This window comes from Phyllobacterium sp. CCNWLW183 (assembly GCF_037203775.1).
In the GTDB taxonomy this organism is placed as follows: Bacteria; Pseudomonadota; Alphaproteobacteria; order Rhizobiales; family Rhizobiaceae; genus Phyllobacterium; species Phyllobacterium ifriqiyense.
In genome coordinates this window covers 1-56,095 of the sequence record NZ_JBBCBN010000010.1, presented here as the reverse complement: position 1 = coordinate 56,095, position 56,095 = coordinate 1, and the positions used below count along the sequence as shown (strand labels likewise).

Genomic DNA, 56,095 nt, shown 5'->3' with positions numbered 1-56,095 from the left:
GTTGCCTGGGAGAGCTTTGGTTCTGGCTGGGTTACAGATGTCGTGAAGCAGTTGAAACTTGCCGACACCCGTCTTATCGAAGCAGGTTATGGCGCGTTGCCGGATCTTTCCAAGGTGGATTTTGACCGCGATGTGGTCTTTACCTGGAATGGCACAACTTCGGGTGTGCGTGTGCCGAATGGCGACTTCATTCCGGCTGACCGCAAAGGCTTGACGATTTGTGACGCAACATCGGCTGCATTTGCGCAGCGTCTGGATTTTGACAAGCTCGATGTCGTGACCTTCTCATGGCAAAAAGTGCTTGGCGGCGAGGGCGCGCACGGGATGCTTATCTTGAGCCCGCGTGCCGTACAGCGTCTTGAGACCTATAAGCCCGCATGGCCTCTGCCAAAGATTTTTCGCCTTACATCTGGCGGCAAACTGATCGAAGGCATTTTTGCCGGCGAAACGATCAATACGCCTTCAATGCTCTGCGTCGAGGATTACCTCGATGCGTTGAACTGGGCAAAGTCTATCGGCGGGCTCGATGGTCTGGTTGGCCGCGCCGACGCAAATTTTGCGGTGCTTGATGCCTTCGTTGAAAATTCGCCATGGCTTGGCAATTTGGCTGTTGTCCCATCAACGCGCTCCAATACTTCAGTTTGCCTGACGATTATTGACCCAGAAATCACGGCTCTCGAACCAGACGCGCAGGCAACCTTTGCCAAGAACATCGTGACGGCACTGGAAAAAGAGGGTGTCGCTTTCGATATTGGCGCCTATCGCGATGCGCCTTCAGGCCTGCGTATATGGGCGGGTGCGACGGTTGAGGCTTCGGATCTCCAAGCTCTGACATTGTGGCTTGACTGGGCTTTCCAGTCACAGAAAGCCGCGTTGAAGCAGGCAGCCTGATTTCATTCAGTGGTGGCCGCAACCATGCGGCCATTCCCATTCAATCATGTGATCTTAAGATGGAGGCCATCATGGCACCACGCGTACTCGTATCCGACAAGCTTTCTCCAACTGCCGTGCAAATATTCAAGGATCGCGGCGTTGAAGTCGATTACCTTCCTGATCTTGGCAAGGACAAAGACAAATTGCTCGACGTCATTGATCAGTATGACGGGCTTGCTATCCGCTCTGCGACCAAGGTTACGGAAAAGCTCATAGCTGCCGCCAAGAACCTCAAAGTCATCGGACGCGCTGGTATTGGCGTCGACAATGTTGATATTCCGGCTGCATCCCGCCGCGGTATCATTGTGATGAATACGCCGTTCGGCAACTCGATCACAACGGCAGAACACGCCGTTGCGCTGATGTTTGCCGTTGCTCGAGAATTGCCGGAAGCTGATGCATCGACACGTGCAGGCAAGTGGGAAAAGAACCGCTTCATGGGTGTCGAGATCACCGGCAAGACCCTCGGTGTCATTGGCTGCGGCAATATCGGTTCAATCGTGGCCACGCGTGGTGTTGGCCTCAAAATGCATGTCATAGCTTTCGATCCATTCCTTTCGGAGGGACGCGCCGAGGAACTCGGTGTTGAGAAAGTTGAACTGGATGAGCTTCTGGCGCGCGCAGATTTCATTAGCCTACATACGCCGATGACGGACAAGACCCGTGGCATCATCAATGCTGATGCTATCGCCAAGATGAAAGATGGTGTTCGCATTATAAATTGCGCACGTGGCGGTCTGATCGTGGAGAAAGATCTCGTCGCAGCTTTGAAATCCGGCAAGGTTGCCGGAGCCGGTATTGACGTTTTTGAAGTTGAGCCGGCGACTGAAAACGAATTATTCCATCTTCCAAAGGTGGTTTGCACGCCGCATCTTGGTGCCTCAACCAGTGAGGCGCAGGAGAATGTCGCCTTGCAGGTTGCCGAACAGATGGCGGATTACTTGGTCAAGGGCGCAGTATCCAATGCGATAAACATGCCTTCGATCACCGCTGAAGAGGCACCTCGACTCAAGCCATTTGTCAAACTGGCGGAAGTGTTGGGCGCATTTGTCGGCCAGGTTACCGAAGAGCCTATTGAGGAAGTTGAAGTTCTTTTCGATGGTTCAACAGCCGCGATGAACACACGCGCGCTGATCAGTGCGGCCCTGGCTGGTTTGATCCGCCCGCAGGTCGCCGACGTCAACATGGTCTCCGCGCCAGTTATGGTAAAAGAGCGTGGGATTGTGCTGTCTGAAGTGCGCCGCGACAAGTCGGGCGTATTCGATGGTTATATCAAGCTCACAGTTAAAACCGCGTCACTCACGCGTTCAATTGCTGGAACCTGTTTTTCTGACGGCAAGCCCCGATTCATTCAGATCAAGGGAATCAACCTCGATGCGGAAGTGGGCCAACACATGCTCTATACAACCAACAATGATACGCCTGGCATGATTGGCACGTTGGGAACTATTTGCGGCAGGAACGCAGTCAATATTGCGAACTTTTCGCTTGGCCGCGATCATCCAGGCGGCAATGCGATCGCACTGCTTTATCTTGACGAACGTATTCCAGAGGCAGTTCTGCAGGAATTGATCGACAATAAAGCGATCGTTTCCGCCAAGCCGCTGGAGTTCGACGTTTCCTGATAGTAGAAGCCATTTATGGTATCCGGTTCACAAATATTGCAATGGCGCCCGATGAAGGTGAGCGATCTTGCCTCTGTCAGCGCCATGGCAAATATTATCCATACGGATTTCTTCGAGGCAGATGCCGTTTATCAAGAACGGCTGCAGCTTTACCCGGATGGATGTCATGTCCTGCAGGATGGCGATGGGAAGCTGATTGGATATGCTATTACCCATCCATGGCTTCTCTATACAATGCCGGCGCTCAATAGCCTGCTTGATCAATTACCCAGCGAACCCACGACGTACTATCTGCACGATATAGCTTTGCTGCCTCAATCCCGCGGCACCGGCGCTGCGCGAGAAATCGTGTCTATTCTTGCTGATCATGCGCAAAGGTCCCGATTCGCAACAATGTCCTTGATTGCGGTAAATGGCTCCACAGGATTCTGGCAAAAGCAGGGATTTAAACCGGATGATCGACCGGAGCTCGAAACGAAGCTTCGGACCTATTCTGACGATGCGCGTTTCATGGTGCGATATCTGGGCTGACTGTTGCGTGTTTGCGGCCACTAAGCTCCGCAATCCATATGCCGCCAAGAACGAGTATGAGAGCCACGGCATGGTAAGGCTGGAACGCTTCACCGAGCAGAAAGACTGCGAGAAAAGTGCCAAATATTGGCACGGCATTGATGAAAAGCCCGGCGCGATTTGCGCCGATATATTCGACACCCTTGATGAAAAGCACTTGTGCTACAATTGAAGGCAACACGGCTGTATAGATCACGACAGTCCAGCCCGTTGTGTCCGGCAGCATTGCCGCCCCGACTTGCCATTCCCAAAATGCAAAAGGGACTGCGGTCAGGAAGGCGAAAAAGGTCATCGCCGCCATCAGGCTTTGCCAGTTTAGCTCCGGGCGAAAACGTAGTGCCACCGTATATCCGCTGTAAACAAGAATGGCGATCAGCATCAAGGCGTCGCCAAGATTGACCTTCAAGCCCGATAGGCTGGCAAGGTCGCCATGGCCAGCCGTCAATGCGACGCCGATGAGCGACAGGCTAAAGCCGAGCACTTGCCCCAGGCGAACACGTGTCCCAAACAGGATAAGATTGGCAATGAAGATCACCATCGGAATACCTGCCTGCTCAATGGTGACATTGATCGCCGACGTGTAATTCAAGGCGCTGTAGAGGGCCATATTAAAGAAAGTAAATCCGAAAGCACCGAGTGCGGCAAGCAAAGGCATGTATTTGCGCAGAACAGGCCAATCCTGCCGCAATTGGCGGTTGCTTATAATGGCGACGATCAAAAAAGCAAAGAGCCAGCGCAGCACGGTCAAAAGCATGGGAGAAATATGTCCAACGGCAAATTTCCCAGCAACTGCATTGCCACCCCAGAGGAAAGCAGTGATCAGAAGATAGATATAGGCGGTACGATGCATGGGATCAGCTTTTCTGTTTGCACGATTGCTACAACCATTTGGAGCAACATTAGGTTTATTCGTCACAGAAAGCCAAATAGTCGCTCGCAAAGCGTAAAGAATAGTCGCGCTTTTTCAAACCAGCCTGTATAGAAGCACCGCATTTAAGCAAAATGCGTTGGTAGGATTCGACTCAAGGAGTTTTGAATGGCAAACGTTGTCGTGATCGGTTCGCAATGGGGTGACGAAGGCAAAGGCAAGATTGTCGATTGGCTTTCAGAGCGGGCTGATGTCATCGTTCGCTTTCAAGGCGGGCATAATGCCGGCCATACGCTCGTTGTTGATGGCGTCACCTACAAGCTTTCGCTTTTACCTTCGGGCGTTGTTCGTACGGGCAAGCTTTCCATTATCGGAAATGGCGTCGTTTTTGATCCTCACGCCTTCATCGCGGAAAAGGCAAAACTGGAAGCGCAGGGCGTTAAAATTACGCCAGAGACGCTGAAGATTGCCGAAAATACGACGCTTATTCTATCAATCCATGGTGAGCTGGACCGCCGCCGCGAAGCTTCGAATTCGGGCACCAAAATCGGCACGACGGGCCGTGGCATTGGACCTGCCTACGAAGACAAGGTTGGACGTCGCGCTATTCACGTTCTTGACTTGGCCGATCCCGATACACTGCCTGCAAAGATTGAACGTCTGCTCGCACATCATAATCCGCTGCGCCGTGGCCTTGGCATTGAAGAAGTTGACGGAGCAAAGCTTCTAGCCGAACTGAAAGATGCAGCCCCGCATATTCTGCCATTCATGGACCGCGTATGGTACGTCCTTGACCAGAAGAAGCGCGCAGGTGAGCGAATTCTCTTCGAAGGCGCGCAGGGAACATTGCTCGATATCGACCATGGTACTTATCCGTTTGTTACCTCGTCAAATACCGTGGCGGGTCAGGCATCGGCTGGCTCAGGCATCGGACCCGGTTCGCTGCATTACGTGCTTGGCATTACGAAAGCTTACACCACGCGCGTAGGCGAGGGGCCTTTCCCGACCGAGCAGCAAAATGAGGTCGGCGAGTTCCTCGGTCAGCGCGGCCATGAATTTGGCGTGGTCACAGGTCGCAAGCGGCGCTGCGGCTGGTTCGATGCGGTTTTGGTTCGTCAGGCTGTGGCAAATAACGGCATCAGCGGTATCGCTCTTACCAAGCTCGACGTCCTTGACGGGCTTGATGAGATCAAGGTTTGCACCGGTTATGAACTGGATGGCGAGGTCATTGACTATCTTCCGGCAGGCCAAGGCCAGCAGGCTCGCGTCAAGCCAATCTATGTGACATTGGAAGGCTGGAAAGATACCACGGCTGGTGCTCGCAGTTGGAGCGAGCTTCCTGCACAGGCAATCAAATATGTCCGCTACGTGGAAGAATTGATCGGTGCGCCGATCGCACTTTTGTCGACCAGCCCGGAACGGGACGATACGATACTTGTTACCGATCCGTTTCATGATTAGAGTCGTGCGGGTGGCTTGAGGTTAATCTCACAACAAAACCATAGGTTTGGGTGAATGGCAGATTTCGTTGCAGTACTGAGGAAGACAATTGACGGGCTTGCGGACCCAACTCCCGAGCTCCGTCAACGTGTATATGCAAAGGCTCGTGCAACGATCGAGCAAAAACTTGTCACATTGAATGCGCCTGAAGCCGTGTCGAAGCGTCAGATCGCTGCGATTGATGATGCCATTGCCGAAGTGGAAGCCAGTTTCGCACCGGTGGAGGAAAAGGCAGTGACCGTTCCGGAGCCGCTGCCGGTTGCTCCACCACCACCCGTTCCAGATCTTGCACCGCCCCCCACTGCAAACACAAGGCAGGAAGCTGCCCCTTCGTGGTCACGGAGCGAGCCGGTTGCCGCTGCGCCAGTCTTTACGCCGATCGAATCGCAACCAGACGCGCTTGAAGATTTTCTTTCCAGCCAGGACAAGCCCAGTGCCGATAACGAAGAAGAGGACTTCCCAGGCGCGCCTGCCCGTTCGGACCTTTCTCGCAATGAGATTGACGAGAAAGAATTTGGCATCAGCAGTGTTGATGATTCACGCAATGATTATGGAGTCTATACCCGCGGGCCGCTTAAACAAGCTGAGCCGAAACGGTCCTTTGCGCCGCTCTTAAGCATCGTTGCCCTGCTCGCTGTCGTCGCCGGTGTAGCTTATGCGGGGTATACTTGGCGAGAAGATATCTCGAAGCAGGCTGTTGCCGCCAAAGATTATATTGCCAGCCTGATGACCAGCTCTGAGCCCGAAACGGCCACAAATCCGGCTGAAACGGCTGCCAATCAGCCTGCGCCGCAACAGCCAGCCAAACCCACACAACCGGCAACGACGCCCACGGCAACACCCAACTCAACGGAGCCGAAGGGTGAGCCAAAGCTCACGCAAAGGCTGTTGCCTGATGGGCAGGAGATCGATCCCGGCCGAGCCAATGACACGCCGTCAGTGGGCGAAGGTACGTCTGTAGCGACCTCTACATCCGATCCGGCAGCGCAACCGGAAACGTCAGGTCAGCAACCTTCAGGACAGACCCAACCTCCTGCGGCCTTGCCGATTGGTCAGAAGGCGTTCTTCTATGAGGAACGATCCGGGCAGGATGCGCAAAGACGCGAAGAAGGTGGCGTCGTATGGTCCGTCGTCCAGGAATCTCCTGGCAATGATCTGCCGCCGGAGCCTGCGATTCGCGCTGAAGTGACGATTCCGGAACTTGCGATCAAGCTGCGCATGATTATCCGCCGCAATGGTGACAAGACCCTGCCTGCAAGCCATCTCATCGAGATGATTTTCACGGTGCCTGAAGGTTTTGCCGGTGGCTCTATCGACAATGTTTCCCGCATGACTTTCAAGGACAGGGAAGAAGCGCCGGGCAGCCCGCTTGTCGCCATTCCAGCCAAGATCGCGGATAATTTCTTCATTATTGCGATGAACGATGCAAAAACGGCCGTCGATACCAACACTTCGCTGATGCGGCGCATGTCCTGGATTGATATTCCTATCGCATACAAGACTGGCCGCCGCGCGCTTATCACCCTTGAAAAGGGTTTGCCGGGCGAACGGGCCTTTGATGAAGTGCTCAAATCATGGGCGACAAAGGTCGGTGGTTAATAGGTATAAAAAAGGCCGCTTAAGCGGCCTTTTTTAATTGAGTAAAGATGTCTGTCAGTTTGCGTCGGCACCACTGGAAACCAGCGCTTTCTGCTGGCGAATGGCTGCAGCCTTCACAGCATCCTGAACTTTTTCAAAAGCGCGAACTTCGATCTGCCGGACACGCTCGCGGCTGATGCCAAATTCGGTAGACAGATCTTCGAGCGTAATTGGATCGTCCGCCAATCGACGGGCTTCGAAAATCCGGCGTTCACGATCATTCAAGGACGACATGGCGCCGGAGAGCATTTCGCGGCGATTTTCCAGCTCGTCCTGTTCGATGAGCATGGTTTCGGCACTGTCGTGATCATCAACCAGCCAATCCTGCCAATCGCCACCTGCCTCGCCATCCGAAGAACGGATTGGCGCATTAAGTGACGCATCGCCGGAAAGACGGCGGTTCATCGAGATGACCTCATCCTCGGACACGCTCAAGCGGGTTGCGATTTCCTTGACCTGTTCAGGATTCAGATCGCCATCATCCAGCGCCTGAATCTTGCTCTTTACCTTACGCAGGTTGAAGAACAGGCGTTTTTGATTGGCGGTCGTTCCCATTTTGACCAAGCTCCAGGAGCGCAGGACATATTCTTGAATGGAAGCTTTGATCCACCACATGGCATAGGTCGCCAGACGGAAGCCACGCTCAGGCTCGAAGCGTTTGACGGCCTGCATCAGGCCGACATTGCCTTCGGAAATAACTTCGCCGATTGGCAGGCCATATCCGCGATAACCCATCGCAATTTTTGCAACGAGACGCAGATGGCTTGTTACCAGCTTATGGGCGGCTTTAGCATCAGTATGCTCCAGATACCGCTTGGCGAGCATGTACTCTTCCTGCGGTTCAAGCATTGGAAACTTGCGGATTTCTTCTAGGTAACGGGTAAGTCCGCCGTCACCGCCTAGAATACTTGGAAGATTTTGGGCCACAGAGCACCCCTCCTCATTTTGAAATGAACCTCCATTATCGGCAGGTTCGCAGCAACCACCCGCCCAGAAACATTGGCGCGAGCAGATTAATGCTATGCATATATAGGTATCATTTTGTCAAAAACACGGTGCATTTCGTCATGAAACAAAGCGTCACATAAATGTGAACAATCGTGTCATATATGTTCACCGAGCCAAACGCGCCAGAAGCCGAAAGGTTCCCTTGTTATTGATATCCGCGAAATGCCTCAAGCAGTTCAGCCATATCGGTGGGAAGCGGGGCTTCAAAACGCATAAGATCGCCTGTCACCGGATGTTCAAAGGCCAGAAGCCGCGCGTGCAATGCCTGGCGATTGAAGCCTTTGACAATAGATTGCAATGGCTCATCAAATTTATTTGCCTTGGTTTTGTACGCACCGCCATACTCCATATCGCCTACCAGCGGATGGCCGATATGAGTCATATGTACGCGGATCTGGTGTGTTCTGCCGGTCTCAAGCTGGCATTCGACCAAGGATGCAAGCGCTGTGGAATCTTCGCGAGCACCAAAACGTTCAAGCACTTCAAAATGCGTGACAGCATGGCGGGCGTCGTCCCGTTCTTCGTGAACAATAGCCTGTTTGGTCCGGTCTCGGTGCGAGCGGCCAAGATGGGCATCTATCGTACCAGTTGTCCTGTCGGGCGTGCCCCAGACTATTGCCAGATAAGCACGCTCAAGGTCTCCGGTGCGGCCATGATCAGCAAATTGTGCACTCAAATGCCGGTGGGCAAGATCGTTCTTAGCGACCACGATGACACCACTGGTTTCCTTGTCGAGGCGATGAACAATCCCGGGCCGTTTTACGCCGCCAATGCCTGATAGCGTATCCCCGCAATGGTGTATCAAGGCATTGACGAGCGTGCCGGACCAGTTGCCATTGCCGGGATGAACGACAAGGCCAGCCGGCTTGTTGATAACAATAAGATCTGTGTCTTCATAAAGAATATCGAGAGGAATGTTCTCCCCGGATGGCGCTGCATCTTCCGGTTCTGGAATTATGATCTCAATGCTCATGCCGTCGCGAAGCTTATATTTGGTCTCGCTGATGACTTTGCCGTCAATGGTTACCTGACCGCCGCCTATCAGTGCCTGAATACGATTTCGCGACAGGTCAGGCGCCAGTTGAGCAGACAACCAAGCGTCGAGACGCTTGCCTGCAGCATCGATATCGGTAATTAGCGCTTTCAAAAACCTAGTCCCTTCGTTACAGAGGCCTACCGCGCTGCGTCCGCTAGCTTAAGCGAGATGCGAGTGCGAGTTAAAACTCGGAGATGCCGTGCATGGCAAATATAAATCCAGACCTGGATGGCGAAGAACAGCCTCTGGACCCGGCAATGGAGCGGGTACGCCGCAAGATGATCCGGCTGCTAGCTGTGTCCATCGGTATTATGGTCATTGGTCTTATGGCGGTGCTTGCGGCGATTGTCTACAAGATTAACCAGCCTGTAGCGGATGTACCAATTGCGCCTAGCGTCGTTTCGCCCGGCCAGGCTCTTGGTGCAGCGCTGACGGGAGAATCGATTGTCCTAGATCCCGGCACCCGAATATTGTCGCACAACCTTTCCGATAACACGCTTTCACTGGAAACCAGATTGGCCAACGGCACTCGGCAAATCCTTATTTATGACATAGCGACCAAGCGCGTCGTAGCCCGTATTGCCGAAGCGACCGGTAATTAGGCAAAGAGTGTGGTGGTTGCAAATGACCATTGCACTTTTCGCCTGCCTTGATTATACCCGCGACATCGACTGCGATGCGCCCATCGTCTAGCGGTTAGGACGGCGCCCTCTCACGGCGCAAACAGGGGTTCGATTCCCCTTGGGCGTACCAAATTTCCCAGCAAAAACAATTACTTACAAATGTGCCCGCCGCGTAAAACGCGCTTGGGGTAAATTCCGGTAACAAAAGACGGGGTAAAAAGCGGGTCGCTCCGTCGGGGACCAGCCAAAGCCAGAAGCGACCCGCAAACGCGCCAACCATAGGGATACTGGGAGGCAGCGAATAGTCGCAGACCCCGGCAGAGTGCGTTTGCCGGAGCCTGCATTGCGCCAACCATCGCAGCAGTAGGAGTAAGGGCGATGGTCGGCAGCAATAGTTAGGCAGCGCTGGTAATCGCGTCTTTTACAGCTCGTTCTTTAGCTTCTGCCTGTTCAATTATTTTTCTGTTTGCCAACGACAAGCTAAACGTCAACGCAAGTTGGCCAGCCCGGTCAAAGTCGGTAAGTGCAGCTTTAAGACGGTTAATCCTGTCTACCTCGGGTGCATGGCGCAAGTGCTGCCAGCGCGTGCGCAACACGGCCATTTCTTCTTTGGTAGCGATACCAGACAGCATTGCAGGCCCGTTTAACACGGCACCCAGCACTATGTCGTCGCCGTCGTGCAAAGCTGCATCCAGTGCTTTTTTGCGGTCAGCAGGTTTCATACCGGCAAGCCGCGTGCGCACCTCAGATGCTAACGAGTGTCCGGCAAAATCTGTCGGCTTGGGTGGAGCGGCAATCTGCTCACTAACCAGTTCTATTTCTTTCAAAGCGCGTGCGCGCACTTTGTCAAAATTGGAAATTGCCGGGCCGGTAATGCGCCCTGCCTCAATCTCAATCTGCTTGTGCCGGGCCGCTATCGTCTGCATCTCGTTTGCTAATACCGCCTTGGCTACGTTGTGCGCCTTTGCCAGCCCGTGCCGTAGATTTTGCACGGCGTCGGTCATGCCGGATATAACAGAGTCATCCACGGCTTCACGCGAGATTGGATCAACTGCAAAGTGGCGTTCGATCACGCCTTCATGGATGCTTGGGGATATGCGTAGTTCATTCAAATCGGTCATTTCACACTCTCCTTATTGATATCTGGAATATTCTTTCGGCTTCACACTTGGCTTGCCATCCACTGCGGAAATCCCCGGCCCTCTGTGCCAAATACGGGCAGGAGCATCGCCAGATTTCATTGTCACTTTGCCGCCATATCCAAACGAAGCCACAAACGCCTTGGGCTTGCCCGCCACAGTAAGCGCCGTAACCAATGCCCCGGCTGCGGCATTGGCAAGGTCGTCGTGCTGGCCGGGGGGATGGTCCACAATATCTCTGCCAGCGCGGCTTGTACGACGCTCAAGCGCTATGAGCTGGTTTTCAATCGTCGGTAAATCCAGCAGGGCGATGCGACCAGAGTTAATGGCCGGGACGAGAGCAAGATACAGATCGCTCCGGGTCTGCGGCGAAAGCTCGTAATTAATGCCATAACTGCGGAACTTTTCACGGGGCCATTCGCCGCCGTAGCGGTCACCTGTTACGGAGCTCAGCCCATAGCTTTGCAGCAAGGCGGCAAACTCGCGGGTAACGGCATCTGGCGAGAACTTTGGCTTTACCTCGCGCACGGCGTCCAGCACTGCGGTGTCATCCTCAAAATGGGCAATGGCCAGAGTCATGCTGTCGCTGCTGCCACCAGATGGGTCCACAAATCCGTGGTAACGAATGCCGGGGGCATATTGGCGTTCGTATGCACCCTGGTCGATGCAGCTTTGCACAGCCTCACGTGTTAGCAGCGTTTCCACATCGGTGCGGAACTCGGCCAAATACTCGGCGCTTGCGCTTGCCGGGTCGCGCTCCATCGCCTCGTCAATTATCTGCTGGTCGATGGCCGGGTTCATTTCCCGAGTTGTTGCTTTCCAGACCAGTGGCTTGTCCGCCTTGCCCCACATACGGTTGTACGCGTCCCACAGCGCACCACGGCGGGCATATGGGCTGCTGGCGCAAAGCAGCATGGCACCGGGTATCGTGCTCATGCCGGGGCGGATAGCATTTAGAATTGCATAGTCTGGCTCGGCGCTATCATCAGTCGGCCAGAATGCTAACTCGTCACAAAGCACGGCAGCATAGGTATAACCGCGACTGGACTTGTACGAAGCCGTACCGATCTCAATGGTTACGCCGTTTGTAAGGTCAAAGGCCTCGGCGGTTTCGTTTCCTATCAGCTTGCGCAACATGGGTATGTTGGTGAGCATGCCGCGCACGTAGTTCATTATGGTGCGGGCTTGCTTACGGTCGGCAGCGATAACCCGGATGGTGGCCCGCTCTCCCGGCTGCAAGTACTGTTTATATTGGCGGAAGGTGGCCAGATACACGGCAATCAGTGCGAGCACGAAGCTCTTGCCGCCACGCCGTCCCACTATCAGCCATGCTTCGCTAAATGGCTTTTCTGGCAGGGCCATGCGGCCCGTGTGCTTGCGGTAGGTTGCCGTCTGGGCGTCGTCCATGGGCAAGGCAAACAGCGCCGCAAGGAACGCGAACCACATTTCCCATGTCTGGCGTTTTTTAAACCACTGGCCGAATAGGTTGCTGTCAGCGCAGGCTCGTAGAATGTCTATCATTCCGCAGCCTCGCGTCGCATATACTCATCAATGGTGGGGGTAATGTCACGGGAGCGACGCTGTAGCCCGGTAACATCAAGCAGGCGGCGCAGGGTGTTGGACAACCGAGAATATAGGTCTAGGTCGCCTTCGGAAGCTTCCCCGGCCAAGGCAAACCGTACCTCCAGTCGCTCCAGTTCCACCGTCAATGTGCAGGCACGGCGGATAATGCTCTTCTCTGCCTCGCTGCAATTGGCAACTCCGCCGAGATCGTCAATGTGGATGGATATCAAGTCGCGGAAGCGTTTCGCCCAGTGCGTACGACCATCAACGCCGGGGAGAATCTCCTTGCCGTTGGTCACTCGGCTGCGGGCATTGTCGGCGTAGGCTGGCTTAATGCCAGAGGACGGGTGTGCCTTATGTCCGGGCATCTATGGACGCCCTTCGAATATGATGCGTCCGGCCTTGTGGTCGCGGTACAGCAAACGCAGGGCAACCATGCGGTCACTGTTGGTAGCGATAAACGCTTCGACCGTCATGCCATCTTGGTAGCGGATGGCAGCCAGCCTGTTACGCAGGCGGATCACGTCGCGCTCGTTTACACCAGACGACTTACCGGCAGCCTTGGTGGCAGGTACTTTGCTTCTACTTAATGGGTATTTGGGGGCCATTTTATTTCCAGTTTTACCCGTACAGCTAAATTATAGCCTACGCTGGAATCTTAAGCCATTGTTTTTGTTAGTAAATATAAGCTAAGCCGGGCAAATGTTTGCGCCTTGATAAGGCGGGCACGGTGCGAAACGCACATGAATGTGGATATTGTGGATAGCCTCGTAAAATTCAGCAAGTTCAGGGAATAAATGCGAGAATGATCCAGCATTCACAACCGATCAATTAATAAAGTTTGTTATGGAGAAATAAAAATGCCCACTTATCCTTACGTTGCTTCGCCCGGACCGATGGCAAAAACTGTCGAACACTTGCGGAATAGATTTCCTAAAGAACTCACATCGGACACTCTCAAAAAATTGGGCGTTGCACCGAAGAACGAATCTTATGTAATCAATATTATAAGATTTTTGGGCCTCATCGATGAGAATGGAAAACAAATTGATGAGAAATCGAAGGCATTTCATCAAAGCGACGATGAGGCTTTTGCTAAAGAATTTCAGGTTTTGGTTCGCGATGCCTATGCACCATTATTTGATCTTCAAGGCGAAAAGGCATGGACACTTAGCAAGGCCCAACTGATTCAGTTCTTCCGCTCCACCGATCGTTCTACGCAGGTGGTGGGAACTAGGCAGGCTGGTACGTTTCAACTGTTAGCGGCACTTTCGGGCTTTGCGGACATGCCCACCACGCGGGATACGACCTCTAAAAAAGTGGCTGCTCACAAAACCAAAACATCGAGCGAAGCAAGTCCAACCCGAACAGCTCGTCCAGAAAACGTAAGTAGTGCCGCCTCTGTGCCGGTCGCAGTATCCTCAACCGAATCCCGTGTCGGATTGACAGTCCGCATAGAGGTCAATTTGCCCGCCGACGGTGATCAAGAGACTTATGATGCAATCTTCAAAAGTATCAGAAAGAACCTGATTGATGGTGAGTAACCTAGCAGATTTCGAGGGAATCGTTAGGCGCGCTCGCCTTCATACAGAAGGGGAAACTGCGGGCGCGGCAAATACGCACCCTTTTGAGCTCAGAAACATTCACTCAGACTTGGTAAGGCTGGTGCGCAAGCTTTTCGACGATGGCCACTTTACCCATGCAACCTTCGATGCGTACAAATATATAGACGAGGAGATTCAACGTATCTCAGGCATGACAGATTTTGGCAAAAGTCTGATGATGACCGCCTTCAATGAGAAAGGCCCTGCGGTTAAGCTGAACCCTTTGGTTACGAAATCGGAGATCAACGAGCAGGAAGGTTTCAAATATATATTCGCGGGAACTGCACTGGCAATTCGCAATCCACGTGGCCACAGCACCACAATACGCGACGATCCCGACACTTGCTTAGATCACCTCTCTGTGGCTTCGCTCATGCTTAGACGATTAGACGAGGCTGGTCTGCGATAGTATCTGCTTTACTAGCAGGCGCTCAGGAATACTTGGCGGCTCGGTGGCCGCCCCTCCCTCTGGTCGCCTGCAACTGTAAACGGTAGTAGGCGCATGCCGTATGCCTTGCCCTATAATTAAGCGCCAGCGCCCGGCAAATTCCATCGATACCGGAAAATGCAGCAGTTGCTCCACGCACTCGGAGAATAAGAACATATCCTCGGCGATATCGCGGTTCATTGTTATGTCGCCGCGATAGGTTTCCTCGTCCTGCTCTACCGTAAATACTTCAACTGTAATCAGGTCGCCGTTTTTAAACCTCATCACATGGCTTACATGCGGTACAATCCGGAGAGGTTGCGTATGCACAATAGCCAATTTGTTCATGCTTAGCTCCTTTCGTAGCCTTGGCTGTTAATTTTTAGGACCATACAGCGTTGCTCTGTTGCTGCCTGCTGTGTACCAGCGGGCAAAGGGCAAAACGCGCTCGACCGTCCTGGAAAGTGGCAAAGCGCTCGAAGGCCGGGGCAGCCGGGGAGGGGGTTTGCACTGCCGCTACCTCCAATAGTTTCCGTGTAGGGCGTTTTTTGTCCATTTTACAAATGGCCCTACAATCGCCCTACAAAAAAACATATATTTTTTAATATGTTAGCGCACATGTAGGCTGTGTAGGCCGTTTTATATGCGCGCGACATTAAAGAGCTTTTCAGCGTAGCGCATACGGATAATCCCCCGGCCTTAAGATCAGAATCCAAGGTCATTGCGCGGTGTAATTTAGCCGATGCAGCATCGCCCAATAAACGCACATGTAAAAAACAGCCTACACAGCCTACACGCCCTACATACGCGCTATGCAGTTGTATTGGCTCGCGTTTTTTGTAGGGCGATTGTAGGGCTATTTGGATTCGCCAGCTAAAACGCCCTACCCATTGCAGGCTACGCGTCATATGGCATCTCTGTCGACAGGTGGCAGTGGCATCTCAGGCGTGGCCTTAAAGTGCTTACTTGGCACAAAGAACACATTTACGATCTTGCCCTTCAGACGCATGTTCTTGGCGTCGCCATCCAGCTTGCGTATCCTCTTGCCAAGGGCGGTTCGGCTTTCCATGGCAAACTTGCTGCCGGATTGGCGCAGATGCCGCTCTAGAGCCTGCATCAAGAATACATGTATACCGTGGTCTTCATCCTCCCACGGTTTGCCCAGATGGATTTCATCTCTATCTAGGGCGCGGTGCCTGTCCATAACAAACACTTCCAATTGTTCTCGGAACTGCTCATCTTCGCTATAGATATGCTCCTGCGGTATCTCCTCGGCTATGGCGTAAGCGCGGTCGGTATATCTGCCCCAAACTTCTTTGCTGCGGATGAACGGTATCCGTTTGCCAACGTATTCAATGCAGCATTCATTGAACTTCTTCCAATCGGCCAGTTCGGCAGTTGTGGCTTGTACCGTTTTGCCCTCTATCTGGATCAGCCAAAGCTTTTTGCCTTTTTCATCGCGGTCCACCTGCACGCGCTCAATATAAGGCAGCATGGCACCGGACGGCACTCTAACCGGGCTGCCCTTGGCAAGTCCTTTGGCAAATTGCCTTGGCCATATGTCATCAAACGTAGCCTCGTCGCCGCCTTCGTCAGCCTTGCGGGTTAGCCACGCCTTACGCATTGAGCCCTGTGCATCGGCCTCCGGCAAGTCGCAGTCGCGCACATAACGCGCCAAGTCAAAAGCGGCTGCTGCAAGAATACTATTGGCGTGCACGTATCGCAGTTCAAATGGCGCTGTGCCCGCAAACCGCGCCTGCCATAGTGCTAGTCTCTGCATGGCATCCGTCAGGGTGCCAGCCGGGGGTTCTGCCACGGCAGCATTCTCGGCCTCAGCCGTCTGGCTATTATTGGCAATGCGCGCTGCCTTCCGCATGGCTTCTGGCGTAACTTTGCCCCGTGCTATGCGCTCTAGAAATTCTGGGATAGTTTTGGGCAGGCCGTTATGGTCAATATATGGCCGGTCATCACCCAGGAACGGCATATTTAGCTGGTTGCCTATATCACCGTCTGGGTTGCTGGGAAAAAGATCTGGTTTTGATATTCCCAGCTTCTCCGCAAAAGCCCTCAGAGATTTGTGCACCTCCCCGGCTGGTGCCGGTTCACTCAAGAATAGAAATAGATGCGCGCCACCCGACTTTGATTCACACATCACCAAGGGTAGCTTGGCTATCTTAATTCTATTCAATAATTCAAAGCGACGGTCGCTGCCATACTCATCAACGTCAATGCAGCCCCATAAGCATGTGCCATCATCCATCACGGGACTCATGCCAAGCGGGCGTTCTCGGTCTAAATGTTGCTGCCAGTCGTCTACAGTTGCGCCGTGCTTTATATCTTTGCCGAGGTTGTGTTCCCTGAGCGTAATCTTCTCGTCTGGCCGTTCTGCTTTAAGCTTGTCGTATTTGACCAAGTCGTAAGTTAAACTTCGCTCGGTTGGGCCGGGAAATGCCTCGTACATCTGCTGGGCATATTTCTCCCCGGGAGATTTCAATTGTGCGTCCATCCTGTCAGTCCTTTATTGTTCTCAATTTTGTATGACAGGACGCTTCAGCGGCCATTGGCGTTGGCGTAAACAGAACGCCCCTTCAGTTTCGCCTTCTGGTTCTCAATCTCTGTTGCCAGTTCGCCAGTTGGGTTTTCGCGCTGCGCTTTCCATTCCAGATAAGCCTCGCGGGAAATGCGCACTACGGCCCCCGGCGCACGGAATTCCCGTGGCGCTTGGCCGAGGGCACGCCACTTATAATAAGTAGCGGTAGATATTCCCATCAGAGTGCAAAATTCTGGAATAGAATAAAAGCACTCTAATGTATTAATGCTTTCTTTTAATGCATATGTCATGGTGTTTTCTCCATTTGTACTGTAGTTGGCTAATATTACCTTATGTATACTTTCTGCGACAAGCCCTGTGCAATTCGCACGCAAGGTTTATTTATTCACGTTGCGGATTTTGCGATGATATTAACTGCAATCTGACAGCAAATCGGATGCGATGATCTTGGCATGGTCAGCCCTTTCCTGTTGAGCCGGAATTGGCTCATACAGGCAAAGGATCGTTCATCTGGGCTGGGGCGTCACGGTCGCACGCTAAGGGTGCGAAATTTTATTCTACTGTCTGGGCGTCGCGTGCGTGCTGGATAATGGCCCTCAGGGCGTTGGCTTGTTCAAGCCGCTTGTAGTCTTTGCGTTGCAGGTTGTTATTCGTACGTTTCCACGCGGCGGCAAAATCTTCGTCTGGCCGTCGCTCTTCCGAGGCGACAATGCGCTTGGCCATTGCCCGGCAATCCGTCATGGGTTTTCCATAAGTCTTTCTAAGAATCTGCACATAGCTTTCGCAACGGACTTGTGCTTGCTCCTTGGCTAAGCTTGCAGGAGACGCATCGCGGACGTGCAGGGCATTCGCCTTTAGCAGGTCAGCAACTATGGATAGGAAATAGAGTGTCGGAGCATCAGCCTTCAGGCAGTCGGCAAGGGCATGCCATGCGGCTGCATCCCCGGCCTTCCGCCGTTTGTCACCGTTCACTACAGCCTGTTGCTCAACAGCCTTCATAACCGGGCGGCTGGCAAGGTAGGTATCAAACTCTTCGTCTGTTGCCGTGGGGCTTGTATCAGCTGGGGATATGTCCTGCCGGGCAATCCATGCGGCCATATCTTCCAATTTGGCAAGCATGGAGGGCAGCCGGGGGGCTTCGCTGTTCCATTTCCACCAAGCAGGTGCGTCATAGTCAAGTCCAAGCGGCTGTTCCTCTTTACCTAACCGCCATTTCTTGCCCGTCATGTCCGATCCTTTTTCACCAGCATCTCATCGGCCTCCAGCGGTAAAATATCAGCCTTGGAAACGCCGAAACGGCTTTTGTCGGATTTTCCCGGCTGCTGGGCCTTAAACGGAACCACCGTGCCGGGGCTGGTAATGCCGAACTTGGGCGCACCGGCACGGATCGCCTCGTGCATGTAGCTCTTGGTCAGGTGGCCATAGTGCTTTTCTACCATACGGGTATCGGTATGGCCAAGATTGGTGGCTACAACAAGCAAGGGAGTTCCATTCATAATGGCAAGGCTGGCATAGGTATGCCGCAGCTGGTGGAAGCCAATAGCCGGGGTAATTTGGGCGGCCTTGCAGGCAGCCAGCATGGGGCGGTTTTGCAGCGATGCTGCCCACGCTTGCTTTTCCTCGTCGGACATACCCTCCTTACGCCTGCTGGCAGTGTCATCAGCGGCGCGCAGAAACATAAGCTGGTCTGCCGGGCGGCCTGCTGTAAGTTCGTTAAAAAAGGCAATTCCTTCCTCGTCCAAGATAACATGGCGCGGCTTGCCGGATTTGGATTCGTTTATGGCAATCTGCTCGTATTCAAAGTCACGGACGCGCATGCGGCATAGCTCGCCGTAGCGGCAGCCTGTAAGCAGCGCCGCATGGGCAATAGCCCGGAAGCCCGATGCAGCGTCAGCAGCATTAATAAAGCGTTTGGCCTGCTCCACCGTCAAGTAGCCAGCGCGGGCTACTTCCACGGCTTCAAAGGGCTTCAGCTTCACCCATGCCTTATCGCTCGGCACAAGGTCATGGTCGTAAGCGCGGTTCAGCGCTGCCTTCAATATGGTCATAGTGCGATTTACCGTGGCGCGGCGGGCGCGCTTCTCCGCCGGAGTCGCCGGGGCTGGCTTGTAGTTTGCCTCACCAGACTTTTTGGGACGCAGGCGGGCAGGAGCTGCTGCCATGCTGTCGCGCCACTTTACCAGCGTTATCTTGTCCAAACTGGCGATTGCCTTATCCCCGAGCGCGGGCAGTATATGTACGTTTGTCCGGCGCTCGGCATCGTCGCCGGTTTTCTTCTCGGCTTTAAGGTAGGCAATGTAGTCGGCCATGGCCTCGCGCACGGTCAAAGGCTTTGGTGCAGTGGCCACTTCCTTCTCCCCCTCAAGGGCTTCTAGCTTCTGTTCGGCTGCTTTGCGTGCTTGGTTAAAGGACAGCACCTTTTTGCCATCGGCATCCCTGTAGTCGTCAGCACGGCCAAGAACGTATTTCTTATACGGACTGCCCGTTGCCCCGGCTTCCAGTTTTTCATAAACGCGGGCCAGCCATACGCCTTCGGTATTTTCCTTTCTGCGTCTGTATCCCAGATGCAGAACGCCGGGGGTTATTGTGTGGTAGAAAATCTTATCGCCGCCTGCACCCGGTCCTGGCTTTGCCGTACCCGGCAGTTTTTTCAACGCCCGTTTATCTTTATCGCTAAGTGTTGCGTCCTTTATCGTGCGTGCCATTTTGCCATTCTCCTTTTTACCCCAAAGCCGTTTGGGGTAAAACTCAAGTTAATATCCCCGGCCAACTGCATGCAAGTTATATTTAGCCTGCGCATACAAATGTTCGGGAGTAATAGCCGATAAAATTAGGGAAAACAAAGGTTTATTAGAAAGGCTATGGCGTGTAACGGGGCAAATTTGGGCTTACATAAGGTTGCCAAAGGTAGCTGGGTTTTGCCAGTAAAGCGGCCCTCTCACGGCGCAAACAGGGGTTCGATTCCCCTTGGGCGTACCAATTCATCTTTATTGTCAGGTCTTTAAACCAGCGGGAAAATACGTCCCTGTTGGATCTGTTCGTCGACCCAATGCTGTTCATTTCCCCAGGAATGCCTTTTCCAGCCTTGCCAGCTGAAGCCGCAGAACTCAACACGGGTTGAATCCGTTCCGAGAGTTTCAATCACATAGCGGATAGCCAGTACTCCGGAGCTTGGAAAAACCTTACTGAAATCGCTGGTAGAGATATCAAGTATCCGGCAGGTTTCGTAGTAGAATTCGGCGGAGAGGACGGTCGTCTTTTTGCCCAGTGCCTGGACCTTTTTCAATGTTTCTGCCGTCCAATCTGCCTTGCGACCCTTTAAACGGGACAGGAGGTTTGGCCGCGGATGATACTGTCTGACGATTGACGGGTGGTAGGGGAGAATAATCTCCTTCGCATCTCGCACAAACGGCTCTTGCCAATAAGAGGGCGTTTCCAAACGTGCCTGCATTGATTTGCCGGAGTTCATCAGGAAGAGAATATCAGTCTTGCTGCCGGTCAATTCAGGAATGATAACAGCTTCATTGAACCGGATAACGATGTCAGCGCTATCTATGGCGTGAGCCACGCCCGGCCCTACAGGTCCATTGCCAACGATGACAATCCTTTTGAACAGACCTGAGAGCGAACGCGTCATTTTATCAGCCAGTTTTCTTTTTCTTGACCTGAGCCATGCGCGGTTTGGTTTCAAGACCGCTCTTATAGAGATTGTTGCGATCAAGGACCTTCACATCCCGTTCGCCGCACAAAGCCATCGTAATATCGAGCTCCTTGCGGATAATCTCCAACGCTTCCGTCACACCGGCCTTACCGCCAGCGCCCAGACCATAGAGAAAAGCCCGGCCAATGAAGGTTCCTTTGGCGCCAATGGCAAGTGCTTTCAGAACGTCCTGCCCAGAACGAATACCGCCATCAAACAGAACTTCAATCTTGTCACCGACGGCGTCGACGATTTCGGCAAGCACGGAAATGGAAGAGGGAGCGCCATCCAGCTGCCGTCCTCCATGATTGGACACGATGATTGCGTCAGCGCCCGTGGCCGCAGCAATTTTGGCATCTTCAACGTCAAGAATACCCTTGATGATGAGCTTGCCGCCCCATCTTTCCTTGATCCATGCCACGTCACTCCAGGAGAGGCGCGGATCGAACTGTTCAGCGGTCCAGACACCCAGCGACGCCATACTCTCTACACCCTTGACGTGACCGATGATGTTGCCGAACCCACGGCGTTTCGTTTTCAGCATGCCCATGCACCATTGTGGACGGGTCATCATCTGCCAGAGAAAGGATGGTGTTATTTTGGGTGGGGCGGACAGGCCATTGCGAATATCCTTATGGCGCTGGCCGAGAATTTGAAGATCCAGCGTTAGGACAAGAGCTGAGCATTTGGCCGCTTTGGCACGATCAATCAGATTATTGATAAAGTCGCGGTCACGCATGACATAAAGCTGAAACCAGAATGGCTTTTTCGTAACGGATGCAACGTCCTCGATAGAGCAGATGCTCATGGTGGACAGGGTAAACGGAACACCGAAATCTTCTGCGGCTTGAGCTGCGAGCATCTCGCCATCCGCATGCTGCATGCCGGTCAGGCCGGTCGGTGCCAATGCGACTGGCATTGAAACTGGCTGGCCAACCATTGTTGACTCCAAGGTCCGCTCTGCCATGTCGACAGCAACACGCTGACGTAATTGAATCTTGGCGAAATCCTCCTCATTAGCGCGATAGGTGCTTTCGGTCCAGGCGCCTGAATCAGCATAATCAAAGAACATTTTTGGAACGCGACGCTGCGCGATTCTTTTCAGGTCAGCTATTTCCAGATTCTTGGCCATATTCTTCCCGCTTTAAATATCTGTTTTTCATATGAGTGTCTCGGTGAGGCAAGCACTTTGTACGCGATAATCATATACGAGTGAGCGCTTCACGAGTAAATGGTTTGTCATTGTGATCGAAACATCGTTATGTTCAGCATATTCTTCACGCATGATCCATAGGACTCATTCTCATGTCAAAGCAACCACTTCTCATTCTCGGACCGCTTATGCCCTATCTCATTGAAGAGTTGGGTAAAAAGTACGAGATCGAGAAGCTATATGAGGAGAAGGATGCGCTGGGTTTTCTGCAAGCCCATGCGCCACGCTTTGAGGCGGCTGTGACGAGCACTTTCACGGGGCTGAAGGCAGACATGATTGACCTTCTAACCGCCGTAAAAATTGTTTCGTCATTTGGCGTCGGCACCGACTCTCTTGACGTGGCCTATGCCAATAAGAAGGGCATAAAAATTGCCAATACGCCGGATGTTCTCAACGAAGACACAGCAAACATGGCAATAACACTTTTGCTTGCCTCAACGAGAGACATCGTCGCCAATGACCGGTTTGTACGGGAAGGCCGATGGGCGAAGGGCGAAGCCGCTCCTCTGGCGCTCGGCATTGAGGGAAAGAAAGTCGGGCTTGTCGGGCTGGGGCGGATTGGGAGCGTAATCGCGACCAAGCTCTTGGCTTTTGGCTGCGATGTTGTCTACCACACGCGTAACAAGAAGCCCGACATCTCATTTAAGCATTATGACAATCTGGTTGAGATGGCCGGCGACTGCGCAGCATTGATTGCTATCCTGCCGGGCGGCGAGGCAACGCAGGGTGTCATTTCTCGCGAAGTTTTGCAGGCACTTGGGCCCGAGGGAACATTCATCAATGTTGCTCGCGGAACCGTCGTTGATGAAATTGCACTGGTCGAATTGTTGAAGTCAAAGGAACTCGGCCGGGCCGGGCTTGACGTTTTTGTTGACGAGCCCAACGTGCCTGCGGACTTGTTCGCATTGGATAATGTAGTTCTACAGCCGCATATGGGCAGCGCCACGGTTGAAACCCGCAAGGCCATGGCTGACCGCGTTGTCTCCAATCTCGATAATTATTTCGCGGCCAAATAGGCCGCGAGCAACTTCCGTTCAGGCAAGAAAGCTTTAGCCGAAGACGACTGTCTTGTGGCCATTGAGCATAACGCGCGATTCAAGATGCTTCTTGACCGCGCGGGCCAACACTCGGCTTTCGATGTCACGGCCCGTGGCTACAAAATCTTCTGCGCTCATGGCGTGGGTTACGCGTTCAGTTTCCTGTTCGATAATGGGACCTTCATCAAGGTCGGGCGTCACGTAATGAGCCGTTGCACCAATCAGCTTCACGCCTCGCTCGAAAGCCTGGTGATAAGGCTTTGCACCTTTGAAGCTTGGCAGGAAGGAGTGGTGAATATTGATAACCTTGCCAAAAAGCCGCTTCGAGAGATTGTCGGAAAGGACCTGCATGTAGCGGGCAAGAATCACAAGATCAGCACCAGTGTCTTTGACAATTTTGAGCAGCGCATCTTCTTGCTCTTTCTTGTTGTCTTTTGACACGGGAAGCACGTGATATGGGATGCCTTCGTGGTCGGCAAAACGTCGGCTGTCTTCATGATTGGAGACGATCGCTGCGACTTCCGCATCGAGCCAGCCTACCTTGATCTGATAAATCAAGTGCAGCAAAGCGTGGTCGAAACGCGAGACCATGATAATGATTCTTGGCTTCTTTGATTGATCGATGAGGCTTGTCTTCATATCGAAGCGAGTAACAGCAGGTTTGAGCGCTCGCTCTACATCGTCTTTCGATGTTCCTTCGGCAGCCGTAAATGCAATGCGCATGAAGAAGCGGTTGGTTTGGCGATCCCAGAACTGATTGCTTTCAGCAATATTGGCATCCATGCCTGCCAGTTCTGTGGTTACCGAGGCAACAATTCCTGGCCGGTCTTCACAGGTAAGCGTCAGGACATAATTCTGGTCTGGCATGGGAACTCCGTCTGTCGTCATTCAGTTATCTTGGCAATTGTGCGGGATCATAGGGGGCACCGTTGAAATGCGTCGACACAAAAACGAAGTGCTCAGTCCTTTTTCCGGCATCCTTGACCGAGGCGATTGTCTTTTGTCGATTAGATGATGGATTACATCAGGAGTCAGGCTTGATGCCATACCATCGGGGTGTGTAAGTCCATTCCCCGCCATCCGTTTTGGGAAAACTGCGCGTTAATGACGAGCCGACAATGATGACCGTACGCATGTCGACCTGTTCTGGCGTTAAGTCTTCCAGCCGTATCGTCCGCAGGGTCTCCGCCGGGCGGCCAATATCACGGCCCAGGACAACCGGCGTATCGGGATTGCGATGCTGGCGCAGCAACTCTATTGCCCGGGGCAATTGCCAGGGCCGCGGCTTGGAAATCGGGTTGTAGAAGGCAAAAGCAAAATCTGCTTCGGCGGCCAGTGAAATGCGTTTTTCGATAATCTCCCAAGGCTTCAGATTATCCGACAATGAAATGATGCAAAAATCATGACCAAGGGGCGCACCGCTTTTGCTCGCTGCAGCAAGTGCAGCAGAGACACCCGGCAATATTTCCAGCTCTACACTATGCCATGCGGGATTGTCGGAGTCGTGCAAAGCTTCGATCACCGCTGCAGCCATGGCGAAAACGCCCGGGTCACCGGAAGAAACCATGACCACGGACCGGCCTGTTGCAGCAAGTTCAAAAGCATGGCGGGCACGCTGCATCTCTTCGCGATTATCGGTCGCATGGATGGTCTGGTTGGGCCGAAAGGTTCCAGCCATGCGAATATAGGTTTCATAGCCAAGAATGTCTTGAGCCTGTTGCAGTGCATGTTTGACGGCGGGAACCATAAAATCGGGATTGCCTGGGCCAAGACCTATAACACTGAGTTTTCCTCGTGGACGAGTCTGATCGACCTGCGCTGTTGATTGAAATACCAATTCATTTTCGCCTGCGACCACGTCATCGGGTGTCACCCGGATAAGCAATTCGCCCTCATCATTCAGCGGCAGACGTGCATCGGCAAGCCAAGGCGCACTTCCTTCTATGCGCACGGTCTTTCCGGCAAGCATATCGGCAATGAACTTCTTGGCATTTCCGGGATTCTTCAGCTGGAATTCGGGCGGTGGATTTAGCAGGCATGTCCCGAAACGAAGCTCGCCGGAGGTGGTGATAGCAGCTGGAACATTGAGAATCGTAGCAATCTGGCGCGCCAGAATATTGACGCCAGTCGTTCCGCCGAGCAGCGGGACCACCGTGCTACCATCATCCGCGACGGCAAGTACAGGCGGCTCCCCGCCCTTGTTCTCCAAGATGGATGCGAGCGAACGAATGATAATTCCTGCCGAGCAAAGTGCGATAATGGGATGGCCTGACTGATAAAGCTGGCGGACAGTGTCACCAAAATTTTCGAAGCTTTCGTCAGCCCCTTCGACGCGCGTATCAAGCCCGTAGATGGTGCTTCCATCCAAGGCCGACTTAATTTGCAATGCTGTTTGCAAACCTAAGGCGGAGAGAACCAAAATAATGGGGGAGGCCATCATTCGCCGTTGCCTTGCCACTTTTCTCCGGGAACCAGAATCAGCGAGAAGTAGGGGGATGACGCCGGATCCACTTCGCTGAGCGGTACGATTTTCTGGGCGTCCATAGTCGCCCGTTCAACGTAAAGCGCGCGGTCCATCAGGCCGAGCTCAGCAATAACATCACGCACCTTTGCGAGGTTTTTGCCAAGCTTCATAATCGCTGCGGCTTCCGTGGCGGCAAGTCTTGTCTTCAATTCTTCCGCCGGAAGCACTCCGGAGAGAACCGTCAGGGTTTGATTGCGGTAGACAAGCGGGGCGCCAAGAACTGCCGCGCCACCCAGGATCGAACACACACCGGGCACGACCTCTGTCTGATAGTCTTCGGCCAGGCGATCATGGATATACATGAATGAGCCGTAGAAGAAGGGATCGCCTTCAGCGATGACTGCCACATCTGATCCCGCATCCAGATGAGTGCGCAAAACGCCGGTGATTTCGCTGTAAAAATCGCTGACAATCGCCTCATAATTCATGTGGGCTGGCAATATCTCGGTTGTAACCGGATAAATCAGCGGCACCAGCAACTGGCTGTCGCTGAGGTATTTTTCAACAATGGTCAGAGCATTACCCTTTTTGCCCTTTGCGGCATGGTAGGCTACGACCGGCGCAGACTGAAGTAGCCGCAACGCCTTCAATGTGATGAGCTCGGGATCGCCGGGGCCGACGCCCAGTCCGAACAGTCTTCCCTGCGCCGCCATTATTCTTTCTCCGACGCAAGCGCATTAATGGCGGCTGCAGCCATGGCGCTGCCACCACGACGCCCATGAACAACGACAAAAGGAATGCCATGGGTATTTTCGGCAAGCGCAGCTTTTGATTCCATTGCACCGACAAAGCCAACTGGAAAGCCAAGCACCAGTGCGGGACGCGGAGCGCCTTCCTCAATCATTTCGAGAAGCCGAAAAAGCGCGGTTGGAGCATTGCCAAAGGCAACGACAGCCCCCTCCAGATGAGGATGCCAGAGTTCAAGAGCCGCAGCAGAGCGTGTGTTACCCATCTCCATTGCCAGTGCTGGCACGGAGGGGTCGTTCAATGTGCAGATGACTTGATTATCACGAGGCAAGCGGGCGCGTGTGACGCCCTCCGCAACCATGCGCGCATCACATAAGATCGGTGCGCCTGCAAGCAAGGCGTTTCGTCCTGCTCTCGCCGCGCCATCCGAAAATGCCAGATCCTCAATCACATCAACCATCCCGCAGGCATGGGCAACGCGCACGGCAAGTTTTTCCAGATCGGCAGGAATGCGGCTTAGGTCAGCCTCAGAGCGAATGATAGCGAAGGAGCGATCATAGATCGCTTGGCCATCGCGAATGTAGTCAAGCATGTGATGGCCCCCCGGAGCCGAAATTAGCGCCGATCAGTTCGGCCGATTCCTCGATAGTGCGGTTGCTAGCCAATAGCTTGCCAAATCGCGACGGTCCATTGGTCACTTGCAGAAAGATATCATAGCGACCCGCAGAGGTTGCTACGAGCGTTACGGGTTTTGCCATAGGTGAGGCGCAGGACTTGCTGCATCCGGTAAGGTGTATTTGCGGCATCTCGGATTTGCCGGCAAGCAGGGTGGCGAGGCGGATACCATCCGATTGCGTCGCTGCCAGCGCGGATTTGCAGCCAGCCGATCCGGAGCAGCTGATCATCGTTGCAATGGGCTCCAGAGGATCACTGGTAAGCCCAAGTGCACGCAGTGCATCGAGCGCATCTTCGGCATGATCCTTCGCTACTCCGGATAAAAGCACACTTTGCCATGGCGTCACTTGCAGCGCCCCTGAGCAGTAACGATCGGCAATCGCGGCCAGATTACGCAGCATATCGGGATTTAAGCGACCAAGTGGTGGCATTGCGCCGACCATCTGGAAACTCGCATTGGAGGTTTTCACGATACTCAGATGACCATTTGCCTGCGGTGGGGTCCTGCGCCACTGACCGAGATCTGCATTGCGGAGAGACTCGTCAAATCGCCCCTCAACACGACCAATAAAGTGATCCCGGCCCAAATCCGCAAGCATATGGCGTAAACGCGATGCATCTGGATTGGCAATGTTCCATTCGATGAAAAGATCGAGAATGGCGGTTACCAGTTCGAAGGATTTCTCTGTGCTGACTAGTCCCAGAGCGGATTGATCCCCTGCAAGAACAGGGGGAGTGCCAGCGATACCAAAGGCGTAGGCAGAAGCCGGATTTTCCGGGTTGATCGGGCTTAGCCAAAGATCGTGCGGATGAGTGACCATAGCAACATCCTCACCTCCATCGATGAGTATACAGAATTTGGGTGAGAGCGTTTGATAGCGAAGGTTTGTCTGCAATTCTGTCAGAATGCGCGTAGCCAGAGGCCTGATGTCGCTTTTTTTATCGTCTTGTCCGACAAGCGGGCTGATCATGACATTGCGTATGTCATCCCCCTTGTCAGTCAGAGGCCCCAACCCGAGCGCGAGCAAACTGTCGACAAGCGCGTCTTCGCTGTCCGGGCGAACGCCGCGGATTTGCATATTTGCCCGATTGGTAATGTCGATGATTCCATTACCAAACTCTTCAGCGGCCCGGGCTATCCCTCTTGCCTGATCGGAAGTGAGGTTGCCGAACGTCAGTTTTACCCGGCATATTCCGCCATCCAGCGCTTGTGCCATACGAAACAACCCCGGACAGGCGGAGCGCCGGTCGTGGACTAAAGTTTTGCGGACGGGTTTCATTATCGGGCTCATGGCTTTGACGGTTTTACAGGATGGCGCAGGGTGTGCCAACCATTCTCATCGCTGTAACCTTCGTTGACCCATCTTGCGCTTTCGGGCATGCATGGCATTGAATGCTCAACGAGATAGATGATGGCGCAGTGGCTCACGATAATCGGGATTGGTGAAGACGGATATGAGGGGCTTGGGCAGAATGCACGGGCCGCCCTGAAAGCTGCGGGCACCATATTCGGCGGCAAGCGTCATCTTGATCTCCTGCCCGAAGAATTTGGCGCGAAGCGTATAGCATGGCCGACACCGTTTTCAGACGCCTATGCGATGTTGCTTGCCTTGCGTGGAAACGCAGTTGTCGTTCTGGCAAGCGGCGATCCGATGCATTACGGCATGGGGGCAACGCTCACGCGGTACCTGAGCGCGGAGGAAATGCTGGTTTTGCCTTCGCCTTCATCATTCTCGCTTGCTGCTGCTGCCATGGGTTGGCCCATACAAGACATAGAGTTGCTCAGTGTTCATGGACGAGCGCTCGAAACCTTGGCGAAGTCCTTTGTGCCTGATGCAAAGCTGCTTATTCTCAGCAATGATGGTGAAACGCCTACCCATGTGGCACGGCTTTTGATCGAATCGGGCTTTACTACGGCTCGTCTGACTGTGCTCGAGCATTTAGGAGGCGAGAATCAACGGCGCATTGATGGTGTTGCACAAAGCTGGAACCAATTGCGTTGTGCAGACCTCAATATTCTTGCAGTGGATTGTGGGCAGCCTGATCAATTCTCGCTCTCATATCCCCTTATGGCGGGTCTGTCAGACGAGGCTTACCAACATGACGGGCAGTTGACGAAGCGGGATGTGCGAGCAGTAACCTTGGCGCATCTGGCACCCTTGCCGCGCGAATTGCTTTGGGATGTCGGAGCAGGATGCGGCTCGATCGGCATTGAGTGGATGCGCTCGCACCCGACATGCAAGGCGATTGCGATCGAGGCCGACGAGAAGCGGCAGGCTCTTATTGTCCAGAATAGTAAAACGCTTGGCGTGCCCGGCCTCGAACTTGTGCGGGGGCAAGCGCCGGATGCACTGGCGGAACTCAACACTCCCGATGCGATTTTCATCGGCGGGGGCGTGACTGATCCCGGGGTTTTGGATGCATGCTGGCTTGCATTGAAGCCGGGTGGCAGGCTTGTCGCAAATGCTGTTACCATTCAAAGCGAAATGGCGCTGGTCGGTTGGCGGGAAGTGCATGGTGGAGATCTTATCAAGCTCAGCGTGTCGCATGCGCAGCCGCTTGGAAGCTTTGATAGTTGGCGATCAGCCTTGGCCGTTACTATTTATACCGTTCGCAAGCAGGTGTAAGGAGTTCGCGACAGGATTAAGACAGGATTATGCTTTCTAAGGGTAGTGGGAGATTGCATTCGGGTGGAAATTCATATTCTTAACGTAATAAAAAACGTTGAAGTCCCGTCCTGATGGCAATCAGGGAGTCAGGAGCAGGAAACACGCATGGCAACTTATAAATATTTCATCTGGCCAATTCTTTTCACAATTTTCGGATTGGCGGCCGGGGCCTGGATAGGCTTCATCTACTCCGGAAATATACAGGGCGCATTGTCGGTGCTGTTTATCTGCGCTGTGCTTGGTGTATTGGAAATATCGCTGTCATTCGACAACGCCATCGTAAATGCCAAAATACTCAAGGACATGGACCCGGTCTGGCAGCATCGCTTCCTGACATGGGGCATCATCATAGCCGTTTTCGGCATGCGCATTGTTTTCCCGCTTGCCATTGTGGCAGTTGCCGCCTGGATTGATCCGATTTCCGCGATGAAACTGGCCATCTCCAATCCTGAAGAATATGCGCGCATAATGAAGGAGGCGCATGTCGGAATCGCTGCTTTTGGCGGTACTTTCCTCCTGATGGTGGGGCTTAAATTCTTCTTCGATCATGAGAAAGACGTTCATTGGATCAAGCTCATCGAAAGCCGTGCATCCCGCTTTGCATCAATTCAGGGCATTGAAGTCGGCGTTGTTCTTGTCCTGATCATTTTCTTCTCCCGCCAACTCGTTGGAGAAGACTCGGTAACGTTCCTGACATCGGCCATTTACGGGCTGCTTACATTCCTCGTTGTCGAAGGCATCGGCGCAGTGCTGGATGCCACGCAGGAGCAGATGGATACTGTTCACAAGGGTGGATTGGGCGCATTCCTGTACCTCGAAGTGCTGGATGCGAGTTTTTCTTTCGACGGTGTCATTGGCGCTTTTGCCCTTTCAACCAACCTTTTTGTCATCGCCATCGGCCTTGGTATCGGTGCGTTCTATGTAAGGTCGCTCACAATCATGCTGGTCGAAAAGGAAACGCTCGGTCAGTATCGATATCTGGAGCACGGCGCATTTTATGCGATCCTCGTTCTAGCAGTCATCATGTATTGCCAGACACTGTTCCACATTCCGGAAGTAATCACCGGTCTGATTGGTGCAACGCTGATAGTATTCTCGCTGGTTTCGTCGATCATTTATCGTCGCCGTAATCCGGAAGCTATCGAAGCTTAGCCGTTTGACGGAACTATCCGAACGCCATAGGGGTTGAACCTTCTTGCCAAAAGGAGACCACCCCTATGGAACTTGATCCCCAGAACTCCCTTTCCGCCATTCAGGCAGCGATTGATCAAGCCAGAGTGCTGATCGTCACCTATTCATTCTCGGTCATAGGCGCGATCTTGTTGCTGGTCGTCGGCTTTCTTGCCGCTCGTTTGGTAGAGCGCTGGGTCTATGCTGGACTTGGGCAGGTGAGCGGGTTTGACATGACCCTGCGCCGGTTCTTCTCAAAGATTGCGCGCTATATGGTCTTAGGCCTTGTAATCGTTATGGTTCTTGGCCAGTTCGGAATTCAAACCGCGTCGATGATAGCTGCCATTGGTGCAGTCGGTCTGGCCATTGGCCTGGCGCTGCAGGGAACCTTGCAGAATATTGCTGCGGGGATCATGTTGCTTGCGCTTCGTCCTTTGCGTATTGGCGAATATGTAGAGGTCGGCAGTATTTCGGGCACCGTCGAGGAAATCGGACTATTCGCAACACGTTTGCGCTCTGCCGATGGTATATATTTGCTTGCGCCAAATTCAACTCTTTGGACTCAGCCGGTGAAGAATTTCACGCGCAATGGTGCAAGGCGAAATGACATCACGATTACTATTGATAATGCTGACGACTTCGACGAGATACAAGCAACGCTGACCGCTCTTGCCGTAAACAGTCCTTATGTGAAAGAAACCCCCGCCCCGGATACATTCATTGCTGAGTTGGGCGAAACGACGATGAGTGTAACGCTACGATATTGGACGACCGTCCCGGATTTTCTTTCCGCAAAAATCGAGCTGAACAAGAGCGTAAGAAAAGCGTTGAATGTCAAAGAATAGCGGATAATCAAATCATTTGCATTGCATCGGTAAGTGATCGGTTTTTATGGATGAAATACCAAAAAATAATCTGTGCCAGGCGACTATTGCCATAGCGGAGCATCAATTCTTGTAATTGGCCTTGCGCAGCAAGAGGTTTCAAGTCTAGGAACGTTCCATCCATTTTCTCCTTGTTTGGTGACCTCTTGCAGACGATCTCAAAGCCTCAAATAGCTTCGTATATATTGGCACTTGTCGCACTTGTAGGCGCCCTTCAACTTGGATTGCTTTCCGCGCTTCTGGCTGGACTTCTGGTCTATAGTCTGGTGCATATGGCCGCCCCTTTACTTGGAAGAATGGGCGTTTCCAATGGTTTAACAAGAACATTGGCGCTGGCGATACTTGCGCTAATTTTTATACTTCTCGTCGTTATTGGTGTGATGCGGGGCATGGTGCTGCTGACCGATGGGTCGGAAGGCATAGTTTCACTGTTCCAAAAAATGGCTGAGATCATTGATACAGCGCAGCTTCATCTGCCGACTTGGGCGCGTGACTATTTTCCATCCAACCTTGAAGAGCTGGAAAGCTTTGCCGCCGCATGGTTACGCAATCATGCCGGGCAATTACAGCTCGTCGGTCGCGATATTGGTGTCCTGCTCATACGGATCATCCTTGGCATGGTCATTGGTGGATTGATCGCGCTGACATCTGTATCACCGACCAAAAAGCCCGGCCCTCTGGCTGTAGCCCTGACAGAGCGCGCAGCATTGTTAAGCAATGCATTTCGCAATATCGTCTTTTCGCAGTTGCGTATTTCTGCGTTAAACACATTTTTTACCGGAATTTTCCTGGCCGTAGTATTGCCAGCGTTTGGCATTCACTTGCCATTGGTCAAGACCATGATTGCAGTAACATTTTTTGTCGGTTTGCTTCCAGTCATAGGCAATTTGATATCAAACACTGTAATCGTCATTGTTGCGCTCAGCGTTTCCTTCGGCGCCGCGGTCGGATCTCTCGCATTTCTGATTATTATTCATAAGCTTGAGTATTTTATGAATGCGAAGATTATCGGGTCGCGTATCAAGGCTGCCGCCTGGGAATTGTTGCTTGCAATGATTGTTTTTGAAGCCTGGTACGGCATTGCTGGACTTGTCGCTGCGCCTATCTACTATGCTTATCTCAAGGACGAGTTGAAGCTGCGCGGCTTGATTTAAATGGCGGCGATATGTCTGTTGGCCAATGTCGCGAAGCGCCCCCATTCAACCAAGCACAACTAAAACACATCCTTGGATTGTAAATTTTGGGCAAGAATCGAAGGTTTTTCAGCAAATCTTCGGATATTTCCGGGAAAAGAGAGGCGGGTCCCGATTTTCTCTGCCACTTTTTCACATATTTGAGACGCCGTTGGGCCAGTCCTATAAATTCCACTGGCCCGACCGGCACCATCATTATAAGTTACATGTAATTTGAAATCTGGAGTTGCACATGTCGTCATTTCCAAATGAGGTTCGTTCCATCCTCAATCGAGTCATTGGATCTTCTCCGGCTGACCTTCGTCTGGTTGCCCAGCGTCTGCATGACCATGCCGTTGAAGAGCGTATGCCCGTTGACGAGGTGAAAACAAATCTCGCACTGCTGGGCTATGCCACGATTTCAGATTTTTGCCGTGATCTCGATTTGCCGCCTCATGTGGCAGAGCGCTGGGAGCGTTTTGGCGTATCATCAGAGATGAAACAGGTTTTCGGCATGCTGCTTAATCAGCGTAAAAAATTTGCCGCTGCCGCTGCCGAGTTTGAGGCCATTACCCATGTCGGCCTGATGGATTTTTTACGCAGCCGAGGTGTGCTTTAAAATAAGTCGAGCCGATCTATCGAATGTCTTGTCATAAGCTTGACGATCAGCCCAGCTAAGGGTTCCGGACCGGGCCTTTCGGTTCTAAGACCCTGATCAAGATGAGATGCGAACACTAAAATCTGTCGGCTAAGTTTTCTAACCGTCACCGGGTCTCCAGCGATTTTTTATGAATTCAGTTTTGTTTGTCACATAAGTTTCATTGTTCAAATGTATTTGACAAAAGACAATTGAACATGGACACTCCTCCGGCATGACAGGTCGAAAAGAACCGGGAATGCACGGAGGAGGATTTTTCGTGGGCACATGTCCCCCCGATTAAACCGAATCCCCTTTGGGAGGAGAAAAAATGAATAAGTTTCTTAAAATGACACTCGGCGTGCCAGCTCTTTTTGCTGTGTCGCTGGCTTTTGGTGCGGCCAATGCTGAAACGCTTAGCCTTTACACATCACAGCCCGATGCTGATGCAGCAAAAACCGTCGAGGCATTTCGCAAGGTTAATCCAGATATCGAGGTGCAGGTGTACCGGTCTGGTACAAGCGATATTTTGAGCAAGCTGGCGGCGGAGTTTTCTGCCGGTGCCACACAGGCCGACGTATTGCTGATCGCAGATGCGGTGAGCATGGAAGGCCTGAAGAAACAGGGCAAACTCCAGGCCTATGACAAGGCTAATGTCGAAGGTTTCAGCAAAGACTCTTTTGATAAGGACAAGACCTATTTCGGTAGCAAGCTAATCACTACAGGCATCGCCTATAATTCAGCTGCAACGGCTAAGCCCGAACATTGGGCAGACCTTGCCAAGCCGGAATATAAGGGCATGATCGTCATGCCAAGCCCACTTTATTCTGGTGCCGCAGCCTATCTGCTGAGCGGTTTCGTCGGCAATCCCGAACTTGGCTGGGACTATTTCGACAAGCTCAAGGCCAATGAAACAGTAGCCGTACGCGGCAATGGCGCGGTGCTGAAATCCGTAGCCAGCGGAGAGAAGCCTTATGGCATCCTTGTCGATTTCATGGCGCTGAATGCAAAGGCCAAAGGCTCTCCGGTTGAATTCGTTTTCCCCTCGGAAGGTGTTCCTGCGGTGACGGAACCAGTCGCGATCATGTCTGGCACGAAGAACCTTCCTGCCGCGCAGAAATTCGTAGACTTCATCCTTTCGGATGATGGACAGAAACTGGCGCTTGCACAGGGCTATCTGCCTGCCAAACCATCGATTGGCCGTCCTTCCTGGCTGCCTGAAGGTGTTGAAATCAAGGTAATGCCAATCGAAACTCTGAAGGTTCTCGAAGCGACTGACGCTGACAAGGCGAAATTCTCCGGAATGTTCGGCGGCTAAAACTATTCCGGCAAGAGAGTTCAATTGAGTTCTCTTGCCGTTTCCAGTTTGGCAATCGCGCTGTGCGTGGTTCGTCCTTCGACTAGCTCAGGATAGCTCACCATGAGAAAGTGGTGGTTTGCAAAGGGCATTGTTCTGAGACGTTGCAGATAGGTTTTGCAACTATCCACCCTCTTCATGGTGAGCTTGTCGAACCACGCACGGCAAAAATGCAATATGGGACTGTGAATGACTATATTTGCTGAAAAGCGTCAGGGTACTGATACAGCCCTGATTGCAGGGGTGGCGGTCATTGTCGCGATGCTTTCCATCGTACCAATGCTGCGTCTCGCTTTCGAGATCGTCATGCCGCAAGGCAGTCTTTCTGCGGCACCGCTTCGCACGGCACTTTCCGGTTCGGCCACCTGGACCGCCACGTGGCACTCATTGCAGGTGGGCATAGGCGGCACATTGCTGGCAGTTATTCTTGGCACTGCCGTTGCCCTTCTGGTGAGCCTGACCAATGTGCGCGGACGCAGCACTTTCATTCTGCTTTATGTGGTGCCGCTGCTTATCGCACCGCAGGTCACGGCGCTGGCCTGGCTGCAATTATTCGGACCTGCAAGCCCGTTCCTCAAGCTGATTGGCATGGCACCAGCGCTGGGCAGCAAAAATCCGCTCTATTCGACGACCGGCATAATTGCACTGCTTGGCGTGCAATATGGCCCCCTGGTTTTCCTGATGGTTCGGGCCGGATTGCGCAAGCTGCCGCGTGAACTGGTGGAAGCCGCCTTAAGCAGTGGTGCAAGCCGTCTAACGGTACTTCGTACAATCATCCTGCCACTAATGACGCCATCCATCATTGGTGCCACCGCGTTAGCTTTTGTTTCCTGTGTGGGCAATTTCGGCATCCCGGCATTTCTTGGCATCCCGGCAGGCTATCTCGTCTTGCCGACATTGATCTATCAGCGGCTGGCTGGCGGTGGTCCCGCTGTTCTTTCCGAAGTTGCTGTTCTTTCCATGCTCATCGGGCTCATCGCCATGGCCGGAATTCTTGCGCAGGATTATGCCTCCCGCCGCCGCGATTATCGTATCGCTTCCACCTCCCTGCCTGCCGCGCCATTCGAGCTTGGGCGCTGGCGCGCTTTGGCGGAATTCGCCATGTGGCTATTGATTGTCATTGTGCTGGTTCTGCCGATTGTCGGGTTGTTTTTGACCTCGCTTGTCGCGGCATATGGCGTGCCGCTAAGCATGAAGACAGTGACACTTGCCAATTACGCTTTTGTGCTGTTTGACCACGCGGCGGCGAAACGCGCATTTTTCAACAGTTTCGGTCTTTCCCTTGCCGCAGCGGCCTTCGCAGTGCTCGTCGCAGTCCCGCTTGGCTATCTCATTACCTGGCGCAAAAGGTGGTGGACGAAGTTCCTGAATCTCTCCGCAGAATTGCCCTATGCACTGCCCGGCGTGGTTCTGGCGATTGCCTCGCTGCTCTTGTTTCTGAAGCCACTGCCGATCATCGGCTTGCAGATCTACAATACAATCTGGATCATTCTCTACGCCTATCTTGCTCGGTTTCTCGTATTGGCATTGAGGCCCACAATCAGCGGCCTGCACCAGATTGACCGCTCGCTTGAAGAGGCGGCGCAAGTTGCCGGTGCCGGACTTATAAGGCGCATGCGAACCATCGTATTTCCGCTCGTCGCGCCCGCGACGCTTGCCGGCGGCGTGTTGATCTTCATGACGGCCTTCAGCGAATTGACCGTTTCAGCCCTGCTATGGGCTTCCGGCTCGGAGACGATCGGTGTGGTGATCTTTTCCTTTGAGCAGGGCGGCGATTCCAACTACGCCGCCGCCATATCAACCCTGACAATTGTCGTGATTTTTGCGCTGATGCTGTTGACCAATCTGTTTGCACGCAGCCTTCCAAACGGAGTTCTGCCATGGCGGGATTGAAAATTGAAAATGTGACCAAGACATTTGGCGACTATGACGCCTTGTCGAATGTCTCGCTGGATGTCGCCAATGGCGAATTTGTTGCAGTGCTCGGACCTTCCGGCTGCGGGAAGACGACGCTCTTGCGCCTTGTTGCCGGTTTTGAACAGGTCAATCAGGGCACAATCACCGTTGGCGGGAAGGAGATGTCCAACCCGAAATTGAACGTCCCGCCTGAGCAAAGACGCGTCGGTATCGTTTTCCAGAATTATGCCTTATGGCCGCATATGAGCGTTTCAGAAAATGTTGGCTATAGTCTGAAAGTGGCAAAGGTCGACAAGGCAGAGCGGGACCGGCGCATTTTGGAAGCGCTCGAACTGGTCGATCTGCAAGGATATGGCGATCGCCGCCCAGCCAATCTTTCCGGCGGGCAAAGACAGCGCGTGGCTTTGGCCCGGTGCCTTGTGTCAGCGCCATCGCTGGTATTGTTTGATGAGCCGCTTGCCAATCTGGATGTGCATTTGCGCGCCTCGATGGAGGATGAGTTTGCCTCCTTCCATAAACGCACGGGCACGACGATTATTTACATTACCCATGATCAGGCCGAAGCCATGGCTCTGGCGGATCGTATTGCTGTCATGGACAAGGGACATCTCGTGCAGTTTGCAACGCCGCGCGAACTTTATGAACAACCGGCGACGCCCATGGTGGCTTCGTTTATTGCCCAGGGTATGGTGTTTCCGGCCAAAGTTCTGACTGTCGAAGAAAACGGGCAATGCAAGGTGGAAGTGCTTGGACAGGAGGCTGTTTTCCGCTGCCGTCCCGGCCAAGGCGTGACAGGCGATGCAAAGGTGTGCATTCGCGCCGCCGATATCATCCCGGCAGCCAAGGACGGAATCGAAGTTTCCGTGAAGCGCAGCATCTATCGCGGGGGAGGCTCTCGCATCGAGGCAGTTGCTGGCAATGAAACACAGGAACTACATTTCGATCTGGCTGATCCGAAGCGGCTGGCCGAAGGTGAAACGACGCGTATTGCCATCGCCTCGGGCTGGGTCATACCGGAGGCAAATGTCTGATGCGGATTGATCTACATGGCGGTTTTGGCGAAAAAGGCCGGACCAGTGTCGGCATTTCGGGCGGCGGCAAGAGCATACTTCTGGATGTTGGCATCAAGGTTGGGGCGACGGGCCGCGACTATTATCCGGCAATTGACGATGCAGCGATTGCCAAGCTTGATGCTGTCTTTGTTTCCCATGCGCATGAGGATCATATTGGCGGGCTGGCCTGGCTTTTGTCGCGCGGATTTCGCGGCCGTATCTTCATGACGGCAGAAACATCGACGGAAGCTGCTTCCATGCTGGGGCAATATGGCGAGCAGGGTCACATGCAAGCCTTCGAGATTGCCGCTCATTCTGCTGAAGTTTTTACGGCGGGTGATATCATTGAGCTTGGAGAGCTGAGCGTTTCGACCGGACGGTCCGGCCATGTGGCAGGCGGTGTATGGTTTGCGGCAAGTGATGGAGCCAAGTCCGCTGTTTACACCGCCGATGTGGTGCCGGACAGCGCGGTTTTCGCAATGGATGCAATTCCGCGCTGCGATCTGCTGGTGCTTGATGCCTCCTATGGCGATGATGCCATATCGAGCGATGAGCGCGTTTCCGCGATCCGGCAATGGATCGAGACGCAACCGAATGGTTGCCTGCTGCCCGTGCCGCTTTCCGGGAAGCCGCTGGAACTGATGGCTATCCTGCCTCAGCGCTTCGCGATTCATGCAAGCATGCGCGATGCTGTGGCGGCGCAGATCGCTGCAAGAGATGCTTTCCATCCGGGCATTGGAGCAGAGCTGACACAGCGGCTGGCCAAGGCGCTGGACTGGTCGGAATTGGATGCTTTGCCGGACTGCCCGCTCATGAGTTTCGATGGCATGGGAAGCGCCGGCCCATCGGTGGAGGCAATCAAACGCGCGGCAGATCAAGGATATCCCATTCTGCTTACGGGGCATATTCCACCCAATACACCTGCTTCTGCTTTATTTGAGGCAAAGCGGGCAGAGTGGATAAGGCTGCCGACCCATCCGACCCGGCAAGGCAATGTGGCGATATGGGAAGGGGCAGGGCGTCCTGCAACGCTGGGGCATTCCTGCTCGCTCGCCGCACTCAGTGCACTGAAACAATATCTGCCTGCGCTGAACGATACGGTGCGCACCGGCGACCATATTGACGTATAGAAGGCGAATGCGATGAGAATTCTGGTTTGCAATGATGACGGGATTGACGCGCCGGGACTGGCAGTACTGGCAGAGGCGGCCAAGCTGATAACGGATGATGTCTGGGTAGTCGCGCCGGATGGCAAGCGCACTGCCGCAGGCGCTTCGATCACCGTTGGCAAACCTTTGATAATGCGGGAGCTCGCACCCAAACGCTATTCCTGTTCTGGCACGCCTGCCGATTGTGTCGTCACCGCGATGAGCTGGCTGTTCAAGGATGAGGACCGGCCCGATCTGGTGCTTTCGGGCATTAATGATGGGCGGAACGTAGGCGAGGATCTGGCCTATTCCGGTACACTGGGCATTGCCCGGGAAGCCTCATTTTGGGGCATTGCCGCAATCGGCTTTTCGCGGGTGAAGAAGCCGGAGCAGACGGAGAATGACGTTAAATGGCTGGCAGATTTTGTTCGCACCCTTTGGAACGAGCGTGATGAATGGGTGCTGGAAGGGCATTGGCTGAGTGTCAATCTGCCGACCCTGTTGCCAGCGGACATTCGCCAGCCGCGCATAGGCCGCGACAAGATCGCGCTACGCTCGGAGGTGGTGAGCGCGGAGGGTGAATTGACCACGCTGATTGTCCCGCGCGGCCGCGCTCACACCAGCGAAGAGGGCGACGACAACGATCTGATCGATCGTGGCTATGTCTGCATTAACCGGCTGAACTGGTTCGGCGAGGCGCAGCTTGATGCAGGTCTGCTCGGGGAATTGTAGTCAGCCGCGGCGGGCGACAAGGATACCGAGGATCACGATAACGCCGCCTATGGCCTGCATCAGACCTATAGGCTCGTTGAGCAGGAACCAGGCCAATGCTGCGGCAACGACCGGCTGCAGGAGCAGGGTCAACGATGAGAAGGCGGGAGGCAGGAAGGCGAGCGCATAGGTGATCATCCCCTGGCCCGCCGCATGAGAAATGAAGGCCAGACCTGCCAGCACTGCCCAGGCAAACAGCGTCAGCGGTATGAGGTTTGTTTCAAAGATCAGCGATACGGGCAGCATGCAGATTGCCGCGGATGCTGTGCTCCAGATCATGATCGTGCGGGTGGAGAAACGCACGCGCAGACGGCCGATGACGAGAATATAGCCCGCATAGAAAATGGCCGCGACAGCCGCGGTTGCATCGCCCGCAAGCTGTCCATCACCCAGCGCTGCCGGACCGCCTTTCAACACGATGACGCCGATGAGCGCGGTCGCAAGGCCGATGAGAAAAATCCTGCTGACATGGGCGCGGAAAATTGCCCAACTGCCGAGCGTAACAAAGATCGGCGCGAGATTGGCCAGAAGTGTTGCATTGGCAACGGATGTCATATGCAGCGCGAGGTGCCAGGCAGCAAGATCAGCGGCCAGAAAGATGCCGGGCATGGAGAGCCAGAAATAATCGGCAAGGCTTTCGGGGCGGGCATTGCGTTTGACATCCGGCATGGCTTTCGACCAGACCAGAAGCGGAATGAAAGCCAGCGCAACGCGCCAGAAAGCGGTTGTCATGGGACCGACCTCGGACAGGCGCACGAAAATCGGTGAGCCGCCGATGGCAATACCTCCAAGCAGCAACGCAGCAAGCGCTAATCGATTGGCGTTGACGGTCTGTATGCTCTGGGCGGTCATGAAAGGATTTCCGGTGTTTGCGATGTGTCTATACGAAATCGCCCATAGAGCAAATTCGAATGATTGACGTTTACAGTGAAGGGAACTTCATGTTCACGGAACCAAAGCGCCGGCCGATGGTTTGAAGTGAAGTATGGGAATAAACAGCTATCTCGTTCTGATCGCTTTGTTCGGGCTGGTCGTCTTGATGACCTCCTGGTTGCCCATGTTATTGAAGGGATTTCCGCTTTCCCTGCCCATTGTCTGCATTGCTTTCGGCACCCTGTTTGTCTGGACGCCGCTGTCGGCAATGATCGGCGACAATCCCCTCGACAGCCGCTTTCTCACGGAAAAAATAACCGAGTTTGTCGTCATCATTGCCCTCATGGGTGCCGGTCTGAAGATCGACCGGATATTGGGCTGGCGTAGCTGGATGACAACGTGGCGGCTGCTGGCCATATCGATGCCCCTGACTATCGGTGCCATCGCATTGCTCGGCTGGAGTTTTCTCGGGCTTGGAGTTGCTTCGGCCTTGCTGCTCGGGTCAGCGCTGGCGCCCACAGATCCCGTGCTTGCCAGCGATGTTCAGGTGGGGCCGCCGCAATCGGGGGAGAAGAGCGAGGTACGTTTTGCCCTGACTTCCGAGGCGGGGCTGAATGACGGGCTGAGTTTTCCATTCGTGCATCTGGCAATCGCGCTCGCGGCTTCAAATACAACGGGTGCTCCGTGGTTTTTCGACTGGCTAACGACCGATGTCATATGGCGGCTTGCTGCGGGCACGGGGCTTGGCTGGGCTACCGGCAAGCTGCTTGGCTATCTGACCTTCCGGCTCCCGAACAGGGCGGGGCTTGCCCATACGGGCGACGGTTTCGTGGTGCTGGGGATCACATGCCTGAGCTATGGGCTTATAGAGATGGCGCATGGCTATGGGTTTGTCGGCGTGTTTGTCACTGCGCTGACGCTTCGCCATGCGGAGCGCAACAGTGGCTATCACGAAAATCTGCATAGTTTTGCCGAACAGATCGAACGTCTGATGATGATGGTCGTGCTTGTCTGCTTTGGCGCCGCCATTGCGGAAGGCAGCGTATTTCATCCGCTGGACTGGCGGATCGTGGTGGCATCGCTGATCATCCTTCTTCTTATCCGCCCGATTGCCGGTTGGGTGGGGCTGCTGGGAAGCCCCATCGAAAAAAGGGAAAAGGCCGTTATCGCTGTTTTCGGTATTCGCGGCCTCGGCTCATTCTATTATTTGGCCTATGCGCTTGGTCACGCGCCGTTTTCAAATGCCAATATTCTATGGGTAACAGTGTCACTCGTCGTGCTTATATCTGTCGTGTTGCATGGCATCACGGTTACGCCAGTCATGCGTTGGCTGGAGCGGAAGAATGATGAGATGGAAGCGGGTAAAATGCCGGACTAAGTCCCCAGGTCATGTCCTGTCAGGAAAAACAGCGCATAGGCAAGACATGGGACAAACCAGAGCAAAGCCCATGTGCCGAAACGGCGGCGCGTATTCCAGGCGAGAATCGGGCCCAGAACTGCACTGACCGGCCAGACGCTGAGAATGTAAAAATACTTCTTTGGAAAGGCACCAGTGAAGGCCAATGACATCATGGCCGGCGGAAAAGAGAGAACGCAGAGAATTGTGCAAATGACAAAAATTGCGAAAACTGGCTTACGCATGAGTCGCTGATCCGGATACCGCATGAGAAATACAAATATTCACAAAGTGCTGATGTGCACAATAACCGCCATGTTGTTCTGCGGTTTTGGCTGGTCGGTATTGCATGTGCGTCATTTCATCAACAATGCGATGGAAGGCAAGGGGCATGTGGTGAACCTCGTCAAAACGGCCTCGAAAAACGGCTATGTGTTCAAGCCTGTCGTCGAGTTCTGGACGGTTGGAGGGACCAGCATAGAGTTCACGTCGTCAACAGGCACTTCTCCTCCATCTTATGATGTGGGTGAAAATGTCACCGTATATTATGATCCAAAGGACCCGCATGCGGCCATTTTAAGCGACTGGTTTTCTATCTGGGGGCTTTCGATGATTATCGGCGCACTTGCGGTCGCGTTTGGGTTCATCACTTACATTTTGTATTTCAGGGTTACACTCAAACCCTCGCGAAAGCGCCGCTAGATCGCCCTGCGATTGCGGTTGATCCATTCAAAATCAGACTCAAGGGCCGTATCGACTTTTGCTTGCATGTTTCGATAGCGGCGCAAAAGCTCTTCGCCGAATTCCGTGACGACAGCGCCGCCGCCCTGCGCGCCGCCGCGCTGCGAATCGACCACTGGCGTTGCGAACATTGTGTTCATGGCGCTGACCAGCAACCATGCGCGGCGATAGGACATATCCATGGCGCGGCCTGCCGCAGAAATGGAGCCGGTTTCGCGAATATGTTCAAGCAGATGCATTTTCCCCGGCCCCAACCGTTCCTTGTCAGGAAAGTCGATGCGCACATAAGTTTGCAGGTCGCCTTTGGCGTTTGAACTCATTGTAATTGCACCTGTGGAAATCGGTTCCTATCTATAGCAGGGCGCGAGGGAGTGTACATTGCCGGATCGGGTTTCGTTTGCTTGACAAGGCAGGTGCATCGGCAGAAATGTGGCCATGTTACGCAGGCTATAAGGGAAGGATTTTTCATGTTTGCTGCAAAAGCGATCACAGAAGGCGACAAGCCACAGTTCTACAGGGAACTCGGCGATCAACTGGAAGCGCTGCTTGCGGGCGAGAATGATCCGACTGCCAATGCGGCCAATAGTTCGGCGCTGATCTTCCAGATGCTGCCGGACATCAACTGGGCCGGGTTCTATTTCCTGCGCTCACAAAGTGAGCTTGTGGTCGGGCCATTTCAAGGCAAACCGGCATGCGTGCGCATTCCCGTGGGGCGCGGCGTGTGTGGAAGCGCAGTTCTGCAAGCATCCTCTATCCTCGTTGACGATGTGCACGATTTTCCGGGCCATATTGCCTGTGATGCGGCCTCCCGCTCCGAGCTGGTGGTGCCCTTGATCCATGATGGACGGGTTTTTGGCGTGCTTGATCTCGATAGTCCTATACCATCGCGTTTTGACAAGGATGATCAGGCAGGGGTGGAAAGATTGGCAGCAATCTACACGGCCGCATGCGTCTGGGAAGAACAGGCGGATTGATTTCCATGCTTGATCGATCAAGCCAGGCGATCGAAAAATTTGACGCAAAAATAATCTGCGGCGCATGGCAGGTAAAACGCAAGGTGATCGATCATCGCGCCGGAGCGATATATGGATTTACCGGGCGCGCCATCATAACCACCGAGCTTTTTGAAGAGCGCGGCGAAATGTCTGTCGGAGCAAATGTGCTGCAGGCAGTCCGGACCTATCGGCTTGCCTTTGAAGATGGGGCAGTGCGGGTGCTCTACCCGAGCGGCAATGAATTTGTCGGCCTGCGATATGGCCCATCACAACGTGTGTCGCATCTATGCGGCAGTGATCTCTATAATGGACGGTTTTTGTTTGAGAATAGCAATGCTTGGGTGGAGGCGTGGCGTGTTCATGGCCCGCAAAAGCGATATTCAAGCATGAGCTGGTATGTGCGTGCGGTTTGAGGTTGTTTTGCCAAGTCGTCGAACCACGCACAACGACATGGCAATCAAAGAGAATGAGTTACCCACACAGCCCCTCCAATATTTCCGATGCTTTGCTGCTGTGCCGTTGTTTGTGCCGCAACATGCGAAAGCGGCGGACCGGCAGCTTGAAGGCGGCCTCGACGACAAGCCCTTCGCGTAAATAGGCGCGGGCAGCAGCGCTGGAAATGACGGCGGCACAATTTCCGGCGCAAACAGCGGAAAGAACCGCCTCGTTGGAGGGGAGAACCAGCGCGATCTTCAGATCGTCATGGGAGACTTTGAGATTATCGATGGCATGTTCAAACTCCGAACGCGTGCCCGAACCCTGTTCCCGCATGACCCATGAAGTGCCGCCGACGATATCCCCAGCCTTCAACGGACGTTTATCCGCCCAAGGATGGCATGGCGCGACAACGATAATTAGAGCATCTTCCGCCACGACTTTCGAGACGAGAAGCGGTGCATCAATCTCCCCCTCGACAAAGCCGAGCTCTGCCCCGCCTTCCGTGACCGCTTCGGCCACCGTCCTTGTATTGCCGATGGTCAGGTCAATCTCAATGCCGGGATAATCCTGTTTAAAGCGCATCAGGAAAGGCGGCAGCCAATAGCTGGCGATTGTCTGGCTGGCATAAAGGCTAAGCTTGCCGCGCCGCAGACCGCCAAGCTCTGATAGCATCAACTCAGATGAGCGTACCCGCGCCAAAGTTGCCTTGGCCTCACCAAGAAAAACGCGGCCAATCTGCGTCAGTTCGATACGTCGTCCAACACGGTGGAACAGCTCGACGCCGTAAAAAACCTCGAGGTTTTTAATGGCGCTGCTGACCGCCGACGGCGTGAGGTTAATTGCTGCCGCGGCTTGAGTGAGATGCTCGCGTTCTGCCACGGCAACGAAAATGGCGAGTTGTTCAAAGGTCATCAGAAAACCATTCAATTTTACAGAACAAAACATGACAGAATATTCGATAGAAGTCGATAATATTGCATGAGATAAGTCTGCCATGATTGAAATTTCTCAAATGGCAAGCTTATGACCATTCCTCATCGCCTCCTTCCTGTTCTCCCTGGGCTTGCACTTTGCTGCGCCGTTGCTTTTGCAGCGGTGGCTGGCGAATATATCCAGAGCGCGGTTTTTGGCGTGAGATGGGTGGAAAGCCTGGTTTTGGCCATAGCAATTGGCATTGCCATCCGATCATTTCGTCAACCGGGCCAATCGCTGCTCGCCGGTATTGATTTCAGCGCGAAACTCCTGCTGGAATTGGCAATCGTTATGCTTGGCGCATCTATCAGCCTGACAGCGATGAAAGGGGCAGGCGCCACACTGATTGCCGGAATAGCGGGCGTTGTCATTTTGTCGATCAGCATCAGCTACGGCATTGGCAGGCTCTTCGGATTGCCACCAAAACTTGCGACCTTGATTGCCTGCGGCAATTCGATTTGCGGAAACTCCGCCATTGTTGCGGTCGCGCCAGTGATAGAGGCAGACCGCAAGGAAATTGCCGCCGCGCTGACCTTTACGGCGGTGCTGGGCATAGCAGCCGTGTTCTTCCTGCCGCTGCTCTATTTCCGCACCGGAATGAGCGTACTGCAATATGGGACGCTGGCGGGCCTGACCGTCTATGCCGTGCCGCAGGTCATTGCTGCGACGGCTCCCGCAGGATTGCTGGGTGTACAAACCGGAACTTTGGTCAAGCTGGTGCGCGTGCTTATGCTTGGCCCTGTGCTTCTCGTACTTGGTGCGATCATGAAGGCCGATTTGCGCCATGAAACCATTGGAGGGCGCGAAGTCCCGCAAGATGATTTCCGCTTTTACGCCAATCCAAGCGGGAAGCGGATTGCCCTGGTGCCGTGGTTCATCAGCGGATTTGGCATAATGATGATGCTGCGCTCGACCGGACTGATACCTGAGGCGGCAATTGCGCCAATGGGGCAGCTTTCCAGCGTGCTGACGATTATTGCCATGGCCGCGCTTGGATTATCGGTTGATATTCGCTCCGTTGCTCATGCTGGCGGGCGAGTGATGGCGGTGGCAACCCTCTCCCTTGCATCGCTTGTTACAATCAGCTTCGGGCTAATAGCTTTGCTGCAGTTGTAACAATGGTTTTTACGTTCGTTACTTTTAAATGATGGCGCAGAAATTTAATATATTGAAACTACTTTAAGTAGTGTGAGGATGTAATAGGAGGCCTGAAATAACATTCCTTGTAATCCATTGGTATGGTTGTAACCTTCGAAGATTATACTATATTTACGCTTCCCCGGTTTCGGGTTGATAGACTTATTTTGTACGAAGCCAGATCATGCAGTCGAGCTGATCGAAAGTATTGTTCTGTAATAATAATTATTTCATACGATTGTTTTGTTTTTCAGTAGTATTTTAATTATATAGGTACATATCTTTTCAGAAAGCCATAAACGTGAACAAGCCAGATATTCTATACGCAGGCTTGCGGTCAAGAAAATCGACAAGAGGTCGCTTGAAAGTGCACCTTTGGTGCATGGCTCTGCTTGTTATGATATTCACTTTGATAATGGCAGGCATGTCTATTTATAATTCTATTCAGGCATTTAACAGAGCCGTGACTAATCTGGCGGATATACAGGGTTTTTCTTTTGTTTTCATGGCTGCAAGTTTTATTTCAGCGGAACGCGGCCCTGCCAATATTTTGATGAGCGTGGACGATGCTTCCCGCAACCAAGCCTATGAAAACTGGCAGATCGCCCTGCAAAAGACTGACGCTGCGCTCAGCAAACTGGACACAAGCAGTGTTCCCAGAAATCTCCTCAAGGATGTGCGCGAGCAGTTGCGGCTTGGACGCATGAAAGTCGAGGCGGCACAATTCACAAATCCAGGCACATTACGCTATGGCGAGATCCATGAGGCCATTGTTCACCTGTTCCAGGCCCGAGAGAGTTACGACAAAATTGTTCAGCAGCAAGGAACCGAGCTGCTACGCCATGATGAGGATTTGGCCGCCGTTGTATTCAGGGTGACGATGCTCAGCAATTTGCGGGAATATGCTGGTAGGTTGGGATCATATTTGATTGCGCCAATGGCCGTAAGAAAACCAATTCCTGCCGAGAATGTGATCCATATGCGGATTATCGGGGGGCGGATCCGTGAAATCTGGCATTTGCTGGAACTCGGCAGAAAACCCGACGTTGAAGCCTCATCAGATGATCAAAAACACGAAGAAGCAAATTCACGCTACATGATTGGAGGGCTTGCGCTGATTGATCATCAGATTCGCACTGCTCAGCAGAATGGAGTTCCGGCTCTTGATGCGGTTACGTTTACTAAGCAATATTCCGCTGCAATGAAGCCATTGGCAGAATTGCGGGATATTTATTTTGCTGCATCCGTCGCCAAATTTGAAAAGCGCGAACGGATCGCGCGCCAAGCGCTCTATTATACAAGTGCGATGGCGTTTGTGATCCTCGGGCTGGTCGTCGGTCTGGTGGTGGTGGTGCAGAATTATATATTCAAGCCGCTTTTCCGCGGAGCCGAAGCAATCGTGTCGCTTGCCGATGACCTGCCGACGGATCTGCACCGGGAGACGAGGCATGTTGCCGAAATCCAGACGCTTTATTCTGCGCTTGAGGTCATTGCCATCAAGCTGAAAGAACGATCTTTTCTGGTCGCCCGGCTTGAACATCTGGCACATACGGATGGGCTCACGGGGCTTCTCAACCGGCGGGCGCTGGATATTTTGGGCAATTCAGCAACAGAAAACTACACCGGTCTGGAGCCGATACCTTTCCTGATGCTTGTGGATATCGATAATTTCAAAACCATCAATGACAAATATGGGCACGTTGTGGGGGATGAGGTGTTGAGAGAAATCGCCCAGCTGATGCAAAACAATATTTGCGACAGCGATTACGTGGCCCGTTTTGGCGGGGAGGAATTTGCAATATTGCTGAATGACAGTTCGTGCATGGATGCAGCCATCATTGCCCAGAAATTGCGGCTGGCGGTCGAGCGCCTTGCCATGACGACTTCGGATGGGAGCGTTTTGAAAATCACGGCGAGCTTCGGCGTTGCGCAAGTCGGAGATCAGTCCTGGAGTGAAACAGTCAATCAGGCTGATCTGGCGCTTTATCAGGCTAAAAAGGCTGGGCGTAATCGCGTGCGTTTTGCCGATCAGGTTGCCGACGCCTTGGAGCAGTATAGTGGGGCCGAAATCGAGGCGGTGAGGCACTCCTAGCGTTGTTCCGCTATCTGTCTGCGCGAGCTTTAAATTTTTTGGTGATCCCGACTGGATTCGAACCAGTGGCCTACAGATTAGGAAACTTATATTACACAATTAATATCAATTACTTGTAGCTCCATGTCGCATGTGTGTCGCAGTTATCTCAAAAGAGCGAGCTCTGAAGCGGTCAATTCTTCGGTATCGTCATTGCGTGGAAACAGATGCCAAAGGTATCCATGGCAGGGTGAGAGTGTCCAAGGCGTTCCTGCACCATTTTAGGCGGCAAGCTAAGTCCGCCGTCTTCCCGTCTGTTGATGCACCATGATGCATAGAAAATGCCGCAGCGAATGGAAGCCGGTATATTTCGCCTTCGATATTGGATTGCCGTCTTTGTCTGTCTCTCCGGTCTGAACCGACACGCCAGCTCGTATCTGTGATGGTTGGAATCCGCGCTGCATTATTTTTGACAGAGATTCGACCTTCCCGAGACTGTTTGGGAATACCAAATGTTCCGGCCGGATTTCTTCCGTCAGATGGTTCCATCAACATCCTTCTGCCCTGTCCGCGGGCGTGGGCATTCCAGGCCAAGAGCGGAATAGGAACCGTTCGCTCCCCGGCTTCGGATTTAGGTTTGCCAATTTGATTGAAGCGATCGGCCCTCTGGTGAACCCGGACTTCTCGCCCTTCAATATTGACATCTGACCATCGCAGCCCGCGTATCTCCGAAGCGCGTGGGCCTAGTGAATATCCAGTCAATAGCAATGGCCGCCATTTGCCCTCCAGGGCGTCCACAATAGCCTTGATCTCTTCGCGGGAGGGGGAATGTCTATCCCGATCTCAGCTTGCCTTTCTGGCGCGTCTCTTGATGTCGGTCTTTGCCCTTCTGTCGGGCGTGGCTCTTCTCTCTTACGGGATTTCTTATGACCAGACCGCGCTCTTGTGCATCGGCGAGAAGCGATCCGGCTTACGAGAACCTTGCGCACCATCGAAGGCGAACGGCTAGCGTCGATCATTTCATCTTCGAAGTTGCGAACCACTGGCACAGCGAGGCGCGAGCAACGTTGATCCGAGGAACGGAATTATGTGTAGATCAAGGTGCTGGCGATATTGGATGATTGTGCCTCGCTCAAGACCGTTCTGCGCGCTGCCAACAGGTAAACGGCTTTAACAAATTCCGTCGCCTGTTCCCATTCGCGCCTCATCTCAATAAACCGGCCGATTTGAGAGCGTTTTCGATCGTGTTCTTAATCGAATTGCCGCTCTGTTTGTCTGGAGATACTGAATACAAGCCGGCCGTCGGATTTAAAGCCGAAGCGGTCTCTGTGGATTTGCCGATTAGTCCCCACGATTGAGCGATATGCCAGGTAGATGAAGTCCCTACGTCGAGCATAAAGGGCCGCGCTGACCCGACAGCGTTTTCACCTCTACTGTTTATGGGAGTGCCATGAGCCATACCGTTGATAGCATAAGCCTCCAGAACTGTTTGACCGTCCGCATTTTGCCATTTTCGAACCTGATGTCCGTCAAGAGTGCTTTTTAATGCAGGTCGGTCTAATTCGTGCAGAATTCCCCACTGGCCAATAACCGCTTCCATATTAATTGGGTCTACGGTGGTGTCTGCCGTTCCGTGCCAGACTGATACCTTCGGCCAAGGGCCTTTATGGCTTGAAGCCTGACGAACGTGTGCGGCAAGTGCGGCCCCATCTTCAAGTCCATGACCTCGCATTCGGTCAAATGCTTGGGGAATGGTGGATGCCGTGCCATGTGCAATTCCCGCTATGATCGCCCCTGAATTGAATAACTCAGGATAAGTTGCCAGCAACGACGCGGTCATGGCTCCCCCTGCAGAAAGCCCCGTCACATAGACGCGCGTTCGATCAATCCGGTGGTTTTTCAGCAGGGTCTCTACCATTTGTGAAATTGAACAAACTTCACCTTCGCCGCGCGTTGTGTCACTGGTCGAAAACCAGTTGAAGCAGAGATTGGGATTATTCGTTCTTTGCTGCTCTGGGAAAAGCACGCCGAATCCGTAGTGCTCGGCAAGAAGTGACCAGCCCGAACCAACATCATAATCGTCGGCCGACTGCGTGCATCCATGAAGAACCACAACGAGCGGAGCGTCGGGCGGCAGTTTGTCTGAGAGGTAAGTCCAACTTCGCAATTGTCCGGGATTGGAACCAAAATCAGCGAGAGGGGACAATCGCCCTCGGTTGTTTGCAATTCCGTTGGACAGGACGCTCTGCTGTTTATTCAACCGTCTGATTGTGTCGGAAATCGTTCTCATTGCGCGCACCTCGTTGTGAAGAATTTCACATCAACTTACAGTAATGCTGCGGGTGCGAAATAGTTGCTGCGCTGCACAATAATTATGAATCTGGCGACATTAATAGATTGATGGACAACCAGTCGCCCCGCCAGGAGCACGAGCGGGCTTGGCTTTCATATGATGCGCAACTCGCGGCAGACCGCGAAGCTCGGATTGCGGCCAATATGAACCTGCAGCGCCAGGTCGATGAGATCAAGCAGGCGCAATCCGGGTTCTTTGGCCAGCGTGATCTCAATTTGCACGTTTTAAATAGGTTAGAGAAAATAGAGCGTGACCGACGAGCTGCAATTCCATAACTGTAGGAGCCCAGTCCTTGTCTGAACGACTCTTGAGATTTCCGCCATGAAACAGAATGAAACCAACAATCATTTTGAAGTTCAAAAATTTATGGATGAGATGAAAAACCCTCAAGATAATGCTTTTAGGATTCGAACAAAAAAAGAGATGGCCAAAGAATGGTGGGAATCGGTTTCATTGATCCTGGTCCTGATCGCAGTTGTATCAGGTGCTTATCTGATCCTTTAACATGATCCAGCGCTTGGACTGGCCAGTCCGGTGGGATCGTACATCACGTCAAGTTAAGGTACTGCCGAGCGTGCTGGTCATGCCGTTTCAGCCAACAGTATTTCACCAATCGGAATAAACCTTTCTGAGTGACTACGGATAGAAAGTAAGAGTCACCTGGCTCCATTGATCATACTTATCTGGAGGTAGTTTAAACGGTTGAGCACGATATACCGATCGCAGCGCCCAGTTTTTCATTTTGCTGCGAGTTATGAAATCGCCACCTTTGCCAGACACAATTGGAGTGCCGATGATCTTGCCGGCGCGGCTCAGTCGAAGTTTCACTACGACTACAATATCTCTGTTTCCTTTGATCTCACTTTCGCTCAATAAGCCAGCTTGGCCCCCCGTTTTCTGTTGTGGATCCGGTACGGGTGTCTGTGAGAATGAAGGCGATGCTAGGCCGAGAGCAATCCCTGCGATAAGGGCGATTCTGAAAAATGGTTTCGTCGAATAGGCCATTATTCGTCTTCTGCATTGAGATAGTCTAAATCCACGCTCAGAGTCGATGGAGACTTGAACAGTAGGTTTGGAAATGCAGATGCTGGAGCGAATAGAGCGCAAGCAGCAACCATTCCCAGTGGTGCCGTTTCAACACTTTCACGCCGTTCACTTGCGATGATGGGTTTTAACCATCGCTGCTGACCGCCAGCATTTATGTTCAACTCCAAGAATCTGTTCTCAGAAAGGTCTGCAAATATTGTGTTCGGCACCCTCAATGAACCGCTGGTCCATCGCCATGATTTGTTGTCGTAGAATTCAACTTGGTAACATTCTTGGTCCAAACAAGCATCCGCTGCCTCAATTCGACGGCATTGTCCTTGGTCGTCGCTAATCTGGAAACCATTGATGGAAATGCCAAGTTTCCGCGTGTCTCCGCCGTCAGACCACTCCGCCGGTATAAACGTTTCTGATAAAATATGGACGTCCCGAGCATTTGATGGAATCTGGAACCGCATCAGATTACCGGTGCCCTGCGGATTAATACGCATGCCATCGGCAACAACATGAATATCCATATCACTTGTCGTCGACCAGCCGAGTAGCTTGGCTCTTTCACGCAACCGAATAGCCACAGCTTCTACGGATGATCCATCCAACGTCAGGGGGCGACAATATTGTGCGGTAACCTCGCAGATGTCGATTCTGCGCCGCTTGTAAGAGCTTTGGTGGAATAAAGCCCGGGTCCCGCAATCAAGATAGCTTTCGGTGGGCAAACCATTGGCTATCAGGATGTCATGGGTTTCAAGCTCCACATGCCAGTAAGTAATTTCAGCGACATCCACCTGTTTGATTGTCGCACCGTTAATGAGATAACCGATTGGAATAAGCACTTCATCCAGAACTCGCACGCAGACGGCATGCCCGGGGGAGAGCCACAAATCGGCGTAGGGCTGTTGCTCACCAAAGGCATTGGCTTGAATGCGAACCGGGCGGGATATCTCGTATTGGCTCGAGCGCGTGCGTTTCAGATTGTAACAGCCAAGCCAGACAATCGGACGCTCAGCACCGCTTGACGTGACCACCAAGTCTCCAACTTTTAAAGTTTCAACAGCGACATCCCCCCTGACTGTACGGATTAATGTTCCCTTCGCAAAACATGGAGCGTTTGGATCAATTTGGAGTGTGGTGATTTTTCCAGTGCTTACATCGAAGATCAGATCAGAGACATCGACGTTGTCACCAAACTTTAGCGTGTAGTTGCCCGCCGTTGTCGTATAAGTCACCGTATGACCGTCTAAGGACATCCCGGTTATGCTGGCACCATTCACATTGAAATTGATAACATTGTGCACGTAAAAAGCTTCAATGGTCCCGTCAAACTGAGTGGAGAAAGAGAATACAGAACTCTCCACAGGCGAATGGTCGGGATCAACCGATGCCATCTTGATGGTTTGGGTAGAATTCGTGCCATTCCACTCATAAGAAGCTCCGCTGCCAATCTCAACTATCCCTGTGGCTGAGGACACGCCAGAACCGGCAATGAAATTGGCGCCATGCAAATATATCAAACCGCCCGAAATCACTCCGGGATTGAGGTATCCGACCAGTATTGAGTTGCTGACCAGCAGCGAGGAGTTGTTTAATACTAAACTAGCTACGTCCACGACATAGGAAGTAGTGCTGGTGTTGTTCAGGATTGCGACATCGCCCATTCCTGGAATGCCGTTATCCCAGTTCGACGAAGTGTTCCAAGGATTGAAAATCGGGTCGACGTTGGGATTTGACCACTGCATGTTGTCAGTGCCGCCAATCCAAGTAGTTGTTACCATGATCCCTCCCAATCAATAAATCTATTCACGCCGGATCTGGCGAAAGCCTCATGAGAGCTCTTCGAACAGCACCGATTGAGGCGTTGACCTCCAGGCTTTCCCTAAAACCTACTATTCCGTAGAACGTTCAAGCCTTTGCGCGATGACGTCAGACATGATGCGACGGCTTCGTCAGTTGTAATATTGGCTGAAGCGAATAGAGCGCGATTGGCGTCAACATTGCCAAACAAGCTGTCAGTTAATATGAAGGCGGTATGACGGACCCAAACATAACGACAGCCAACAGCACGCACGAAGCGTGGCTTATCGAGCACGATCCTCACGTCGATACGTCTTGGATCAATCGCTGCATTTTCGGTGGCGAATACATCATCGCCCTGTGCGGCGACAGTCCAGTCGGCTTTATTCGGTACAGTTGGTTCTGGGGCAAAATCCCTTACATGGATATGGTCTATGTTGTCCCCGAACAACGAGGAAGGGGCATCGGGAGAAAAATGTTTCGTCATTGGGAAATGCTGATGCTTGCAAAGGGGGGAGATGTCCTTATTACATCGAGTGTGATTGATGAGCTTGAGCCCCAAGCTTGGCATAGATCCAACGGTTTCCACGAACAAGGCAGAATTTCATTCGGCAGTTTTCAACCACAAAGTGAAGTCTTTTTTATCAAAGACTTGTCCTGTTAAGCGTTGCGCCGCATCTTTCCCTTGCGCCACTTTTCCAGTTTGTCGTTTGATGGCGGGCGACCAACTGCCTCGACGTAAATGTCGGCTTCCTTTGCTGCATCAATAAAAGCCATGCGACAATGCCGGGAGACAGCGTGCCATCGTAGCATTCCAGCAGCGCATGTTTGGCGATATCAAGCCTTTCGGTATCCGTGCCCGGCCACTCATTCACAATGAACTCCGCCGCCTGCATAATGGAGGTGATTACCTTCATCTTGCCGAGCTGGCGGGTCATTAAGGTTATTTCTTTGAATGGTTTATCTTCCATGAGTCGGTGAACGACTCTTGCAGGGAATCAGTCCCTAGCTAATCCGATCAATCTTCCCATCATGCATTGAAAATACGCCGTCTTGGCCACCCTGCTGATCGAAGTCGCGCTCAAGGTCTGCCCATCTTCCGATGAACTGATTGCAGGTACTGCAGAATATCGGAGTGTTACCCGTGACATTATCCGGAATGGTGAGGTAAATTGTACCGCAATCCTTGCAGTCTAATTTATGGTTGAGTCTTTCCATTCCCCTGTTGCCCCGTTGAAGTGAAACCCATCGTCTTCTGCTTTGATATCATAGTTGCCGCCGGGCGTCCCACGCGTACGCTCAATGTCTACCAAACTCATTTCACGGTTCATAGCCAGCGAACTCAACGTACTGGGACAATGCACGCCTCTGTCAAAGAACGTCATGACGCAACGCGCCAGCCGGTCTTTTCGCACCAGGGGATTGGTCCCAATTTGCTGGAAAGCTAATTCAAAGGCTATCGCCATGATATCCCAATCAAGGGATGAATACTTGTTGACGTAGATTTGACTACGAAAAGGCATAATCGTGCTCTCCCACTAGGCGAAGAGCACATCGTATCTCTCAAACATCGATCGCCGGTCCAATAAATACTATCGATGTTGAATTCAGAATACGCCGATGTCGGCCAGAGTCCATAAAATATTTTATAGCAATAAATCTGTGTCGCGGAACTTATTCGGTGACTAATAGGTTGACGGGTATGGTGCTTGAAAGGCTCTGTCGTGAGTGAAAACAATCCAACAACGAATCGAAGCGATGTGAACAAGTTTCGCGATCAAATGCGTACTCCTGGCTTTAGAGACGCCTTGCGTTCGGCAAAGGCTCCAATACCAACAAACAAGAGATTTGAAGTTCTTCTCGTCCGGTTGGAAGAAGCTGAAAAAAAGCAGAAATAACATTATTCAACTTGCGGTTGGCTTTGCTTCGGTACGTATGCCTTCCTTCGTTCTTGCTGCTCGAGTCGCTTCGCCACCCGCATATCCTTCTGTTCCCGGATTTCCAATGCCTTCTCGCGATTGATAGCCAAGGTGCTGAGAACCCCTGGGTCCGATATTCCGCGGCGGTACAGATCGACGATTGAACGTGCGAGGCGCTGACTGTGTTCGTGGTCTTTTGGATGGCGCTGAAGGCACGCGGATGCAAGATTTTGCGCTTTTGAAATTACTTGCCAGTCTATATTGGTAGAGCTCAGTCCCGGAGACTTTGAAAAAGGCAATGCCGTTTCCTTGTGCAAGAAGATTAAGGGCTTGGCATCCGTCATCTTCGCGCGAGGGTGAGGGTGCACCAAGCCAGTTGCCACGAACTACTCGAACTACACAATCCGCCCGAGAGCATTAGGTTCCGGAATTATTTCTGCGTTCACCTTCACCCTTATGCTCGCCGCAGTACCAGACAATCCCGTATCGTCTCGAGAAACCAAAGCTGCCCCACGCCTTGCAGTCTCCAGGCTTGGGCGGTGCTTCAGACATCGGCTAATCAGTCAGCCAATGTAATGATGAAACTGACATTATTCGTACCTCAGAGCTTCAACGGGATCGAGTTTGGCTGCGCGCCAAGCGGGGAAAAGCGTCGCCAGAAATGACA

General features: G+C 52.9%; 56 protein-coding genes, 1 tRNA gene and 1 pseudogene (1 of these 58 cut by a window edge). 28 read left to right on the top strand and 30 right to left on the bottom strand.

Annotated features, from left to right (window positions below; all coding sequences use genetic code 11):
- The 3 genes from V9K95_RS20980 to V9K95_RS20970 form a co-directional block, all read left to right on the top strand.
- Positions 1–891: the 3' portion of a phosphoserine transaminase gene (locus tag V9K95_RS20980; protein ID WP_115054222.1), read on the top strand. Its footprint begins 285 nt before the window's first position; 891 of the gene's 1,176 nt are visible here — the last part of the coding sequence; its start codon lies off the left edge, out of view; it ends in the stop codon at positions 889–891.
- Positions 892–962: 71 nt separating this feature from the next.
- Complete coding sequence (gene serA / locus V9K95_RS20975; protein WP_336442074.1) at positions 963–2,558, top strand: phosphoglycerate dehydrogenase; 1,596 nt, start codon at positions 963–965, stop codon at positions 2,556–2,558.
- A 15-nt stretch (positions 2,559–2,573) separates the two neighbouring features.
- The gene (locus V9K95_RS20970; RefSeq protein WP_336442075.1) at positions 2,574–3,089 is read left to right on the top strand and encodes a GNAT family N-acetyltransferase; all 516 of its coding nucleotides are present in this window, start codon (positions 2,574–2,576) and stop codon (positions 3,087–3,089) included.
- On the opposite strand, the gene V9K95_RS20965 is transcribed toward V9K95_RS20970, so the two are convergent.
- Positions 3,067–3,978: a DMT family transporter gene (locus tag V9K95_RS20965; RefSeq protein WP_307280645.1), complete on the bottom strand. Its 912-nt coding sequence runs from the start codon at positions 3,976–3,978 to the stop codon at positions 3,067–3,069. The two genes, V9K95_RS20970 and V9K95_RS20965, sit on opposite strands and share 23 nt — an antisense overlap.
- A gap of 186 nt (positions 3,979–4,164) precedes the next feature.
- Here V9K95_RS20965 and V9K95_RS20960 point away from each other — a divergent pair, with 186 nt between their 5' ends.
- A complete protein-coding gene (locus V9K95_RS20960) occupies positions 4,165–5,457 on the top strand; it encodes an adenylosuccinate synthase (protein WP_115054226.1) in 1,293 nt (430 codons plus the stop codon).
- Between the two features lie 54 nt (positions 5,458–5,511).
- On the top strand, positions 5,512–7,095 hold the full coding sequence (locus V9K95_RS20955; RefSeq protein ID WP_336442076.1) for a transcriptional regulator: 1,584 nt from the start codon (positions 5,512–5,514) through the stop codon (positions 7,093–7,095).
- A gap of 54 nt (positions 7,096–7,149) precedes the next feature.
- On the opposite strand, the gene rpoH is transcribed toward V9K95_RS20955, so the two are convergent.
- Positions 7,150–8,061: an RNA polymerase sigma factor RpoH gene (rpoH, locus tag V9K95_RS20950; protein ID WP_115054228.1), complete on the bottom strand. Its 912-nt coding sequence runs from the start codon at positions 8,059–8,061 to the stop codon at positions 7,150–7,152.
- A gap of 226 nt (positions 8,062–8,287) precedes the next feature.
- A complete protein-coding gene (locus tag V9K95_RS20945; protein WP_115054229.1) occupies positions 8,288–9,289 on the bottom strand; it encodes an RluA family pseudouridine synthase in 1,002 nt (333 codons plus the stop codon).
- Positions 9,290–9,381: 92 nt separating this feature from the next.
- Between V9K95_RS20945 and V9K95_RS20940 the strand changes: the two genes are divergently transcribed.
- Positions 9,382–9,780 carry a fimbrial protein gene (locus V9K95_RS20940; protein WP_336442077.1) on the top strand — a complete coding sequence of 133 codons (399 nt, stop codon included), beginning with the start codon at positions 9,382–9,384 and terminating at the stop codon, positions 9,778–9,780.
- A 76-nt stretch (positions 9,781–9,856) separates the two neighbouring features.
- Positions 9,857–9,931 (top strand) — tRNA-Glu (locus tag V9K95_RS20935).
- A gap of 265 nt (positions 9,932–10,196) precedes the next feature.
- On the opposite strand, the gene V9K95_RS20930 is transcribed toward V9K95_RS20935, so the two are convergent.
- Genes V9K95_RS20930 through V9K95_RS20915 form a run of 4 tightly spaced genes read right to left on the bottom strand, consistent with a single transcriptional unit; the run spans position 10,197 to position 13,111 of the window.
- A complete protein-coding gene (locus V9K95_RS20930) occupies positions 10,197–10,922 on the bottom strand; it encodes a hypothetical protein (protein ID WP_336442078.1) in 726 nt (241 codons plus the stop codon).
- Positions 10,923–10,934: 12 nt separating this feature from the next.
- Positions 10,935–12,461: a terminase large subunit domain-containing protein gene (locus tag V9K95_RS20925; RefSeq protein WP_336442079.1), complete on the bottom strand. Its 1,527-nt coding sequence runs from the start codon at positions 12,459–12,461 to the stop codon at positions 10,935–10,937.
- Positions 12,458–12,871 (bottom strand): hypothetical protein, encoded by a 414-nt coding sequence (locus tag V9K95_RS20920; protein ID WP_336442080.1) that lies wholly within the window; start codon positions 12,869–12,871, stop codon positions 12,458–12,460. Before V9K95_RS20920 ends, V9K95_RS20925 begins: the two co-directional genes overlap by 4 nt.
- The gene (locus V9K95_RS20915; RefSeq protein WP_336442081.1) at positions 12,872–13,111 is read right to left on the bottom strand and encodes a hypothetical protein; all 240 of its coding nucleotides are present in this window, start codon (positions 13,109–13,111) and stop codon (positions 12,872–12,874) included.
- Between the two features lie 252 nt (positions 13,112–13,363).
- Between V9K95_RS20915 and V9K95_RS20910 the strand changes: the two genes are divergently transcribed.
- Both V9K95_RS20910 and V9K95_RS20905 read left to right on the top strand, forming a co-directional pair.
- The gene (locus V9K95_RS20910; protein ID WP_336442082.1) at positions 13,364–14,047 is read left to right on the top strand and encodes a DUF5343 domain-containing protein; all 684 of its coding nucleotides are present in this window, start codon (positions 13,364–13,366) and stop codon (positions 14,045–14,047) included.
- A complete protein-coding gene (locus V9K95_RS20905) occupies positions 14,037–14,516 on the top strand; it encodes a TIGR02391 family protein (protein WP_336442083.1) in 480 nt (159 codons plus the stop codon). Before V9K95_RS20910 ends, V9K95_RS20905 begins: the two co-directional genes overlap by 11 nt.
- Here the strand turns inward: V9K95_RS20905 and V9K95_RS20900 are convergent.
- The 7 genes from V9K95_RS20900 to V9K95_RS20870 all read right to left on the bottom strand — a co-directional run bounded on the left by V9K95_RS20900 (position 14,493) and on the right by V9K95_RS20870 (position 21,917).
- On the bottom strand, positions 14,493–14,882 hold the full coding sequence (locus V9K95_RS20900; RefSeq protein ID WP_336442084.1) for a hypothetical protein: 390 nt from the start codon (positions 14,880–14,882) through the stop codon (positions 14,493–14,495). The two genes, V9K95_RS20905 and V9K95_RS20900, sit on opposite strands and share 24 nt — an antisense overlap.
- Before the next feature lie 556 nt (positions 14,883–15,438).
- The gene (locus V9K95_RS20895) at positions 15,439–17,040 is read right to left on the bottom strand and encodes a TOTE conflict system archaeo-eukaryotic primase domain-containing protein (RefSeq protein WP_336442085.1); all 1,602 of its coding nucleotides are present in this window, start codon (positions 17,038–17,040) and stop codon (positions 15,439–15,441) included.
- Positions 17,041–17,084: 44 nt separating this feature from the next.
- Positions 17,085–17,375, bottom strand: a complete 291-nt coding sequence (locus V9K95_RS20890) for a helix-turn-helix transcriptional regulator (protein WP_336442086.1) — start codon at positions 17,373–17,375, stop codon at positions 17,085–17,087.
- Positions 17,376–17,637: 262 nt separating this feature from the next.
- Entirely contained in the window at positions 17,638–18,312 is a 675-nt protein-coding gene (locus V9K95_RS20885; RefSeq protein WP_336442087.1) for a hypothetical protein, read from the bottom strand.
- On the bottom strand, positions 18,309–19,790 hold the full coding sequence (locus V9K95_RS20880) for a tyrosine-type recombinase/integrase (protein WP_336442088.1): 1,482 nt from the start codon (positions 19,788–19,790) through the stop codon (positions 18,309–18,311). The genes V9K95_RS20885 and V9K95_RS20880 overlap by 4 nt, the downstream gene beginning before the upstream one ends.
- Before the next feature lie 296 nt (positions 19,791–20,086).
- A complete protein-coding gene (locus tag V9K95_RS20875; RefSeq protein WP_115054231.1) occupies positions 20,087–20,722 on the bottom strand; it encodes a glycosyltransferase family 29 protein in 636 nt (211 codons plus the stop codon).
- A gap of 4 nt (positions 20,723–20,726) precedes the next feature.
- Positions 20,727–21,917, bottom strand: coding sequence for an alpha-hydroxy acid oxidase (locus V9K95_RS20870; protein ID WP_307280626.1), 1,191 nt, complete (start codon positions 21,915–21,917; stop codon positions 20,727–20,729).
- A gap of 173 nt (positions 21,918–22,090) precedes the next feature.
- On the opposite strand from V9K95_RS20870, the gene V9K95_RS20865 reads away from it, so the two are divergent.
- The gene (locus tag V9K95_RS20865; protein ID WP_115054233.1) at positions 22,091–23,014 is read left to right on the top strand and encodes a 2-hydroxyacid dehydrogenase; all 924 of its coding nucleotides are present in this window, start codon (positions 22,091–22,093) and stop codon (positions 23,012–23,014) included.
- 33 nt (positions 23,015–23,047) lie between these two features.
- Here V9K95_RS20865 and purU read toward each other — a convergent pair whose 3' ends face one another.
- The 5 genes from purU to cobG all read right to left on the bottom strand — a co-directional run bounded on the left by purU (position 23,048) and on the right by cobG (position 28,201).
- Entirely contained in the window at positions 23,048–23,902 is an 855-nt protein-coding gene (gene purU / locus V9K95_RS20860; protein WP_115054234.1) for a formyltetrahydrofolate deformylase, read from the bottom strand.
- Positions 23,903–24,059: 157 nt separating this feature from the next.
- Entirely contained in the window at positions 24,060–25,475 is a 1,416-nt protein-coding gene (cobJ, locus tag V9K95_RS20855) for a precorrin-3B C(17)-methyltransferase (protein WP_336442089.1), read from the bottom strand.
- Positions 25,472–26,212 carry a precorrin-2 C(20)-methyltransferase gene (locus V9K95_RS20850; RefSeq protein ID WP_336442090.1) on the bottom strand — a complete coding sequence of 247 codons (741 nt, stop codon included), beginning with the start codon at positions 26,210–26,212 and terminating at the stop codon, positions 25,472–25,474. Before V9K95_RS20850 ends, cobJ begins: the two co-directional genes overlap by 4 nt.
- A complete protein-coding gene (locus V9K95_RS20845) occupies positions 26,212–26,838 on the bottom strand; it encodes a precorrin-8X methylmutase (protein WP_336442091.1) in 627 nt (208 codons plus the stop codon). The genes V9K95_RS20850 and V9K95_RS20845 overlap by 1 nt, the downstream gene beginning before the upstream one ends.
- Positions 26,831–28,201 carry a precorrin-3B synthase gene (cobG, locus tag V9K95_RS20840; RefSeq protein ID WP_336442092.1) on the bottom strand — a complete coding sequence of 457 codons (1,371 nt, stop codon included), beginning with the start codon at positions 28,199–28,201 and terminating at the stop codon, positions 26,831–26,833. The genes V9K95_RS20845 and cobG overlap by 8 nt, the downstream gene beginning before the upstream one ends.
- A 132-nt stretch (positions 28,202–28,333) precedes the next feature.
- On the opposite strand from cobG, the gene cbiE reads away from it, so the two are divergent.
- The 10 genes from cbiE (at position 28,334) to surE (ending at position 39,659) form a co-directional block, all read left to right on the top strand.
- Complete coding sequence (gene cbiE / locus V9K95_RS20835) at positions 28,334–29,548, top strand: precorrin-6y C5,15-methyltransferase (decarboxylating) subunit CbiE (RefSeq protein ID WP_336442093.1); 1,215 nt, start codon at positions 28,334–28,336, stop codon at positions 29,546–29,548.
- A 147-nt stretch (positions 29,549–29,695) separates the two neighbouring features.
- On the top strand, positions 29,696–30,742 hold the full coding sequence (locus tag V9K95_RS20830) for a DUF475 domain-containing protein (protein WP_115054240.1): 1,047 nt from the start codon (positions 29,696–29,698) through the stop codon (positions 30,740–30,742).
- Positions 30,743–30,807: 65 nt separating this feature from the next.
- Positions 30,808–31,605 carry a mechanosensitive ion channel family protein gene (locus V9K95_RS20825; RefSeq protein ID WP_336442094.1) on the top strand — a complete coding sequence of 266 codons (798 nt, stop codon included), beginning with the start codon at positions 30,808–30,810 and terminating at the stop codon, positions 31,603–31,605.
- Between the two features lie 185 nt (positions 31,606–31,790).
- Positions 31,791–32,798 (top strand): AI-2E family transporter, encoded by a 1,008-nt coding sequence (locus tag V9K95_RS20820; protein ID WP_307280600.1) that lies wholly within the window; start codon positions 31,791–31,793, stop codon positions 32,796–32,798.
- 271 nt (positions 32,799–33,069) lie between these two features.
- Positions 33,070–33,435: a hypothetical protein gene (locus tag V9K95_RS20815; RefSeq protein WP_336442095.1), complete on the top strand. Its 366-nt coding sequence runs from the start codon at positions 33,070–33,072 to the stop codon at positions 33,433–33,435.
- Between the two features lie 349 nt (positions 33,436–33,784).
- The gene (locus V9K95_RS20810; protein ID WP_115054243.1) at positions 33,785–34,771 is read left to right on the top strand and encodes an ABC transporter substrate-binding protein; all 987 of its coding nucleotides are present in this window, start codon (positions 33,785–33,787) and stop codon (positions 34,769–34,771) included.
- Between the two features lie 228 nt (positions 34,772–34,999).
- Positions 35,000–36,703 carry an ABC transporter permease gene (locus V9K95_RS20805; protein WP_336442096.1) on the top strand — a complete coding sequence of 568 codons (1,704 nt, stop codon included), beginning with the start codon at positions 35,000–35,002 and terminating at the stop codon, positions 36,701–36,703.
- Positions 36,691–37,758, top strand: a complete 1,068-nt coding sequence (locus V9K95_RS20800; protein ID WP_307280589.1) for an ABC transporter ATP-binding protein — start codon at positions 36,691–36,693, stop codon at positions 37,756–37,758. The genes V9K95_RS20805 and V9K95_RS20800 overlap by 13 nt, the downstream gene beginning before the upstream one ends.
- Positions 37,758–38,909: an MBL fold metallo-hydrolase gene (locus V9K95_RS20795; RefSeq protein ID WP_336442097.1), complete on the top strand. Its 1,152-nt coding sequence runs from the start codon at positions 37,758–37,760 to the stop codon at positions 38,907–38,909. Before V9K95_RS20800 ends, V9K95_RS20795 begins: the two co-directional genes overlap by 1 nt.
- Positions 38,910–38,921: 12 nt before the next feature.
- Positions 38,922–39,659, top strand: coding sequence for a 5'/3'-nucleotidase SurE (surE, locus tag V9K95_RS20790; RefSeq protein ID WP_336442098.1), 738 nt, complete (start codon positions 38,922–38,924; stop codon positions 39,657–39,659).
- Here the strand turns inward: surE and V9K95_RS20785 are convergent, their stop codons facing one another.
- Positions 39,660–40,550, bottom strand: coding sequence for a DMT family transporter (locus V9K95_RS20785; protein WP_336442099.1), 891 nt, complete (start codon positions 40,548–40,550; stop codon positions 39,660–39,662).
- Positions 40,551–40,683: 133 nt separating this feature from the next.
- Between V9K95_RS20785 and V9K95_RS20780 the strand changes: the two genes are divergently transcribed.
- Positions 40,684–41,949, top strand: a complete 1,266-nt coding sequence (locus V9K95_RS20780; protein ID WP_115054249.1) for a cation:proton antiporter — start codon at positions 40,684–40,686, stop codon at positions 41,947–41,949.
- Here V9K95_RS20780 and V9K95_RS20775 read toward each other — a convergent pair.
- Positions 41,946–42,212, bottom strand: coding sequence for a hypothetical protein (locus tag V9K95_RS20775; protein ID WP_162802582.1), 267 nt, complete (start codon positions 42,210–42,212; stop codon positions 41,946–41,948). The two genes, V9K95_RS20780 and V9K95_RS20775, sit on opposite strands and share 4 nt — an antisense overlap.
- A 22-nt stretch (positions 42,213–42,234) precedes the next feature.
- Here V9K95_RS20775 and V9K95_RS20770 point away from each other — a divergent pair, with 22 nt between their 5' ends.
- On the top strand, positions 42,235–42,669 hold the full coding sequence (locus V9K95_RS20770; RefSeq protein ID WP_115054251.1) for a DUF3592 domain-containing protein: 435 nt from the start codon (positions 42,235–42,237) through the stop codon (positions 42,667–42,669).
- Here the strand turns inward: V9K95_RS20770 and V9K95_RS20765 are convergent.
- On the bottom strand, positions 42,666–43,028 hold the full coding sequence (locus V9K95_RS20765) for a winged helix-turn-helix domain-containing protein (RefSeq protein WP_336442100.1): 363 nt from the start codon (positions 43,026–43,028) through the stop codon (positions 42,666–42,668). The genes V9K95_RS20770 and V9K95_RS20765 overlap by 4 nt on opposite strands.
- A gap of 147 nt (positions 43,029–43,175) precedes the next feature.
- On the opposite strand from V9K95_RS20765, the gene V9K95_RS20760 reads away from it, so the two are divergent.
- On the top strand, positions 43,176–43,682 hold the full coding sequence (locus V9K95_RS20760; protein WP_115054253.1) for a GAF domain-containing protein: 507 nt from the start codon (positions 43,176–43,178) through the stop codon (positions 43,680–43,682).
- Positions 43,683–43,687: 5 nt separating this feature from the next.
- A complete protein-coding gene (locus V9K95_RS20755) occupies positions 43,688–44,116 on the top strand; it encodes a DUF6314 family protein (protein WP_162802583.1) in 429 nt (142 codons plus the stop codon).
- Between the two features lie 58 nt (positions 44,117–44,174).
- Here V9K95_RS20755 and V9K95_RS20750 read toward each other — a convergent pair whose 3' ends face one another.
- Positions 44,175–45,053: a LysR family transcriptional regulator gene (locus V9K95_RS20750; protein WP_336442101.1), complete on the bottom strand. Its 879-nt coding sequence runs from the start codon at positions 45,051–45,053 to the stop codon at positions 44,175–44,177.
- 111 nt (positions 45,054–45,164) lie between these two features.
- Between V9K95_RS20750 and V9K95_RS20745 the strand changes: the two genes are divergently transcribed.
- Both V9K95_RS20745 and V9K95_RS20740 read left to right on the top strand, forming a co-directional pair.
- Positions 45,165–46,229, top strand: a complete 1,065-nt coding sequence (locus V9K95_RS20745; RefSeq protein WP_336442102.1) for a YeiH family protein — start codon at positions 45,165–45,167, stop codon at positions 46,227–46,229.
- A 445-nt stretch (positions 46,230–46,674) separates the two neighbouring features.
- Entirely contained in the window at positions 46,675–48,342 is a 1,668-nt protein-coding gene (locus tag V9K95_RS20740; RefSeq protein WP_336442103.1) for a GGDEF domain-containing protein, read from the top strand.
- Between the two features lie 1,183 nt (positions 48,343–49,525).
- Here the strand turns inward: V9K95_RS20740 and V9K95_RS20735 are convergent.
- Entirely contained in the window at positions 49,526–50,611 is a 1,086-nt protein-coding gene (locus V9K95_RS20735) for an extracellular catalytic domain type 1 short-chain-length polyhydroxyalkanoate depolymerase (RefSeq protein WP_336442104.1), read from the bottom strand.
- A gap of 384 nt (positions 50,612–50,995) precedes the next feature.
- Here V9K95_RS20735 and V9K95_RS20730 point away from each other — a divergent pair, with 384 nt between their 5' ends.
- Positions 50,996–51,178: a hypothetical protein gene (locus V9K95_RS20730; RefSeq protein WP_336442105.1), complete on the top strand. Its 183-nt coding sequence runs from the start codon at positions 50,996–50,998 to the stop codon at positions 51,176–51,178.
- Between the two features lie 132 nt (positions 51,179–51,310).
- Here V9K95_RS20730 and V9K95_RS20725 read toward each other — a convergent pair whose 3' ends face one another.
- Positions 51,311–51,679 (bottom strand): cell envelope integrity protein TolA, encoded by a 369-nt coding sequence (locus V9K95_RS20725; protein WP_336442106.1) that lies wholly within the window; start codon positions 51,677–51,679, stop codon positions 51,311–51,313.
- The gene (locus tag V9K95_RS20720; RefSeq protein ID WP_336442107.1) at positions 51,679–53,490 is read right to left on the bottom strand and encodes a Hint domain-containing protein; all 1,812 of its coding nucleotides are present in this window, start codon (positions 53,488–53,490) and stop codon (positions 51,679–51,681) included. Before V9K95_RS20720 ends, V9K95_RS20725 begins: the two co-directional genes overlap by 1 nt.
- Positions 53,491–53,744: 254 nt before the next feature.
- On the opposite strand from V9K95_RS20720, the gene V9K95_RS20715 reads away from it, so the two are divergent.
- Complete coding sequence (locus tag V9K95_RS20715) at positions 53,745–54,173, top strand: GNAT family N-acetyltransferase (RefSeq protein WP_336442108.1); 429 nt, start codon at positions 53,745–53,747, stop codon at positions 54,171–54,173.
- On the opposite strand, the gene V9K95_RS20710 is transcribed toward V9K95_RS20715, so the two are convergent.
- From V9K95_RS20710 to V9K95_RS20695, 4 genes and pseudogenes are all read right to left on the bottom strand, one after another.
- Positions 54,154–54,447 carry a DUF982 domain-containing protein gene (locus tag V9K95_RS20710; RefSeq protein ID WP_336442109.1) on the bottom strand — a complete coding sequence of 98 codons (294 nt, stop codon included), beginning with the start codon at positions 54,445–54,447 and terminating at the stop codon, positions 54,154–54,156. The two genes, V9K95_RS20715 and V9K95_RS20710, sit on opposite strands and share 20 nt — an antisense overlap.
- A gap of 255 nt (positions 54,448–54,702) precedes the next feature.
- On the bottom strand, positions 54,703–55,032 hold the full coding sequence (locus V9K95_RS20705; RefSeq protein ID WP_336442110.1) for a hypothetical protein: 330 nt from the start codon (positions 55,030–55,032) through the stop codon (positions 54,703–54,705).
- 377 nt (positions 55,033–55,409) lie between these two features.
- Complete coding sequence (locus tag V9K95_RS20700) at positions 55,410–55,811, bottom strand: hypothetical protein (RefSeq protein ID WP_307280524.1); 402 nt, start codon at positions 55,809–55,811, stop codon at positions 55,410–55,412.
- 207 nt (positions 55,812–56,018) lie between these two features.
- A pseudogene (locus V9K95_RS20695) lies at positions 56,019–56,095 on the bottom strand (FtsX-like permease family protein); the annotation flags it as partial.

What these genes read in the sequence shown, in the direction of transcription:
- V9K95_RS20705 (WP_336442110.1), bottom strand. Translation starts at nt 55,032, where the DNA reads ATGCCTTTTCGTAGTCAAATCTACGTCAACAAGTATTCATCCCTTGAT.
- V9K95_RS20775 (WP_162802582.1), bottom strand. Translation starts at nt 42,212, where the DNA reads ATGCGTAAGCCAGTTTTCGCAATTTTTGTCATTTGCACAATTCTCTGC.
- V9K95_RS20965 (WP_307280645.1), bottom strand. Translation starts at nt 3,978, where the DNA reads ATGCATCGTACCGCCTATATCTATCTTCTGATCACTGCTTTCCTCTGG.
- purU (WP_115054234.1), bottom strand. Translation starts at nt 23,902, where the DNA reads ATGCCAGACCAGAATTATGTCCTGACGCTTACCTGTGAAGACCGGCCA.
- V9K95_RS20710 (WP_336442109.1), bottom strand. Translation starts at nt 54,447, where the DNA reads ATGACCCGCCAGCTCGGCAAGATGAAGGTAATCACCTCCATTATGCAG.
- V9K95_RS20885 (WP_336442087.1), bottom strand. Translation starts at nt 18,312, where the DNA reads ATGACGGGCAAGAAATGGCGGTTAGGTAAAGAGGAACAGCCGCTTGGA.
- V9K95_RS20720 (WP_336442107.1), bottom strand. Translation starts at nt 53,490, where the DNA reads ATGGTAACAACTACTTGGATTGGCGGCACTGACAACATGCAGTGGTCA.
- V9K95_RS20880 (WP_336442088.1), bottom strand. Translation starts at nt 19,790, where the DNA reads ATGGCACGCACGATAAAGGACGCAACACTTAGCGATAAAGATAAACGG.
- V9K95_RS20725 (WP_336442106.1), bottom strand. Translation starts at nt 51,679, where the DNA reads ATGGCCTATTCGACGAAACCATTTTTCAGAATCGCCCTTATCGCAGGG.
- V9K95_RS20780 (WP_115054249.1), top strand. Translation starts at nt 40,684, where the DNA reads ATGGGAATAAACAGCTATCTCGTTCTGATCGCTTTGTTCGGGCTGGTC.
- V9K95_RS20890 (WP_336442086.1), bottom strand. Translation starts at nt 17,375, where the DNA reads ATGACATATGCATTAAAAGAAAGCATTAATACATTAGAGTGCTTTTAT.
- V9K95_RS20850 (WP_336442090.1), bottom strand. Translation starts at nt 26,212, where the DNA reads ATGGCGGCGCAGGGAAGACTGTTCGGACTGGGCGTCGGCCCCGGCGAT.
- V9K95_RS20815 (WP_336442095.1), top strand. Translation starts at nt 33,070, where the DNA reads ATGTCGTCATTTCCAAATGAGGTTCGTTCCATCCTCAATCGAGTCATT.
- V9K95_RS20920 (WP_336442080.1), bottom strand. Translation starts at nt 12,871, where the DNA reads ATGCCCGGACATAAGGCACACCCGTCCTCTGGCATTAAGCCAGCCTAC.
- V9K95_RS20735 (WP_336442104.1), bottom strand. Translation starts at nt 50,611, where the DNA reads ATGAGAACGATTTCCGACACAATCAGACGGTTGAATAAACAGCAGAGC.
- V9K95_RS20745 (WP_336442102.1), top strand. Translation starts at nt 45,165, where the DNA reads ATGACCATTCCTCATCGCCTCCTTCCTGTTCTCCCTGGGCTTGCACTT.
- cbiE (WP_336442093.1), top strand. Translation starts at nt 28,334, where the DNA reads ATGGCGCAGTGGCTCACGATAATCGGGATTGGTGAAGACGGATATGAG.
- V9K95_RS20800 (WP_307280589.1), top strand. Translation starts at nt 36,691, where the DNA reads ATGGCGGGATTGAAAATTGAAAATGTGACCAAGACATTTGGCGACTAT.
- V9K95_RS20930 (WP_336442078.1), bottom strand. Translation starts at nt 10,922, where the DNA reads ATGACCGATTTGAATGAACTACGCATATCCCCAAGCATCCATGAAGGC.
- V9K95_RS20785 (WP_336442099.1), bottom strand. Translation starts at nt 40,550, where the DNA reads ATGACCGCCCAGAGCATACAGACCGTCAACGCCAATCGATTAGCGCTT.
- V9K95_RS20895 (WP_336442085.1), bottom strand. Translation starts at nt 17,040, where the DNA reads ATGGACGCACAATTGAAATCTCCCGGGGAGAAATATGCCCAGCAGATG.
- V9K95_RS20960 (WP_115054226.1), top strand. Translation starts at nt 4,165, where the DNA reads ATGGCAAACGTTGTCGTGATCGGTTCGCAATGGGGTGACGAAGGCAAA.
- V9K95_RS20795 (WP_336442097.1), top strand. Translation starts at nt 37,758, where the DNA reads ATGCGGATTGATCTACATGGCGGTTTTGGCGAAAAAGGCCGGACCAGT.
- serA (WP_336442074.1), top strand. Translation starts at nt 963, where the DNA reads ATGGCACCACGCGTACTCGTATCCGACAAGCTTTCTCCAACTGCCGTG.
- V9K95_RS20970 (WP_336442075.1), top strand. Translation starts at nt 2,574, where the DNA reads ATGGTATCCGGTTCACAAATATTGCAATGGCGCCCGATGAAGGTGAGC.
- V9K95_RS20760 (WP_115054253.1), top strand. Translation starts at nt 43,176, where the DNA reads ATGTTTGCTGCAAAAGCGATCACAGAAGGCGACAAGCCACAGTTCTAC.
- V9K95_RS20830 (WP_115054240.1), top strand. Translation starts at nt 29,696, where the DNA reads ATGGCAACTTATAAATATTTCATCTGGCCAATTCTTTTCACAATTTTC.
- V9K95_RS20865 (WP_115054233.1), top strand. Translation starts at nt 22,091, where the DNA reads ATGTCAAAGCAACCACTTCTCATTCTCGGACCGCTTATGCCCTATCTC.
- V9K95_RS20750 (WP_336442101.1), bottom strand. Translation starts at nt 45,053, where the DNA reads ATGACCTTTGAACAACTCGCCATTTTCGTTGCCGTGGCAGAACGCGAG.
- V9K95_RS20825 (WP_336442094.1), top strand. Translation starts at nt 30,808, where the DNA reads ATGGAACTTGATCCCCAGAACTCCCTTTCCGCCATTCAGGCAGCGATT.
- V9K95_RS20915 (WP_336442081.1), bottom strand. Translation starts at nt 13,111, where the DNA reads ATGGCCCCCAAATACCCATTAAGTAGAAGCAAAGTACCTGCCACCAAG.
- surE (WP_336442098.1), top strand. Translation starts at nt 38,922, where the DNA reads ATGAGAATTCTGGTTTGCAATGATGACGGGATTGACGCGCCGGGACTG.
- V9K95_RS20810 (WP_115054243.1), top strand. Translation starts at nt 33,785, where the DNA reads ATGAATAAGTTTCTTAAAATGACACTCGGCGTGCCAGCTCTTTTTGCT.
- V9K95_RS20740 (WP_336442103.1), top strand. Translation starts at nt 46,675, where the DNA reads ATGTCTATTTATAATTCTATTCAGGCATTTAACAGAGCCGTGACTAAT.
- V9K95_RS20940 (WP_336442077.1), top strand. Translation starts at nt 9,382, where the DNA reads ATGGCAAATATAAATCCAGACCTGGATGGCGAAGAACAGCCTCTGGAC.
- V9K95_RS20715 (WP_336442108.1), top strand. Translation starts at nt 53,745, where the DNA reads ATGACGGACCCAAACATAACGACAGCCAACAGCACGCACGAAGCGTGG.
- cobJ (WP_336442089.1), bottom strand. Translation starts at nt 25,475, where the DNA reads ATGATGGCCTCCCCCATTATTTTGGTTCTCTCCGCCTTAGGTTTGCAA.
- V9K95_RS20755 (WP_162802583.1), top strand. Translation starts at nt 43,688, where the DNA reads ATGCTTGATCGATCAAGCCAGGCGATCGAAAAATTTGACGCAAAAATA.
- V9K95_RS20765 (WP_336442100.1), bottom strand. Translation starts at nt 43,028, where the DNA reads ATGAGTTCAAACGCCAAAGGCGACCTGCAAACTTATGTGCGCATCGAC.
- V9K95_RS20955 (WP_336442076.1), top strand. Translation starts at nt 5,512, where the DNA reads ATGGCAGATTTCGTTGCAGTACTGAGGAAGACAATTGACGGGCTTGCG.
- V9K95_RS20875 (WP_115054231.1), bottom strand. Translation starts at nt 20,722, where the DNA reads ATGACGCGTTCGCTCTCAGGTCTGTTCAAAAGGATTGTCATCGTTGGC.
- V9K95_RS20730 (WP_336442105.1), top strand. Translation starts at nt 50,996, where the DNA reads ATGAAACAGAATGAAACCAACAATCATTTTGAAGTTCAAAAATTTATG.
- V9K95_RS20845 (WP_336442091.1), bottom strand. Translation starts at nt 26,838, where the DNA reads ATGCTTGACTACATTCGCGATGGCCAAGCGATCTATGATCGCTCCTTC.
- V9K95_RS20910 (WP_336442082.1), top strand. Translation starts at nt 13,364, where the DNA reads ATGCCCACTTATCCTTACGTTGCTTCGCCCGGACCGATGGCAAAAACT.
- cobG (WP_336442092.1), bottom strand. Translation starts at nt 28,201, where the DNA reads ATGAAACCCGTCCGCAAAACTTTAGTCCACGACCGGCGCTCCGCCTGT.
- V9K95_RS20925 (WP_336442079.1), bottom strand. Translation starts at nt 12,461, where the DNA reads ATGATAGACATTCTACGAGCCTGCGCTGACAGCAACCTATTCGGCCAG.
- V9K95_RS20900 (WP_336442084.1), bottom strand. Translation starts at nt 14,882, where the DNA reads ATGAACAAATTGGCTATTGTGCATACGCAACCTCTCCGGATTGTACCG.
- V9K95_RS20805 (WP_336442096.1), top strand. Translation starts at nt 35,000, where the DNA reads ATGACTATATTTGCTGAAAAGCGTCAGGGTACTGATACAGCCCTGATT.
- V9K95_RS20870 (WP_307280626.1), bottom strand. Translation starts at nt 21,917, where the DNA reads ATGGCCAAGAATCTGGAAATAGCTGACCTGAAAAGAATCGCGCAGCGT.
- V9K95_RS20770 (WP_115054251.1), top strand. Translation starts at nt 42,235, where the DNA reads ATGAGAAATACAAATATTCACAAAGTGCTGATGTGCACAATAACCGCC.
- V9K95_RS20905 (WP_336442083.1), top strand. Translation starts at nt 14,037, where the DNA reads ATGGTGAGTAACCTAGCAGATTTCGAGGGAATCGTTAGGCGCGCTCGC.